Source organism: Isobaculum melis, assembly GCF_900111355.1.
GTDB classification, from domain to species: domain Bacteria; phylum Bacillota; class Bacilli; order Lactobacillales; family Carnobacteriaceae; genus Isobaculum; species Isobaculum melis.
Genome location: NZ_FOHA01000003.1, coordinates 137,114 through 193,138 on the forward strand (window position 1 = coordinate 137,114; position 56,025 = coordinate 193,138).

Sequence of the window (56,025 nt, forward strand, 5' to 3'; positions counted from 1 at the left end):
AACAAATGATTCTTGCAACACTATATTATCTGTTGCCTTATATTTTGTCAAACTTTTTTTATATACTTATTTTTTTCTCCTAGTCCGTTGTTATAAGTTAATAATAAAAGGGTGGAAATATAATATTATTGTTAATTATTTTTTGGAAAATGTTTTTAATATATATGAACTCCTCCTTTTATAAATGAGTTAAAAAAGAATTGCCAAAAAATCAAATAAAATAACTTATCATAAGGGCTGACTAAAATAGCATCCAAAAGCACAACATGATATGATAGTAGACGAGATGAAATTGGATTTCCAATAGAAAAAGGTGACCTATCCAAATGAAGAAGAATGTATATGCAGTTGTAGATATCGAAACAACAGGGACAAATGTTGAGCAAGGTGGTAAAATGATTCAATTTGCTTGCTGTTTAATTGAAGCAGGCGCTGTTGTTCATCAATTTTCAACATTTATCAATCCAGGTATTAAAATACCCGAACAAATTACCCGCTTAACTGGGATTAAGCAACAAGATGTAGCAAATGAGCCTTATTTTGAAGATGTTGCACCCGTTATTTATGGGTTGCTGACAGATTGTATCTTTGTGGCGCATAATGTGCACTTTGATTATCAATTCTTATTAAGCGAATTTAATCATTGTGGCTACACAGATTTCAGGTTAACAGGAATGGATACAGTCGAGCTGTCTCAAATTTTGTTGCCTACCGAAATGAGCTACCGCTTAAGTGATTTAGCTGAAAGCTTACAGTTAGAACATGAAAATCCCCATCGAGCAGATAGCGATGCTTATGTCACAGCTGAATTATTTCTTTATTTACAAGAGAAAGCAGCTTCATTGCCACTTGTAACGATTGAAAAGTTAGTGGTATTTTCTGAGTATTTAATGATGGATACAGGGTTGTTTTTTGTGCATATTTTGGAAGAAATGAAGCATTGGGTGCCACCACTTGATCCTGCGATACAAGTCAAAAATGGGATTGCGATCCAAAAGCAGCAGGTATTTAATAGCCAACAAGAGTATCGACTAAACGCCCAATATCCCGAGACACGAGCAGAAAAAGTCACGTTGTTTCAATCATCCTATCAGTTAAGAGAAGCCCAAGAAAAAATGATGAATAAAATCCATCAGGTATTAGAAGGAGAACCACATCATCTTGCCATTGAAGCTCCAACAGGAATTGGGAAAACATTTGGTTACTTATTACCATTGGCCTATCATGCTAAGAAAAACGCACCAATTGTGGTGAGTACGTATACTAATTTATTACAATATCAGTTGTTTTATCAGGATATTGCAAAGTTAAAAGATATTTTACCTTTTGAGTTACAGGTTGCTTTGATTAAGGGAAGAAATCATTATCTGCATTTATCAAAATTTGAGCATATTTTAAAAGAGCCAAATGAAAATAAAAATGATGCTTTATTAAAAATGCAAGTGTTGGTCTGGTTAACGGCGACTAAGACAGGAGACTTAGATGAGCTTCATTTAGCGAGTAATCATCATTCCTTTTGGCAAAGAATTAAGCATAATGGCTGGGTCTTAAATAGTCAAAAAGATGAATGGTTTGCAGAAGATTTTTATTTATTGGCACAAAAAAGAAGTCAGCAAGCGGATTTGATTATTACCAATCATAGTGTTCTTTGTCAAAATTTAAGAACCAAGCGCCAGCTATTACCAGATTTTGAGTATTTAATGGTTGATGAAGCCCATCATTTGCATGATATGGCGATGCTAAGCTCTGAAGCACAGTTTTCTTATCAGCAAGGGAAATATTTGATGCAGGCTTTTGGGCATATTCATTTACCTCATACGCTATTAAGTCAGCTACAAAAAATCATGAAGGACTTAAAAATTTCGCAGCATCTATTAATGGATTTTGATATTAGCTTATTATTTATTGAAGAAAAGTTAGCAGAAATATTTGAAGGTCTGGTTCAATTAAATCAACTAGAGCATGGCACGATTCTTTCAGCTCAAGATCATATCCATGTTTTATTTGATCAAAATGAGGTTGAAAAATTATCTCCAGCTGTTCAACGTGGGATTCAAGAGTGTGTCCAAACCTTTGCAGAAGCAACAGAACAGAGCAGGGAGTTAATTACATTGTTTCAAACCCATGAGCAGCAATTGACTAAAGCAGATTTATTTATGATTGAATCCTTTGGTAGCCTATCAGATGATTTTCAGGAATATCACGGTCAGCTGAGTCAATTTTTTGATTTTGCAACCGTTGGCCAAGTAAAATGGCTGGAAATGAGTCGCAAAAATCCAAAAGGTAGCTTACAGTTAAAAATGAGTGCACCAGAAGTTCATTCATTTTTGAAAAAAGAATTGGTTGAGAAGGTTCCTTATTTGTTCTATACAGGAGGCACTTTATCAATTGGTCAGTCTTTTGAGTTCTTTAAAGCTGAAGTTGGGGAAACAGAGGCGCTTGAAACAACCATTTTAGAAAGTAATTTTGATTATAGTAAGCAAGCAAAGTTGGTCATTCCAAAAGAATTTCCTGCTATTAAAACCTTGTCTCAACAAAAATATACACAATTGGTTGTTAAAGCATTGAAAAAAATTGCAAAAGGGACAGATAAAAATGTGCTGGTATTATTTAATTCCTTAGAAATGTTAAAACATACCTATCAACAATTAAATGAATCGCCTTTATTTTCTAAAAAAGAATTAATGGCACAAGGTATTTCTGGTAGTAGGGAACGCCTGCTAAAACGCTTCTATCATAGTAAGGGGAGTATGCTATTAGGAAGTGAAAGCTTTTGGGAAGGCGTTGATTTGCCTGGTAGTGCCTTGGAAATATTGGTCATTGTCCGCTTACCATTTGAATCTCCTGCACAGCCGCTGGTTAAAGCGAGATATGAACGCCTGGAAGCAGAAGGACATCTACCATTTAAAGAGGATGCCTTACCAAGAGCCGCACTGCGTTTAAGACAAGGACTAGGTCGCTTAATTCGTAGTGAAACTGATAAAGGAATGATGATTTTATTAGATAATCGTTTGACTGATACAGACTATGGTCACTTTATTTTAGAAGCATTGCCTGAGGACTTACCAAAAGAAAAACAATTTTTATCTGATATTGTGGAAGAAATCCATGATTTTTTAAACTAAATTTAACGAAAAAACCGCTGAATCATCTATAATTTAGAAATAAAAGCTGTTATAATAAAGGACAATGAGTAATTTGGTGGTGAAAAGATGAAAAAATGGCTATTGATTAGCATAACAAGTGTCGTCACAATCGCGTGTATTATTTTCTTTGCAGTATATAGTACAGCAAGAGCGCCAAAGGCCAATGCAGAAGAAGAAACCATTGCTTTAGCAAAAAAACATGCAGATTTAGATACAGTTGATGATTTTTATTGGTACAATGGAAAAGAATCTTATTTCACCGTGACTGGTAAAGATACTTCAGGTGAAGCGATTGTTGTCATCGTCGCAAAAAATAATGGCAAAATGACTGTATTAAAACAAAGTGATGGCATTACTGAAGCCCAAGCTAGAGGGGTATTAACCCATGAAAAAGCGCCTGCTAAAATTTTAACAACCCGAATGGGCATGAAAGATAATACACCTATTTGGGAAATGAGTTATGAAGATGAAAACGGTCAATTAGGCTATTATTCAATTACTTTTAAAGATGGTACATGGGTGGAAGATGTTTCGAATATTTAATAGAATTTGGAGGTAGAAATCTTGGTTCAATTATCTAAAAGAGTGACAAATATGTCTCCTTCAGCAACATTTGCAATCGCAGCAAAAGCAAAAAAATTAAAAGATCAAGGGATTGATATTCTTTCTTTAAGTTTTGGAGAACCAGATTTTGTGACACCTAAGTCTATTCAAGAAGGTGCCATTCGTGCAATTGAATCTGGTGCTGCAAGTTTTTACACACCGTCTGCTGGCTTACCTCAATTAAAAGAAGCGATTTGTGCTGAAACTCTTCAAACAACTGGTGTGAAGTATGCTCCAACTGAAACAATTGTGACAGATGGTGCAAAATATGCTTTGTATTTATTATTTCAAGTCTTGTTAAACACAGGGGATGAAGTACTGATTCCAGCGCCATATTGGGTAAGTTACCCTGAACAAGTAAAATTAGCTGAGGGGCAGCCTGTCTTTGTGGAAACACATGCAGCTACAAAATATAAGGTCACAGTGGCTGATTTAGAAGCCAAAAGAACAGTAAAAACCAAAGCCCTGGTGATCAATACACCTTCTAATCCTACGGGCATGATTTATACGAAGGAAGAATTAACAGCCATTGGCAATTGGGCGGTTCAACATGATATTTTAATTGTTGCAGATGATATTTATGGAAAATTAGTCTATAATGGGTACACATCTGTTTCGATTGTTAGCATGAGTGAAGCGATTAAAAAGCAAACCATTTTGATTAATGGTGTGTCTAAAAGCTATGCAATGACTGGTTGGAGAATTGGTTATGCCCTTGGGAATGAAACCATCATTCAAAGAATGACCGATTTAGCGTCACATTCAACAAGTAATCCAAGTGCAGTTGCACAATATGCGGCAATAGAGGCTTTGACTGGTTCACAACAGTCAACGGAAGAGATGAGGCAGGCTTTTGAGACCCGTTTAAATCAGATATATCCATTGTTAATGAAGATACCTGGTGTGACATGTGAAAAACCAGAAGGTGCTTTTTACCTTTTTCCAGATGTTTCTGAAACCGCAAAACTTTGTGGCTATTCAAATGTAACAGATTTTGCATCTGCACTCCTTGAACAAGCACATGTTGCTGTTGTTCCAGGGATTGGCTTTGGTGCACCAGACAATATTCGGTTAAGTTATGCAGCTGATCTATTGGTTTTAGAAGCAGCAATGAAACGCATTCATGATTTTGTGATAGAAAAAATGAAATAAGATAATTATTTTGATTAAAGGAGCGTACAAACGTGGAGAGAATTACAATTAAACAAGCAAGTGATTATGTTGGCAAAGAAGTTGAAATTGGTGCTTGGGTTGCGAATAAACGTTCAAGTGGAAAAATTGCCTTTTTACAATTAAGAGATGGAACAGCTTATTTTCAAGGTGTAGTGGTTAAAAGTGAAGTAAGCGAAGAAGCATTTCAATTAGCTAAAGGCTTAAATCAAGAAACATCCATCTTAGTCAGAGGAACCATTCAAGAAGATAGCCGTTCAAAATTTGGTTATGAGCTCGTTGTAAGCGACATTGAAGTTATTGGTGAAAGCCATGATTACCCTATTACACCAAAAGAGCATGGGACTGAGTTCTTAATGGATCACCGTCATTTATGGTTACGTTCATCAAAACAACATGCCATTATGCAAATTCGTAATGAAATTATTCGTGCAACCTATGAATTTTTCAATCAAGAAGGATTTATTAAAATTGATCCGCCAATCCTAACAGGTAGCGCACCTGAAGGCACAACTGAGCTATTCCATACCAATTACTTTGATGAAGAAGCTTATTTATCTCAAAGTGGTCAATTATATATGGAAGCAGCAGCGATGGCTTTCGGTAAAGTCTTTTCATTTGGTCCAACTTTCCGTGCAGAAAAATCTAAAACAAGACGTCATTTAATTGAATTTTGGATGATGGAGCCTGAAATGGCCTTTATGGATCAAGAACAAAGCTTAGAAGTCCAAGAACAATATGTAGCTTTCTTGGTAAGTAATGTCTTAGCAAATTGTGATCATGCATTAGATGTTTTAGAAAGAGATCGTGAAGTCTTGAAAAAATATACCCAATTACCTTATCCACGTATCTCTTATGATGATGCAGTGACATTATTAAATAAAAATGGCTTTGATGATATTACATGGGGTGATGATTTTGGTTCACCACATGAAACCTATATTGCCAACTCATTTGAGAAACCAGTCTTCATTTTAAACTATCCAAAAGCAATCAAACCATTCTATACAAAACCACATCCAACGCGTGAAGATGTTGTGATTTGTTCAGATATGATTGCACCAGAAGGCTATGGTGAGATTATTGGTGGTAGTGAACGTGCGGTTGATTATGATTATCTATTAGAACGTATTCGTGAATTTGGCTTAAATGAAGAAGAATATGCTTGGTATTTAGATTTACGTAAATATGGAACTGTTCCTCATTCTGGTTTTGGTTTAGGCTTAGAAAGAGCTGTTACTTGGATTTCTGGAATTGAACATATCCGTGAAGCGATTCCATTCCCACGTTTGTTAAACAGAATTTATCCTTAATAAAAAGTAAAAATCCTGCATTCTTGTATATGCAGGATTTTTTTGAAATATATTAGAGGAAGAGAGCTATTTAATTGTGGCTGAAGCCTTCGATTTTATTATTGTTTAATAATGCTTGGCTTTTATTGCTTAAACTGTGTTAATTAGCAGATTCAGTATACTAAAAAAAGGTATTGAAATAAAAGGTTGTAGCGTATTTTTTTAAAAAAGCAAGTCTTTCTTTTTAAGTGATAGACTGCTATGATAGTGTTAGTAAACTTTAGAAAGCGGTTACGTTTTTAATGAGCATCTGATGATGGAAGCTTCTCCAAAATTTACTAAAAATAAAATGTGAAATATTGAGCATTTTTAAAATTAGGGAGGAATTAAGTATGAAACGTGTAGAAGGAAAAGTAGCAATTATTACTGGAGCAGGAAATGGAATGGGGAAAGAGAGTGCCATTTTACTTGCTGCAGAAGGGGCAAAAGTAGTTGCAACAGATATTCAATTAGAGGCTGTTGAAGCAGTTGTCAAAGAAATTTTAGCTAATGGTGGCGATGCAATCGCTATTAAACATGATGTAGCTAATGAAGCTGAATGGAAGCAAGTTGTTGCTGAAACAACTGCTAAATATGGTAAATTAGATATTTTAGTGAATAATGCAGGGATTTCTTTTGACAAACCATTTGGTGAATTAACCCTAACTGATTGGGGAAGAGTGATGCAAATTAATGTAGACAGTGTCTTCCTTGGTACACAATTAGCTATTCCTGAGATGCAAAAAAATGGTGGTGGCTCCATCATTAATATTTCATCAATGGCAGCTATTATTGGAAACTGTGGCGCTGGTCCATATACTGCAAGTAAGGGCGCGGTTCGCTCATTAACAAAAGCAGTAGCACATGACTATGCAAAAGATGCGATTCGTTCAAACTCCATTCATCCAGGATATATTGAAACAGCGATGACAAAAGAATTATTTGCAAATCCAGCTTATAAAGAATGGTTTGTGAATAATACACCACTTCCATATTTAGGAGAAGGAAAAGATATTGCGAATGCTGTTTTATTCCTTGGCTCAGATGAATCTAAATTCATTACAGGAGTTGAATTACCAATTGATGGCGGGATTGTAGCTGGCTAATTGTCTCTAAAAAAATTCAAGCCTTTCTTTTCCGTTCAAACACTGGTATGCTAATGGTAAATGAATATTTGAAAGAATATCCAAATTAAATAAGCGCGTCTTTTTTGTTCGATGATTATGCTATAAAAAATTTGGTAATAAAGGTAGCAATGTTTTTATTATTTGGTTTAAAAAGTATCTAGGATTCGGAAATGAGGATGAAAAAATGCAAGTATTTGAAAAGGAAAATAGTCTTTCTGCTATCAATGCAGAGGGCAAAGAAATTGCTGAATTAACTTTTACATATCTGGATGAGTCCATTATTATTGTGGAGCATCTATATGTAGGGATTCATTATAGAGGACAAGGCATTGCCAAAACATTGGTCAATAAAATTGTTGAGAAAGCCAAACAAGAGTCTAAAAAAATTATGCCTTATTGTACCTTTACAAGAGCTGAATTTAGAAAATCTAGCGCTTATCAAAAAGTAGAATTTGAACAGCAAATAAGTGAAGCTGAAATACCTCAAAAGGTTTAACTTTTGGGGTGTTTTTCTTTCAAAAATGAGCAGAAGAGAGGAGCCAGTAAAAATGGATGCACAATCAATTAAAGCCGTTACATACTTATCTAAACAACCTATCTTACATATGGATATGCTCCAGCTTATTGCTCGAGGGACTACTCAAATAATCGCTGTTTCAGATGAAGGGGTGTTACTTTTTGATACGATGAGTCAAGCTTATTTTGTGACAGCTAACTCTGAACCTTACTCCTTACGCCATATTAAAAGCATACAACAAATCAAACAAAATATGACTTCATTCCTGATCCAATAATCTTGTGAATCAAGCTCCTCACCAAAAACTAACCAAGCAATCCTAATCTGCTCACTTGTGTGGGACCATTTTTTTCATCAAATTTAGTTGAATTCATGGTGAAGTATTTGTTTCCAGTAATAAATTTTTGATATTTATCAAAAAATTGATAGCTTATCTTATATGCCCATCCTATACATACTTAATCTCATTCATAAATCTAATTAGCTGTACTAAAAAAGTTTGGATATTCCTTTGGAATCCAAACTTTTTTCTTGTTTTAAATGCTAAAAAGAGGCTTCAAATTTGAAAAATGAGGAAAAGAAGTTCATACTATTAGATGAGACATAAAAAAATTATGATAGATGAGGTGATGAATTTGTTAAAACTAGAACATGTATCAAAGGTTTACAAAGGCGGAAAAAAAGCTGTAGACGATGTCACACTGTCCTTTAACAAAGGAGAATTTATCGCATTCATAGGAACCAGTGGTAGTGGTAAAACAACGACGATGCGCATGATTAATCGGATGATTGAACCGACATCAGGAAAAATTACACTTGATGGAGAAGACCTTAGTCAAAAAGATCCTGTTCACTTACGAAGAGGGATTGGCTATGTGATTCAACAAATTGGGTTGCTGCCACATTTAACCATTCGAGACAATATTGTCTTAGTTCCAAAATTACTCAAATGGCCAGACGAAAAACGTCAAGAAATTGCAAAGAATTTAATTGAATTAGTTGATTTACCAGAAGAATTTTTAGACCGCTATCCTGGTGAATTATCTGGTGGGCAACAACAAAGAATTGGAGTTGTCAGAGCACTTGCTGCTGATCAAGATATTATCTTAATGGACGAACCTTTTGGTGCACTAGATCCAATTACAAGAGATTCTTTACAAGATTTAGTAAAGGACTTACAACAAAGACTCGGGAAAACGATTATTTTTGTTACCCATGATATGGATGAAGCGATTAAGCTAGCTGATCGAATTGTCATTATGCGAGAAGGCAAGGTCGTGCAATTTGATACACCTGAAAATATTTTACGTGAACCAGCTGATAAATTTGTTGAAGAATTTATTGGTGAAGATCGCTTGTTACAAGCCAGACCAAATGTTACTACAGTAGAGCAAATCATGCTAAAAACACCTGTTTCAATTTCGCCAGCTAAATCATTAAACGAAGCGATTAAATTAATGCGTGATAAACGTGTGGATACCTTATTAGTTGTGGATGATGCAGGTTTCTTAAAAGGGTTTATTGATGTTGAAAGCATTGATTACAATAAAAATAAAGCAACTAGTGTAGCAGATATTATGAATAAACAAGTTTTCTTTGTTCGTAAAGATTCTCTGATTAGAGATACTGTTCAACGAATTCTAAAACGTGGGATTAAAAACGTACCAGTTGTGGATGAAAACAGTAAATTAGTTGGGATTGTGACTAGAACCAGCTTAGTAGATATGGTTTATGATTCTATTTGGGGAGACGATTCAGAGGATGAATCAGATGCAGCTGAGGTTCATAGCACAACAACAGAAAAAGTAGAGTAAAGGAGGAAATGACATGATACAGTTTTTACAAACATATGGTTCAGAGTTAATGGTAAAAATTGGAGAACACCTTTATATTTCCTTTTTTGCTTTATTATTAGGTGTTGTTGTCGCCGTACCACTTGGAATTTTACTCACAAGATTTCATAAAGCAGCTTCTTTCTTTATTGGATTAGCTAGTATTTTACAAACGGTGCCATCTTTAGCCATTTTAGCTTTGATGATTCCTGTTCTAGGAATTGGTAAATTTCCAGCAATAGTTGCATTATTTGTTTACTCTTTATTGCCAATCTTAAGAAACACTTATTTAGGTGTAAAAAATGTTGATCCGAACTTAAAGGATGCAGCCAAAGGAATGGGCATGACAACAATGCAGCAAATTATCATGGTAGAAGTTCCTTTAGCGATGCCTGTGATTATGTCAGGAATTAGATTAGGTGCTGTTTATGTCATTGCATGGGCAACCTTAGCCTCCTACATTGGTGCTGGTGGTTTAGGCGATTTCATTTTCAATGGCTTAAACTTATATCAAACCGATTTAATTTTAGGTGGTGCGATTCCTGTAACCCTATTAGCAATGCTAACAGACTTTTTACTAGGCATACTTGAAACAAAGCTTTCACCAGTATTTTTACGAACAGAAAAATAGGAGGGTACACAGAATGAAAAAGAAAAGAATCATTCAAACTTTTGTTGTAACGCTGTGTGCGATGCTCTTATTGTCAGGCTGTTCGTTACCAGGACTTGGTGGCGGTAGTGATAAAAATAGCATTAAAGTAACAGCACTTTCAACAACCGAAAGTCAAATTTTATCTTATATGATTAAAGATCTTGTGGAGCATGAGACTGATTATAAAGTAGAAATTATTGGTAATTTAGGCTCGGCTTATGTGAATCATCAAGCTTTAGTGAATAAAGAAGCTGATATTTCTTCTACAAGATATACCGGAACCGATTTAATGGGCGTACTTGGACTGCCTGCTGAAAAAGATACAGCAAAAGCTTTAAAAATTGTTCAAAAGGAATTTGATGAACGCTATGACCAAATTTGGATGCCATCTTATGGTTTTACAAATAGCTATGCTTTTATGGTGACCAAAGAAACAGCTGAAAAATATGGTTTAGAGAAAGTCAGTGATTTATCCAAAGTTTCAGATCAACTAGTGGCAGGTGCAGATAGTACTTGGTTGAAACGAAAAGGGGATGGCTATGATGCTTTCCAAGAAACCTATGGCTTTGATTTTAAAAAAATTTATCCGATGCAAATTGGCTTGGTTTATGATGCTTTAGAAGCTGGTAAAATGGATGTTGTCTTGGGCTATACCACAGATGGCCGGATCTCTAGCTATGATTTAGTTGTATTAGAGGATGATTTGAAATTCTTCCCACCCTATGATGCAAGTATGGTTGTGCGCAAGGAATCCTTAAAGGAACATCCAGGACTAGAAGAGGTTATCAATAAACTTAATGGCAAGATTACAACAGAAGAAATGCAAAAATTAAACTATCGTGCAGACAATGATTTAGTTGAGCCTGCAATTGTGGCAAAAGAATTCCTTGTAGAGCATCATTACTTTGACGATGATAAAGGAGGCGACTAGCATGGAAAATATGAATACTTGGGAACAATTATTGACCTATTTCCAAACAAATGGTTCATATGTACTTGCTCAGTTTGTACGCCATTTTCTGATTTCAATTTATGGGGTACTATTTGCAGCAATCGTTGCGATTCCCTTAGGTATTTTAATTGCCAGACATCGTAAATTATCTAGTTGGGTGATTAGTATGGCCAATGTAATTCAAACGATTCCTTCTCTAGCTTTACTTGGGATGATTATGGTTGTACTTGGTTTAGGGACCAATACGGTCATTGTAGCAGTCTTTTTATACTCGATTTTACCGATTTTAAAAAACACCTATACTGGGATTAAAAGTGTTGATAAAAACTTAGTGGATTCTGGTAAAGGAATGGGTATGACCAAATTTCAAGTTTTAACGATGATTGAGTTACCACTCTCACTATCTGTGATTATGGCAGGGATTAGAAATGCCTTAGTTGTTGCCATTGGTGTCACTGCAATCGGTGCTTTTATTGGTGCAGGTGGTTTAGGGGATATTATTATTCGTGGAACAAATGCCACAAATGGAGGTGCGATTATTTTAGCAGGAGCTTTACCAACTGCTTTAATGGCTGTCCTTTCTGATTTGTTATTAGGCTTTATTGAGAAAAAATTAAATCCTTTAGCCAATAAAACTATTTCATAAAAAATAAAGCTTACTTTCAGCTAAGAGAGTAAGCTTTATTTTTTAAAAGTTTTTACTGAAAAAAGAAATAAAATAAAGTAGGCCAAGACAAGCTAAGCCAAAGCTTAAAATGCTAATAAGCAACATCAAAAATTTCAATTGTTTTGCTTTAAATGTACGTAATCCAAAATAGCCACCAATGCTACCAATGATTAAAGTTGCACCTGCATAGATCAGTGTAAGAGTGGTAAAAGATGCGGTTTTATTTGTTTGTAATAATAAATACCCCAATCCCGCTGCTAAAAGTAAACCTAAAAAAGCCAATAAAGGTGCTTTTTTAGATGTTGGGCGACCACCAGCAAAACTCAATCCAGATTGGCTACCTACAAAGTATTTTTTTTTCATATCATCTTCTCCTATATATTGTTAGCTTAAGTCTACACCGGTTTAAATCTACTTGTCTAGTTAAATTTTAATGATAGAGCGCAATATCAGCCTATCAGATTGAAGGATTTCTTGCAAGTTGTTACTAAAAGAGGCATAATAAGAGGTGCAATTATAATGATATAAATTAAATAACGCGTAAGGAGATAACAAATGACATTTAAAATGATTACAGATTCCTGTTGTGATTTACCAGCAAGTTTTTTAGCCGAACATGATATTGATATTGTGAGTATGATTGTCACAATGGATAATAAAGAATATATTGATGATATGGGTAAAACCTTTGATGTTGAATGGTTTTATCAACAATTAAAAGAAGGCAAACAAGCAAGCACCTCGCAAATTAATTTAGGGACTTATTATGAAACATTTAAACCCTATGTTGAACAAAAAATGCCTGTTTTATATTTAGCCTTTTCTTCTGCTCTAAGTGGTTCTTATAACAATGCTTTAGCAGCTGTTCAAATGCTAAAAGACGAATTTGATCAAGTGGATGTAGTGGTACTTGATACAAAAGCAGCGTGTCTTGGTGAAGGAATGCTCGTTTATGAAGCAGCACTCATGAAAGCTGCAGGAAAAAGTCGTGAAGAAGTAATGGACTGGTTAGCAGAAAATGCCGGAAAAGTACATTCTTGGGTAACCGTAGATGATTTAAATCATCTTGAAAGAGGCGGTCGTATTTCTAAAACTGCAGCAGCAGTGGGTTCTTTACTTAATGTAAAACCGATTATTGTGGTAGATAAAGAAGGCGCTTTGATTTCAGTTGGAAAAGCAAGAGGACGTAAAAAATCAATTGAAACCCTCATAAAAAATACAATTGATGGGATTGTGGACTCAGAAAAACAAACCTTGTTTGTTGGACATGTTGGTGTACCAGAAGATGGTGAATATATCAAAGAACGTTTAGCTGAAGCTTTAAAGGTTAAAGAGATTATAGTCTTAGGCTTCGGTCCAACAATTGCTGCACATACTGGTTTTGGTTCGCTAGCTGTGTTTAGTTTTGGAAAAGAAAGATAATGAGATGATGATGCAAAAGGCTCCTTTTTCGAGCCTTTTTTTATTTTATCAGTTGCTTCTGATTGAATCCGTTTTCAAAAAAGCCTATAATGAAAGTGTACGTTTTGATAGAAACGGAGGAAAATAGATGTATCTTGCAGATGAAAAGCGTTATGATAAAATGATTTACAATCGTGTTGGGAAAAGTGGTTTAAAATTACCAGCTATTTCCTTAGGGTTATGGCACAATTTTGGTGGTGTCGATTTATTTGAAAATGGGCGTAAAATGACACGAAGAGCCTTTGACTTAGGGATTACTCATTTTGATTTAGCCAATAACTATGGTCCACCACCAGGAAGTGCTGAAGAAAACTTTGGTAAGCTCATGGCTCAAGATTTTAAACCTTATCGCGATGAATTAATTATTTCGACTAAAGCAGGCTATTATATGTGGCCAGGGCCATATGGTGAATGGGGCTCAAAAAAATATTTGGTTTCAAGCTTAGATCAAAGCTTAACAAGAATGGGTTTAGATTATGTGGATATTTTTTACTCACATCGTCCAGATCCAAATACACCATTTGAAGAAACCGCTCATGCTTTAGATTTGCTTGTTCGCCAAGGGAAAGCTTTATATGTTGGGATTTCAAGCTACTCTGCAGAAGAAACAAAAGAAATGTCTAAGATTTTCAAATCTTTAGGAACACCTTTTGTGATTCACCAACCTTCTTATTCTATGTTTAATCGCTGGATTGAAGATGGTCTGCAGGATGCACTAGAAGAAGATGGCATTGGTAGTATTGCTTTTAGTCCTTTGGCACAAGGTCTGTTAACAAACCGTTATCTTAATGGGATTCCAGCTGATTCAAGAGCGGGCAGAGATGCTGAAGCAAGTCCATTCTTAAGACCTGATAAGGTAAATGAAACATTAGAAAAAGTGAAAGCATTAAATCTAGTGGCTCAAGAACGAAATCAAACACTAGCTGAGATGGCTGTTTCTTGGATTTTAAGAGACAATAAAGTGACAAGTGTTTTAGTGGGAGCAAGTAAAGTTAGTCAAATTGAAGATAATGTTAAGGCATTAGACAATTTAACTTTTTCAAAAGAAGAATTACAACAAATTGAGCACATTTTAAAATAGATTCACGAAGAGTACAGCTTATAGCTGTGCTCTTTTTTCTAACTTCTATGATTTAAATATCCTATCAAATCATGTATACTAATGAATGAAGAATATACGGACGAGGTGGAAGAAGTGAAAACAATTGATATCGAAAATTGCTTCATTGCGCAAATAAGGAATCAAGATCAACCAGAATTAGTCGATTTTTTAGCCAATGAACCTATTTATTTGACCAAACAGCAATTTTCAACAGATAACCAGCAAAAAAAATCCTATTTTGAAACAACAAATAAAAGTTTAGCCTTATTAAATCAAAATAAAATATGTATGGCTGTCCTGACCTTAAGTGCGCCTAAAAATAAAATCGATGCTTGGATCATCGAAGTTTTAGCTTTTAGTAAAGCTTATCAAACGGCAGAAAATCAAAAGCAAATGTTTCAAGCTTTTGTAGAAATGTTGGCGCAACATCATTTAGCAGCTTTAAAAATAAAGGATGACAATCAATGTCATCCCGCTTTATGGGCACAAATGAAATTTGCTAAAAACCATCAGAATCAAGCTGTTTATTTGATTTTAAAGCCACATAAAAAAGCCCTAGTTCTTGGCGGTGGTGGTGCGAAAGGCTCTTATCAAATTGGTGTGTGGAAAGCCTTTATTGAATTAAATGAACAGTTTAAAATCGTTGTTGGGACTTCAGTTGGTGCTTTAAATGGTGGACTGATTGTCCAAGGAGATTATGAGCTTGCACAAAAAATGTGGCAGGACATTGACACCAGTCATATCTTAGATTTTAAGACAAATATTGATGGTACAACCATTGAAGGCTATCAAGAATTACTCAAAAAATTTACTTTTCAAGCCTTAAAAGACAAAGGCTTACGCACAGAACCCTTGAAAAATATCTTAGAAGAATTGCTAGATGAAGTCAAAATGCGTGGAGCTGGGATTGAATTTGGCTTAACCACCACTTCACTTCCAAAATTTGAAAAAGTAAAGAAATTTTTAACCGAGATTCCTTATGGTCAAGTTGCTGCTTATCTACTAGCTAGCTCTTCCTTTTTCCCAATGATGCAGCCAGCCAAAATAGATGGACAATATTTCATGGATGGCGGCTATCATGATAATGTGCCTGTAGATTTAGCCTTAGAAAAAGAGGCAACAGAATTGGTCATTGTTGATGTGAAAGGTTTAGGAATGACGCCAAAAATGTTGATTCCTGATTATGTATTAACTAAGACGATTATCAGCAAATGGAACCTAGGAGCATTGCTCTTTTTTGATGGGACACGTTCCAAACAAAATATGGCATTAGGCTACTTGGAGACAATGAAAGCTTATGGCAAATATATGGGGAATTGGTACACCTTTGAAACAAATGACTTTCAAGCACATCAAACGAAAATGTATCGCCAATTTAGTCATTTTATGGCGAGCTTAAAAGAAGATTTTCCAATTTTATATACCACCATTTCAGGCTCGGGCATTAAATTGTTGCGTTCCTTACAGCAAGATTGGGGCGACCGCATCACCAAAGATGAATTGGTTTATGCGCTTCAAGAAATTGCTGGAAAAATCTTTGAATTATCGCCTACACAAGTGTATTCATTTGAAGCATTTGATCAACTTTTAAGTCAAGCAAAAGAAGACAAAGTAGCGGAACAAACTAGCAATAGCTTAAAAGGGGTTTATGCTGGAGAAGAATTTTTAAATGCCTTATTAACAAAATTACCTACAATGTCTGATCGAAAAGTGATTGCCTTATGTTTAGCATTACTTACTGAAAAAACACAGATTAAAAATCAACAAACCTTACAACAACTTATTAAACGTCGTCCAAAATTATTTTCTGTTGCACTCTATCTTTATTTAATTGCCTAACCAATGAAAAATGCTACAAAATCCTTTTAAAATGTGCTAAACTAGTTCTTATATGATTTTAAAGGAGCGAATAAATTTGGCAAAAGAGTTTTCTTATGAAATTATGGAAGAAATTGCCGTTTTATCTGAAAATGCAAAAGGATGGACAAGAGAGCTTAATTTAATTAGCTGGAATGGAAATCCACCAAAGTTTGATTTACGAGATTGGGCTCCTGACCATGAAAAAATGGGCAAAGGAATCACCTTATCAAATGAAGAGCTACAAGCCCTAAAAAAAGTATTAAAAGAGATGTAATCAAAGAAAAGAGGCTTAAGGCTTATGAAGAGTATGACAGCATATGGCAGTGGCTTTGCTGAAAATGAAACCTATCAAGTAGAGGTTGAAATCAAGTCTGTAAACCATCGTTTTATTGAAATCCTTTTTAGAATGCCAAAAGAAATGATTTCCTTTGAGACGATTCTTCGTCAATTAACCAAAAATCAGTTAACTAGGGGCCGCGTAGAAATCTTTGTTCATTTGACTAAAAATCGATTGAATAAAAAAAGTTTAACGGTCGAGTGGCACTTACTTGATCAATATGTTGAAATGATTGGAGAAGCGAATCAACGTTATCAGCACCAAAAAATCGATTTTACGAACACCTTGGCTGGTTTGCTAAATAATCAATACTTCATGTCTATTGAGGATACTGCAATGGTTGCAGATGATATTGAAGCCTTATTATTAACAGCAACTGAGGAAGCCTTGGCACAACATATACTAATGAGAAATAAAGAAGGCGCGCTTTTGATGCGAGTCATTGCAACACATTTAGCTGATTTTCAAGCCGCTTTAGAAATTGTTAAAAAAGAAATGCCACATTTTGAAGCACACTACCGACAGCGTTTAGAAACAAAAATGAAAGAAGTAGTAGGCAATCTGATAGATGAGCCACGCCTGTTAACCGAGCTTGCGATATTTCTTGAAAAAGCAGATATTCAAGAAGAAGTAACACGCTTAGATAGTCATATTCAGCAACTGATGGATATCTTTCAAGAGGAAGAGCCAATTGGCCGTAAATTAGATTTTTTAATTCAAGAAATGAACCGTGAAGTCAATACAATTGGTTCAAAGTCAACAGTGCTTTCAATTACAAATGCAGTAGTGACGATGAAAACAGAGTTAGAAAAAATGAGAGAGCAAATTCAAAACATTGAATAAATAGATGTTTTTATAAGGAGATTGGGGAATGGCTGATAGAGGTATATTAATTGTTTTATCTGGTCCATCTGGTGTAGGTAAAGGAACTGTTAGAAAAGCAATCTTTGAAGATGAGTCCAATGATTTTGCTTATTCTATTTCAATGACAACCAGAGCAAAGCGCGAAGGTGAGGTTGAGGGGAAAGATTATTTCTTTAGATCAAAGGAAGAGTTTGAAGCTTTGATTGAATCAGGTGGTTTACTTGAATATGCAGAATATGTTGGTAATTATTATGGAACTCCGTTACAATATGTAGAGGATACTCTTGCAAGCGGGAGAGATGTGTTTCTTGAAATAGAAGTTCAAGGCGCATTACAGGTCAGAGAAAAGATGCCAGAAGGAATCTATATTTTTCTATCTCCGCCTGATTTAATGGAGTTGAAATCTCGTATTATTGGTAGAGGTACTGACGATATGGCTGTGATTGAGAAAAGAATGGAAATGGCCATTGCCGAAATTGAAATGATGAGCCTCTATGATTATGCCGTAAAAAATGATAAAGTAGAGAAGGCAGTAAGTAAGATTAAAGGGATTATTAAGAGTGAACATTTAAAAGTGTCCCGGGTTTTAGAACACTATAAAACAATGATTGAGGAGATGTAGTACATGTTATACCCATCTATTGATAACTTATTAGAAAAAATTGATTCAAAATATTCATTGGTTATTTTAGCTAGCAAACGTGCCCATGATTTGGCCGATAACGAAAGACCAATGCTAGATGAATACCAATCACATAAAAATGTAGGTCGTGCATTGGAAGAAATTAATGCAGGGGATTTAGTCATCGATCCAACAACTATTACAACTGACGAATAAAATAAGCTAAAGCCTTAATCATTTAAGGCTTTTTTTATTGAGAAAAGAAGAGGCTGGTCTTTCCTAAAATTTAAATGAGATAAATCAAGACAAACTACAGTTTTTTTAGTAGAATAGGTAGGAACAAGTTCAGGAATAAAATTCGGGAGGAACGCTGACATGTTAAAAAATAAGAAGGTTGTTTTATTTGTAACAGGAGGAATTGCTGTCTATAAAGCTGCAGAGTTAACCAGACAATTCATTAAGCATGGTGCCACTGTTAAAGTCGCGATGACAGCATCAGCAACAGAATTTGTGACACCTTTAACTTTTCAAGTATTAAGCAAATCAGATGTTTATATCGATACTTTTGATGAAAAAGTTAGTAGTGAAGTGGCACATATTCATTTAGCTGATTGGGCCGACGTTGCAATTGTTGCACCAGCAACAGCAAACATTATTGCAAAAATGGCCAATGGCATTGCTGATGATATGGTTTCTACAACCCTACTTGCCATCACAGCGCCTGTATTTGTTGCACCTGCGATGAATGTGCATATGTTTGAACATCCAGCAACCATCCGTAATTTAACACAATTACAACAAGATGGCGTTCATATCATAGAACCTGATACTGGCTTTTTAGCAGAAGGCTATGAAGGCAAAGGCCGTTTACCTGAACCAATTAAAATTGTTGAAAATATGATGGCAACATTAATAAAAAAAGAAAAACAATTACCTTTATCTGGTAAAAATGTGCTCATCACAGCAGGCGGCACCAAAGAGCGTATTGATCCAGTACGTTATTTAACCAATGACTCTTCTGGTAAAATGGGCTATGCGATGGCAATGGCAGCAAGAGATTTAGGTGCAAATGTGACCTTGATTTCAGCCACACAACATCAGTCTGAACCTTTTGGTATAGCTATCCATTATGTAGAATCAGCTGAAGAAATGAAAAATATGGTGCTATCGAAATATGATACAACAGATATGGCGATTATGGCAGCAGCTGTTGCAGATTATCGCCCAATTCAACAAGCAGACAAAAAAATGAAAAAAACAGGTCATGACCTACAATTAGAGCTAGCACAAACCACAGATATTTTAAAATTATTAGGTCAAACTAAAAAGCAACAATATTTAATTGGTTTTGCAGCAGAAACCAATGATTTACTCACTTATGGACAACAAAAATTAATCAATAAGCAAGCAGATATGATTGTAGCCAATGATGTTTCTAAAGCAAATGCAGGTTTTCACTCGGATACCAATGAAGTGACAGTCTTGATGCCAAAAGAAACGCCTATTCAATTACCAAATGCAAGCAAATATGAAATCGCTAAAGAAGTCTTAATCATTGCTGCTTCAAAAATATAAAAAAAGGAGGATGGGAGCATGCCAAAAATAGCACAAGTCATTGTTGATGTGCCTGCAATGCAAACTGACCGTCCTTTTGACTATTTAATTCCAGCATCATGGGAAGCGATTATCGCACCTGGAATGCGTGTCGAGGTGCCATTTGGTAGTCGTCAAATTCAAGGGTTTGTGATCAATATAGTAGAAAAAACAGCCTTTCAAGATCAACTAAAGGCCATTATCGGTGTCATGGATTTAGCACCTGTTCTGTCCACTGAGCTGTTATTGCTATCTAATGATATGGTCAAACAAACCTTTGCTTTTAAAATTAGCTGCTTACAAGCAATGCTACCAAGTATGATGCGTGCCAAATATGAAAAGCACTTAACAGTGATTGATGAATTAACTGAAGCAGAACAATTTGAGCTTTTTAAAGGAAAAGATTCCATGACTTGGAAAGAAGCTGAGTCCCGTAATCTGTTACCGCTATTAGCCAAATTAAAAAAAGAAGACAAAATTGAAATCAGCTATGAGGTTGTCAATAAAGCACGTGTCAAAAAAATTAAAATGGTCAAACCGCTCCTTACCTTTGAACAAATGGAGGAAGAAAAAGAAGCCTGCCAAAAACGCGCACCAAAACAAGCCTTGGTCTTAAGCTTCTTACAATCCTTATTAATAGAAGAAAAAGACAGTTCAAGTGTTGCCTTACAAAAAGAAGCCAATGTTACCTCAGCAGTTTTAAAACAAATGGCAAAAAAAAATTGGTTAGCCTTTTATGAAAAAGAAGCTTACCGCAATCCCTATCAAGATCGTGTCTTTAAAAAAACGCAGGCTATGCCTTTAACCTCTCAGCAGCAACAAGTCATCACACCTATTTTAGCAGCAGTGAACACCAGTAAAAACGAAACCTTCTTATTAAAAGGTGTCACAGGTAGTGGTAAAACAGAAGTCTATCTGCAAACCATCTCAAAAGTGGTGGCATTAGGCCAACAAGCGATTATGCTTGTACCAGAAATTGCTTTAACACCACAAATGGTTGAACGCTTTAAAGGCCGTTTTGGTGAAGCCGTAGCGGTTCTTCATAGTGGTTTATCAGAAGGTGAAAAGTATGATGAATGGCGTAAAATCGAGCGTGGTGAAGCAAAAATTGTGGTAGGTGCACGTTCAGCTGTTTTTGCCCCATTTCAAAATCTAGGTGTCATTATTGTGGATGAAGAACATGAATCTACCTATAAACAAGAAGATAACCCACGTTATCATGCTAGAGATATTGCGATTTGGCGTGGTCAGTATCATGATTGTCCTGTTATCTTAGGAAGTGCCACCCCCTCATTAGAATCTCGGGCTAGAGCACAAAAAAAAGTTTATACGTTGTTAGAATTAACAGAAAGAGTCAATCAACAACAATTACCAGAAGTTGAAATTATTGATATGAAAGATGAATTAAAGGCTGGTAATCGCAGTAGCTTTGCCATGTCACTTCAAAATAAAATAAGAGGGCGCATTGCTAAGGGTGAACAAACCGTTTTATTATTAAATCGTCGAGGATACTCTTCTTTTATCATGTGTCGTGATTGTGGTTTTGTTTTAGGCTGTCCAAATTGTGATATATCATTGACCTTGCATATGGATACTAAAACCATGAAATGTCATTACTGTGGACATGAGGAAGGGATTCCAAGAGAATGTCCAAGTTGTCATGGTCATCATATCCGTTACTATGGAACAGGAACCCAAAAAGTTGAAGAAGAACTGCTGAGTGTCATTCCAGAAGCACGTGTGATTCGAATGGATGTGGATACCACTAGAAAAAAAGGTGCCCATGAAAAATTACTGGCTGCATTTGAACAAGGAGAAGCAGATATTTTACTTGGAACACAAATGATTGCAAAAGGCTTGGATTTTCCCAATATTACCTTAGTTGGTGTTTTAAATGCAGATACTGCTTTGGGATTACCTGATTTTAGAGCAGGAGAAAAAACCTTTCAGCTACTGACTCAAGTAAGTGGTCGTCCAGGTCGTGGGACGATTAAAGGCGAAGTAGTGGTTCAAACATTTAATCCTGAGCATTATGCCATTCAATTAGCTAAAGAACATGACTATGATCGATTTTATGCCCATGAAATGATGTTAAGGCATCGAGGAAAATATCCGCCTTATTATTACACTGTCTTAATTACAACCAGTCATCAGAATGAAATTGAAGCAGCAAAAAAAATCCAAAAAGTCATTGAAGAAATCAAACCACAATTAAGTGAGCAGACCATTATTTTAGGTCCTACGCCAAAATCGATTGCAAAAGTAAATAATCGTTATTACTACCAATGTATTTTAAAATATAAGAATGAACCCAATTTATTTGATATCTTACATCAAATTATTCAATCATCACAGGGAGAAATTGCAAAAGGACTTTATCTATCCGTTGACCCAGAACCATTAAGCTTTATGTAATAATCAAAAGAAAAGAGTGATTTTATGGCAGTTTTGCCCATTGTGATTTATCCAGATAAAAGATTAGAAACCAAAACAACACCTGTTGATGAAATAACAGCAGAAGTCTTAACTTTGTTAGATGATATGTATGAAACAATGCTTGCAAATGATGGGATTGGTATTGCAGCACCACAAGTGGGCAGTAACTTACGCATTGCGATTGTGGAAATGGATGAGGAATCAGGCTTAATTGAAATGATTAACCCTGTAGTTCACTCAGAAAAAGGAAAAGATGTTGATATCGAAGGCTGCCTTAGCTTTCCAGAAATTTATGGCACTGTTGAGCGCGCTTATGAAGTCGTTGTTCGCTATTTTGATCGTGAAGGACAAGAAATCGAGATAGAAGCTGATGACTATTTAGCAAGAGCATTACTACATGAAATTGAGCATTTAGAAGGTCAATTATTTACAGATAAAATTATTGAAAGAATTGATCCAAGTGAATTGGAAGCATATATGGAGGAAGATTAAATGACAAAAATTGTTTTTATGGGTACTCCCGCATTTTCAGCACCAATCTTACGTGCTTTAGTTGAACAGGGCTATGATGTACAGGCGGTTGTTACGCAACCAGATCGTCCTGTTGGTAGAAAAAAAGTCCTCACACCAACGCCAGTTAAAGAAGAAGCTTTAAAACATAGCATTCAAGTGTTACAGCCAGAAAATTTAAAGGATTCAGCAGAAATGGCTATTTTAAAAGAGTTAGCACCAGATTTGATTGTTACAGCAGCTTTTGGTCAATTTTTATCTGAAGAAGTATTAGCCATTCCAAAGCATGGCTGTATTAATGTTCATGCCTCGTTGCTACCAAAATACCGTGGTGGCGCACCTGTTCACTATGCCATTATGAAAGGCGAACAAGAAACCGGTGTAACCATTATGTATATGGTGAAAAAAATGGATGCAGGAGATATCATTAGTAGCCGTAGCATTCCAATTACGAAACAAGATGATGTTGGTTCAATGTTTGATAAATTAAGTGATTTAGGAAGAGATCTTTTAATCGAAACCTTACCAGCTTTATTGGCAGGAGATATCACACCTATTAAACAAGATGAAACACAAGTCACTTATTCGCCAAATATCTCAAGAGAACAAGAACAAATTAGTTGGGATATGACAGCTCAAGAAATTGACAACATGGTACGTGGTTTAAGACCGTGGCCTGTTGCATATACGCTATTATTTAATGAACGTATCAAAATGTGGGCGGTTTATCCTCTTACAGAACAAACCACTCAAAAGTCAGGAACAATCATTGAACTCTGTAAAGAAAGCTTTAAAGTAGCTGCTGGTCAAGGAACTGTTTTAGAAATCCTTTCGCTACAACCAGCTGGTAAAGGTAAATTAACTGCTGGCGATTATTTAAGAGGTGTTGGAAATAAATTACAGGTAGGGGATAGATTTAATGACGAATCAGGAAAATGAGCAAAAAAGAAATATCAAAAAAACAGCCCGTTATTTAGCTGTTGATATTTTAGAAAAAACAGAAAAACAAGGTTCCTATTCAAACTTGCTGTTAAATCATAGTATTGAAAAAAATAAATTAGGCTCTGCTGATAGTGGCTTATTAACGGAGTTGGTTTATGGCACAATTCAGCGCCGGATGACCTTAGATTATTTTTTATCGCCTTTTATTCAAGAAAATAAAAAGCTTGAAATGTGGGTTAGAAACTTACTTCGTATTTCTGTCTATCAAATGGTTTATTTAGATAAAGTACCCTTACATGCTGTGCTTTTTGAAGCAGGGGAAATTGCCAAAAGAAAAGGCCATATTGGCATTAGTAAATTAGTCAATGGTGTATTAAGAAATGCTGAACGTAAAGGCTTTCCTTCCTTTTCAGAAATCGCTGATCCTGTTACACGCTTAAGTATTGAAATCAGTATGCCACAATGGCTTGTAGAAAAGTTAATTGATCAAATTGGCATAGAAAAAACAGAAGAACTAGGCTATGCTATTTTAGAGCCAAGTAAAGTGAGCGGTCGGGTAAATGAAAAATTTTTAACCAGAGCAGAGGCAATAGATGCTTTAGAGGAAGCTGGATTGGAAGCTTATGAAAGTGAGGTTTCACCAGTTGGAATCATTGTTGAAAGAGGGAATTTAGCCCATTCACCACTTTATCAATCAGGGCAACTAACCGTTCAGGATGAATCATCTATGCTTGTGGCACCAGCTTTACAATTAGCACCTCATGATTTAGTTTTAGATGCTTGTGCAGCACCTGGTGGCAAAACAACACATATTGCCAGCTATCTTGATGCAGGGCTTGGTGGAAAAGTAGTCGCACTAGATTTACATGCACATAAAACCAAACTAATTGAAGCCAATGCTCAAAGAATGCATGTCGATCAAGTAGTGGAAACCAAAACAATGGATGCAAGGAAAGTTGATGAAGTTTTTGAAGATGGTCTATTTGACCGTATTTTAGTTGACGCACCTTGTTCAGGACTAGGCTTAATGCGTCGTAAACCGGATATTAAATATACAAAAACAAAAGCAGATTTTAAAAACTTACAAAGAATTCAATTAGAAATTTTAGATTCTGTTGCCAAAAAGGTAAAAGAATGCGGTATAATAGTTTACAGCACATGTACCATTACTGAAGAAGAAAATTTTGGTACAGTAACGGCCTTCTTAAAAGAACACCCAGCATTTGAATTAGTCGCATTTCCTGTTGATGAAAGATTGCAGGAAAGTGTTCATAATGATTGTTTACAGATATATCCTCATGAGTATGGAACTGATGGCTTTTTCATTAGCTGTTTACAAAGAAAGAAGGAAGTTTAGAACAAAAGAGGTGAGAAATCATGCAAATTACATTCTCTACAAATGTTGGTAGACAACGTACAAATAATGAAGATTATACAGGAATTTATTATAATCAAGCAGGTGTGCCGATTGCCATGGTGGCAGATGGAATGGGTGGACATCAAGCAGGAGATGTTGCCAGCGAATCGGTGGTCTCATCAATTGGAAAAAAGTGGGAACAAGGGCATTATACAACAAGCGATGAAACAATTCCTTGGTTAAAAGAGCACATTCAGCTTGCTAATGCTGAATTATTGGATAAAGCAACACGTTTTCCTCAATATCAAGGAATGGGCACAACCTTAGTTGTAGCGATTCTATTTGAAACGCAATTTTTAATTGCGAACATTGGAGATAGCCGTGGTTATTTAATGGGAAAAGGGTATTACGAGCAATTAACAGAGGATCATTCTCTAGTCAATGAGCTTGTAAAACGTGGAGAAATCACTGCTGATGAAGCGTTACACCACCCTAGAAAAAATATTTTGACCAGATCAATGGGGAATTCAGCACCAGTAGACATTGATCTTTGGGAAATTGAGCTACCAAGTGAGGCTACTTTATTATTGTGCTCTGATGGCTTAACCAACATGGTTAGTGATGATGAAATTAAGACGATTCTAAGTGAACCAAATCAAACATTAGATCAAAAAGCAACACAACTGATTGAGCAAGCTAACAAAAATGGTGGAAATGATAACATAACAGTACTGTTAGTCGTTTTTCCAGTGAGAAAGGAAGTGTAGAGACCGATGTACGTGGGGAAAAAAATTAATGACCGCTATAAAGTGATTGATACAATAGGTGGAGGCGGTATGGCGAATGTTTTCTTAGCTCATGATTTAATCTTAGATCGTGATGTTGCTGTGAAAATTTTACGCTATGACTTTAGAGAGGATTCTGATGTCATTCGTCGCTTTCAAAGAGAGGCGCAAGCAGCAACAACTCTTGTCCATCCAAATATTGTAGCAGTATATGATGTTGGTGAAGAGCAAAATTTACACTATATTGTCATGGAATATGTAAAAGGAACAGATTTGAAGAAGTATATTCAACGCTCGTTTCCAATCCCTTATCAAAAAGTCATTGATATTATGGGACAAATATTATCTGCTGTTGAGCATGCGCATCGAAATAAAATTATTCATAGAGATTTAAAGCCACAAAATATTTTAATTGATGAAGAGGGTAATGTTAAAATTACAGATTTTGGTATTGCGGTAGCCTTATCAGAAACCTCTATTACGCAAACGAACTCTTTACTGGGTTCTGTTCACTATATGTCTCCTGAACAGGCAAAGGGTGGGTTGGCAACCAATCAATCTGATATTTATGCATTAGGTATTATTCTATACGAATTATTAACAGGACGTGTACCATTTGAAGGGGAATCTGCTGTTTCGATTGCATTAAAACATTTCCAAGAAGAGTTGCCTTCAGTCAGAGAATTTGATCCAAGAATTCCTCAGCCTTTGGAAAATGTTGTCTTAAAAGCAACAACCAAAGATCCAATTGATCGTTATTCTTCTGTTGCACAAATGTGGGCGGATTTAGCTACAGCGCTATCAACAAGTAGAATTGATGAACCTAAATTTGTGCCAACAGCATCTTTGGATGAAACAAAAGTATTAACACCTATCACGCCACCAGAAACAGTTGAAGCTGCTGAAGATGAGCTTGTTGAAAATGAAACAAGTAAAGTGCTTGATGAGGATACGAAAGATCCTAAGAAGAAAAATAAAAAGAAACGCAAAAAATGGCCATATATTACGGCTGGTGTCATTGTTTTAGCCTTAATTGGTGTATTAGTCGCACTTGCTCTTAGTGCACCAAAAGATGTGATTGTACCTGATGTAACAGGGATGACTGAGGTTGAAGCAAGAGAAGCTTTAGAAAAAGCGAAGCTAAAATTAGGAAGTGTCACACAGCAACCAAGTGATGAAGTTGAAAAAGATAAGATTATCAAAACAGATCCTAAAGCAGGTCGATCTGTTAAAGAAAAAACAAGTGTTAATCTTTATGTAAGTACAGGTAAAGATAAAGTGAAGATTGAAGACTATGTTGGCGATGATTATGAAGAAGTCAAAGCGAAGCTAACAAAAGCAGGGTATACTGTCACGAAAGAAGAAGTGGAACATGATGAAATTGAAGCAGGAAAAATTATTTCTCAAGATCCTGAAGCAGGCACAGCGGTAGTACCAAAAGATACGACAATTACCTTTACTGTGAGTGCAGGACCTGCCTCCTTTACTTTACGAGATTTAACACAATATACAAGGAAAAGTGTTGAAGATTATGCAAATGAGAATGGCTTAGTTTTATCTGTTGAGGAAGAATATTCTTCAACTGTTGAAGCAGGCTTAGTCATCAGTCAGAATCCAGGAGCAGATAAATCTGTTTATCCAGGATCTGCTTTAACGGTTACTATTTCTAAAGGACCAAAAGAAGAACCGACTAAAGAAATTACACGTACCGTTACGATTCCTTATGTTGCAGATACCACGCCGATAGATAGCTCTGCAGATTCTTCGGCAACCGAACCTGAGAAGAAAGCCAACAAAATTACCATTTATATTGAAGATGAGACCCATGATCTTGCAGGAATTGCTGATAGCTTTGATCTTACAGCAGATAGGCCTTATACCTTTACTTTTAAAATAAAAGTAGGCTCCGCTGCAAAATATAAAGTTTATCGCGATGGTAACTTGATTTTATCTGATGATAATGTTCAATAACCAATAGTGCCTAGAGGGCAAGACCAAACCTTAAGGTTTGGTCTTGCCCTCTTAAATTGCTTCTAAAAAAACCATAAATTACCTCTATAGACGGTGGCCAAAAGGCAGGCTCGGTCTGCAATTGTCAAGAATCACTGTAAACGTAGTGAACAGATGCTGATTGATACCTACTACGCTACGCTTCGATCACAACAACTTTATAAGGTTCAGAGTCAAACTGCGTTTGATCTGTATCATGTCTCTAAGGATTAAAAATCCTAAGAGGCATGATAATTGTTCGTCTTTTGTTCCAATTGCTTTGATTCACAACGAAGTATGAGTTGATGTAGAAAAGTACCTACTTGGTGCTTGAACCTAAGCGCCTTTTGGCTCAACTTGTTTTTTGTTTTAAAGAAAAAGGGTTGCAAAAAAAAGAATTGTTCAGTAGAGTAAAAGAAGAATACTAGATAAAAAGGAAGAGGCGGTTATGTGCCAAAAGGGCAAATAAGAAAAGCTTTAAGCGGATTTTACTATGTATATGATCAAGGTGTGACCTATCAAACCAGAGGAAGAGGCAATTTTAGGAAAAGAAAAATGACACCACTTGTTGGAGATGAAGTCATCTATGAGAGTAGCAATACAACGGATGGCTATGTATTAGATTTGTTACCAAGAAAAAATGAATTGGTGCGGCCACCTGTTGCTAATGTGGATCAAGGTGTGATTATTATGTCAGCTGTTGAACCAAATTTTTCAGAGAATCTGTTAAATCGTTTTTTAGTGACACTAGCTTACCATAAAATTAAGCCAATTATCTATATTACTAAGATTGATTTATTAACACCAGATTTATTGGCTAAAATAAAAAAATATCAAGCAGATTATGAAACAATTGGTTACCAAATGATTGTACCAAATGCTACAGATAACCAAGCTGCTATCAAAGAAATCGAAGCCTCTTTTGCTGATAAGCTAACGGTTTTTATGGGCCAATCAGGTGCTGGAAAATCAACCTTGCTGAATCAAATATCTCCGGCATTAGCACTTCAAACAGGTGAAATTTCAGCAGCATTAGGCCGTGGTAAGCATACAACGAGACATGTTGAGTTATTACCATTATTTGATGGATTGGTAGCGGATACCCCAGGTTTTAGCTCAATTGAATTTTCTAGTATTGAAGCAACAGAGCTGCCACAATTGTTTCCTGAATTTGTTGCAGTAGCAGACCAATGTAAATATCGAGGCTGTATGCACCGAAATGAACCACAATGTGAAGTCAAAAAACAAGTAGAAGCAGGTACCATTCCAAGTTACCGCTATGAAAATTATTTACAATTTTTAACTGAAATCGAAGAACGAAAACCAAAATATGACAAGAAATGAGGAATAAAAATGTTAAAGATAGCCCCTTCAATTTTAAGTGCGGATTTTGCAAAATTAGGTGAAGAAATAGTAGCCGTAGAAAAAGGTGGAGCAGACTATATTCATGTGGATGCGATGGATGGTCATTTTGTCCCTAACTTAACCTTAGGCCCAAATATTGTTTCAGCCATTAGACCGATTACTAAATTGCCGTTAGACTGCCATTTAATGTTGAGTAACCCAGAAGAGTATATTGGTGCTTTTGCAGAAGCTGGTGCAGATATTATTACCATTCATGCAGAAGCAACACCGCATATTCATCGTGCCATTCAGCTCATTAAATCACATCAAGTAAAAGCAGGTGTGGTGTTAAATCCAGCGACACCAGTAGAAGCCATTTCATATGTCTTGGAAGATGTTGATATGGTGTTAGTGATGAGTGTCAATCCTGGTTTTGGTGGACAAAGCTTCATTGAAAGTTCATTGAAAAAAATTGCTGTATTAAAAGAACTAAAAGAAACCCATGGCTATACCTATGAAATTGAAGTAGATGGCGGCATTGTTCCTGAAACAGCTAAAAAATGTTATGAAGCAGGAGCGGATGTTTTAGTTGCTGGCTCATATATCTATAATCATGCAGATCGTAAGGCACAAATTGACCAATTAAAAGCAGTGATTTCAAAATAATGAAAAATGTGCATATCTTAGTTGGAGGACCTGATAGTGAAGTGCCGGATTTAATGGACTATCATGATGAGCAGACGATTTGGATTGGTGTCGATAGAGGAGCCGTGCGTTTAATGGAACTTGGTATTACACCAGATTATGCTGTAGGAGATTTTGATTCCATTTCAAAAGCGGAATTGGCTTATTTAAAAAAGGCAGTAAAAGAAGTGCTTCTTTTAAAAGCGGAAAAAGATGAGACTGATACTGAGCTTGCGCTTGATTTGGCCATTCAATTAAATCCAACCAAGATTCGAATCTTTGGTGCAACAGGTGGTAGATTAGATCATCTGCTAGCTAATTTATGGATTGTACTAAGATTTAATTTTTTAACAGCTGCTGAAAAAATTTCTTTATATGATCGACAAAATAGTCTTCATTATTTTTTACCTGGTCATCATGAAATACAAAAAGAGGCAGATAAAAAGTATTTGGCTTTTGTTGGTCTAACAGCTGTCAAAAAACTTTCATTATATGATGAAAAATATCAATTAGATCAAGTAGATTTCCCTTATCCAATTTCGCTAGCAAGCAATGAATTTATTGGTGAAACTGCTAGCTTTTCTTTTGATGAAGGCATCATTGCTGTGATTCAAAGTAAGGATTAATTAAAAAAAGTTGTATGGAAACGACCGTTTTGTAGGCATTCCGTACAACTTTTTAAATTTTCGGTACAAAAAAAGCATCATAAGTAAATAACTTATGGTGCTTTATAATGTTTTATTAAACACGTTCAACTTTACCTGATTTAAGAGCGCGAGTTGAAACCCAAACTCTTTTAGGTTTACCATCAACTAAAATACGCACTTTTTGCAAGTTTGCTTTCCATGTACGTTTGCTATAGTTCATTGCGTGTGAACGTTTGTTACCGCTGCGACTTTTACGTCCTGTGATGACACATTCTTTTGCCATATTATTCTTTCCTCCTTTGCCTATGTCTAGAAGCAAAGCTTCATTACTCATACTCCAATAATTTATCATAAATGCATTTGGAATGCAACACTTTTCTTTCAAGTAAATTCCCTTGACAGATAAATCAATCCGTGTAAAGTATAAATGATGAGAAAACAATGAAAAAAAGTGCGCTAATTTTCAATTAAAGCAAGCTTTCATTTGATTTTTCTTTCCAATTGTAACACCCTATGATAGAATATAGGGTAGTAATTCAATGCCCAAATATGGGTTGAAGGAGGATTTTCAGACATGGCAGTTAAAATCAAAACACAATTTGGTACAATCGATATTTCAAATGACGTTATTGCTACGGTAGTAGGTGGTGCAGCAACAGACATTTATGGAATTGTTGGCATGGCAAGTAAAAATCAGATTCGTGATAATTTAAATGATATTTTGAAAAAAGAAAATTATGCACGCGGCGTTGTGATTAAACAAGAAGAAAATGGCGTAGGCGTAGATGTCTTTATTATTGTAAGTTATGGTACTAAAATTTCAGAAGTTTGTCGCAATGTACAAGAAAAAGTGAAATACAATCTTGAAACAATGCTTGGTATTACAGCAAATTCAGTGAACGTGTATGTACAAGGCGTTCGTGTAATGAAAGACTAATTTGAATGAATCGATGTTGCAAATAGGGCAACTAAGGAGGATATTTTTGTGAAAGTTACAAAGTTAGAAGGAAAACAATTTCGTGCAATGGTTGCAGTGGGGGCTGAGCGTTTAAGTGTAAATGCTGAGTATGTAAACTCATTAAATGTTTTCCCGGTACCAGATGGTGATACAGGAACAAATATGAATTTATCAATGATAAGTGGAGCGAAAGCTGTTTCAAGTACTATTTCTGATGAAATGGGCGATTTAGCTGCAGCTTTATCTAAAGGTTTATTAATGGGTGCCCGTGGTAATTCAGGCGTTATTTTATCACAATTATTCCGTGGTTTTGCTAAAAGTGTAGAAGGCAAAGCAACTTTAACAGGAAAAGAATTTGCCGCTGCTTTTACTGGCGGTGTTGAAACGGCTTATAAAGCGGTGATGAAACCAGTTGAAGGAACAATTTTAACTGTTTCAAGAGAAGCAGCAAAACGTGGTGAGCGTAAAGCTGAGGATACTGATAATTTGATTGAAATTATGGAAGCCGTTGTGAAAGGTGCCAAAATTTCATTAGCAAAAACACCAGATTTATTACCTGTACTAAAAGAAGTTGGCGTAGTAGATAGTGGTGGACAAGGTCTTTTATTTGTTTATGAAGGCTTCTTGGAAGTTCTTTCAGGAAAAGCGACTGAAGAAGTAGCTTATCAACCAAATGAGCATGAAATGACTGAAATGCTAAATGCTGAACATCACCGTAGTGTTCATGGGCATATGGCAACTGAAGATATCCAATTTGGCTATTGTACTGAGATTATGGTTCGTATTGGTGAAGGCGAAACAGTAGATAGTGAATTTGACTATGATACTTTCCGTAACTATCTAAATGAACTAGGTGATTCTTTACTAGTTGTAGCAGATGATGAAATTATTAAAGTCCATGTTCATACAGAATATCCAGGTAAAGTGATGAACTATGGTCAAAAATTTGGTTCATTGGTAAAAGTGAAAGTGGACAATATGCGTATGCAACATGAAACACTTTTAGAAGCTGAACAGACAGCACCAGCACCAAAAGAAAAACGTCCTTATGGCATTATTGCAATTGCAGCTGGAAAAGGGGTTCAAACCTTATTTGAAAGCTTAGGTGCACACTATATTATTAGTGGTGGACAGACCATGAATCCAAGTACAGAAGATATTTTAAAAGCAATTGATGAAGTTTATGCTGAAAAAGTGATTATTTTACCAAATAACAAAAATATTTTCATGGCAGCAGATCAAGCGGCAGAAGTTAGCGCTGTTGATGTAGCAGTTGTACCAAGCAAAACGATTCCTCAAGGAATGGCTGCAATGCTTGCATTTAATGAAATGAATGATTTAGACAGCAATAAAAATGAAATGACAGATGCTCTAGCGCAAACTGTTAGTGGTCAAGTGACTGTTGCGGTTCGTGATACAGCAATTGATGGCTTAGAAATTAAAAAAGACGATTTCATGGGCATTATCGAAAGCGACATTAAAATTTCAAAACCAAATCGTCAAGAAGTAGCCATTGAAACATTAAAAGCAATGCTGAATGATGAAACTGAAATTGTGACGATTATCTTTGGCGAAGATGCAACACAAGAAGAAGCTGAAGCCATTGCAGAAGCAGTAACAGCCTTAGATGAAGATATTGAAGTAGAAGTTCACCAAGGTGATCAACCTGTTTATCCATACTTGTTAGCGGCGGAATAGCAGATGGGAGATAGATATCATAGCGTATTTGATATCATTGGACCTATTATGGTAGGTCCAAGTAGTTCTCATACTGCTGGAGCGGCTAGAATTGGAAAAGTAGTCAGAAAAATATTTGGGACACTTCCTGAAAAGGTCACTATTTATTTATATGAATCGTTTGCTAAAACCTATCAGGGACATGGTACGGATATTGCTTTGATTGGTGGTCTTTTAGATGATGAACCAGATGATCCTAGATTACCCCAATCATTAGAACGAGCCAAAGCTCTAGGCATTGATGTGCAATTTATTCCAACTGATGAAGTAGCAGAACATCCAAATTCAGCTAAAATCGTCCTTGAAAAAGGCCAACAAAAGCTTGAAGTACTGGGCTGCTCAATTGGTGGTGGCAACATTCAAATTTCTGAGGTAAATGGTTTTAAAATCAAAATGCAAGCCAATCAACCAACTATCTTAATTGTTCATCAAGATTTACATGGTGCCATTGCAAAAGTGGCAACTGTCTTAGCTGAACAAGGCATTAACATTGCGACAATGATGGTTTCCCGCAAGGCCAAAGGGGATGAAGCCATTATGGTCATTGAAGTTGACGAAAAAGAAATTGATGCAAGTATTGAGAAAATGTTAGAAATTCCAATGATTCATCAAGCGAGTTTCTTTCAATCATAAAATGGACAAGCTGAGCAGATGATGTTCAGCTTTTCTTCAAATATAGAGTTAGCACGTGGTGGTACTAATACAATGATAAAAAGGGGGATAACACTTGTGTTTCATTCAATTAAAGAGCTTGTCACATTAGCTGAAAATGCCGGATCTGTTTCTGAAGCAATGATTCAGGTAGAGTTACAGCGGGGAAATATGACAAGAGAAGAAATTTGGGGACAAATGGATCATCAGCTTTCCGTTATGGAAAAAGCTGTAGCACGGGGCATAGAAGGTGTTGCCTCACCTACAGGATTAACAGGAAATGATGCAACTAGATTGATGCATTATATTGAAAAAGGTAATTTTATCAGTGGCGAAACCATCTTAAAAGCAGTTAGAAATGCGATTGCAACCAATGAAGTCAATGCAGCTATGGGATTAGTTTGTGCAACTCCAACCGCAGGCAGTGCAGGTGTTGTACCTGGTGTTTTATTTGCTGCAAGAGATCAATTAAATTTAACACGTGAACAAATGATTCGCTTTCTATTTACAGCTGGAGCATTTGGCCTAGTAACAGCAAATAATGCTTCCATTAGCGGAGCAGAGGGTGGATGCCAAGCAGAAATTGGGAGTGCCAGTGGGATGGCAGCAGCAGCGCTAACAGAAGCAGCGGGTGGCACACCAGAAATGAGCAGTGCTGCAATGGCCATTACCTTAAAAAATATGATGGGCCTCATCTGTGATCCTGTAGCAGGTCTTGTTGAAGTGCCATGTGTGAAACGCAATGCATTAGGTGCCTCTCAAGCAATGATTTCTGCTGATATGGCCTTAGCAGGTATCACGAGTGCGATTCCAACGGATGAAGTCATAGCAGCTATGTATAAAGTAGGGATTCAAATGCCGACAATCTTTAAAGAAACAGCAGAAGGAGGATTAGCAGATACACCAACAGGAAGAGACATAAAAATGAAAATCTTTGGTGTAGATGCCTAAAAAATTATGGATGAATCAATTTACAGTTCAGTCTCAATTTTAAAAGGCGTAGCGGGAAAACGATTAGAAGCATTAAATCAATTAGGCATTTATACCGTTCTTGATTTACTTTCCTATTACCCCTTTCGCTATGAAGATTTACAAGTAAAAGATTTATCAGATATTACAGATCAAGAAAAAGTGACCCTAAAAGGGGTTGTGATAGCGGATCCAGTGATTAATAGCTTTGGGTATCGAAAAACCCGCCTCATTTTTAGAATCGCCATTGAGCAAGATGTGATTATGGTGACTTTTTTCAACCAACCCTATTTAAAAGGGCAAGTGAAAGCTGGCGAAGAAATCACGATTTATGGTAGATGGGATAGCAAACGAAGTAGCTTAGCTGGTATGAAAATTATTGGTAGTAAGACAGCTGAGCAAAAAGAATTTGAAGCTGTTTATAGTGTCAGTAAAAGTATCCAACAAAAAACCTTATTTAATTTAGTGACCCAAGCATATGAATTATTTGCTGATCAAATACCTGAGATTATTCCTGTTTCATTAAAAGAAAAATACCGACTCATTTCCCATAAAGAAGCAGTTTATGCCATGCATTTCCCAACAGATGAAGAACAAAGCAAACAAGCAAGAAGACAGATTATCTTTGAAGAATTATTTACTTTTCAAATGAAATTACAAGTCTTAAGAAGACAAGAAAAATCAGTCAAGCAAGGCATTGAAATTGCTTATCATGTAGCTCACTTAAGAACTTTTATTGCTTCTTTACCCTTTGAATTAACTGCGGCTCAAAAAAGAGTGGTCAATGAAATTTGTGCCGATTTAAAAAGTCCTTATCATATGCAGCGTCTGCTTCAGGGGGATGTTGGAAGCGGTAAAACAATTGTTGCTGCTATTGCTTTATTTGCAACTGTGGATGCAGGCTTTCAAGGAGCCTTAATGGTACCAACTGAAATTTTAGCTGAGCAGCATATGGAAAGCCTAGATCAACTATTTGATCCCTTACAAGTCAAAGTGGCCTTACTAACAGGTTCGACTAAACCCAAGCTAAGAAAAGAAATACTTGAGCAACTTGCAAATGGTAGTTTAGATGTTGTAATAGGAACCCATGCTTTAATCCAAGAAGATGTTCAATTTAAACAACTAGGCTTAGTCATCACTGATGAACAGCATCGATTTGGTGTCGAACAACGTAAAATATTAAGAAACAAAGGCAATAATCCAGATGTCTTATTTATGACTGCAACGCCAATTCCAAGAACCCTAGCGATTACAGTCTTTGGAGAAATGGATGTTTCGATTATTGATGAATTACCAGCAGGACGGATTCCAATTGAAACCACTTGGATTAGGCCGAAAATGTTTGAATCAACCTTAGAATTTATTGAATCAGAGCTAGTTAAGGGTGCACAAGCCTATGTGATTTGTCCTTTAATAGAAGAATCTGAGAGCTTAGATGTTAAAAATGCAGTGGATATCTATGAAAAATTAGCCACTTATTATGAAGGACGCTATCAAGTAGGTTTGCTTCATGGCAAAATGAAGGCAGCTGAAAAAGATACGATTATGCAACAATTTAAAGAGAATCAAGTACAAGTATTAGTCTCGACAACCGTTATTGAAGTTGGTGTTAATGTACCCAATGCAACGACCATGGTCATCTATGATGCAGATCGTTTTGGTTTATCACAACTCCATCAATTACGTGGACGTGTTGGAAGGGGAAGCAAAAAATCTTATTGTATTTTAGTTGCCAATCCAAAAACCGAAATTGGTCAAGAACGAATGAAAATTATGACCGAAACAACAGATGGCTTTTTACTCAGTGAAAAAGATTTAGAATTAAGAGGATCAGGTGACTTATTTGGTCGAAAACAATCAGGTGTGCCAGACTTTAAAGTTGCAGATATTGTGACAGATTTCGGTGCTTTAGAAGCAGCTAGAAATGAAGCACAGCAGCTAATTAAGCAGCCTGCTTTCTTTACAGATGCAACCTATCATGCTTTACGGATGGCAGTTGGTATTGAAGACACAGAAAAATTAAGTTTTGACTAATAAATCATTGATTCAAAAGGAGAAAAATTCCATGGCAAAGTTAAAAAGAGCAGAACGATTAGAAAAATTTAAAGAAGCTTTACAAGAAAACCCATTTTTAACAGATGATCAATTAGCACAACTATTTCAAGTAAGTATACAAACGATTCGTTTGGATCGCAATATTTTAAATATTCCACAGCTTCGAGAACGAACCAAAGAAGTGGCTGAAAAAAGCTTCAATGGAGAAATTAAAAGCTTAGAATCTGAGGAAGTGATTGGTCAATTATTAGATGTAGAAACTGGTGTTAGTGGAATTAGTCTATTTTTAATTGAACCAGAGCATGTCTTTAAGCGAAACTACATTGCCAGAGGACATTATTTATTTGCCCAAGCAAACTCACTAGCAATTGCGATTGTTGATGATGTATTAGCGCTGACTACAGCAGCAAATGTATTTTTTGATAAACAAGTAAAATTAGGTGATAATGTCATTGCTAAAGCAAAGGTAACAGAAACAACGGATAAATATATTCAAGTTTCAGTTGAGAGCTTTGTTAATAGTGAGTTGGTTTTCCATGCAACATTTGAAATTTATCATAGAACAGATAAAAAATAGGAGTGAATCAGATGAAAATAGCAGTAGATGCAATGGGTGGAGATTATGCACCACAAGCAATTGTTGAAGGAGTGATGATGGCAGCAACGGAATTTCCAGACCTTTCTTTTCAATTATATGGCAAAGAGTCAGCCATTCGTGAGTATTTAACAACCGAAAAAAATATCACAATTATTCATACAGATGAAAAAATAAATAGTGATGACGATCCTGTTCGTGCGATTCGCAGAAAAAAAGAAGCTTCAATGGTTTTAGGTGCCCAAGCAGTTAAAAATGGGGAAGCAGATGCCTTGTTTTCAGCTGGAAATACAGGCGCTCTATTAACCGCTGGCTTATTAATTGTTGGTCGTATCAAGGGAATTGATCGCCCTGGTTTAATGCCAACCTTGCCTGTTTTAAATTCAGATAAAGGCTTTAACTTAATGGATGTTGGCGCAAATGCCGATACAAAACCTGAAAATATCCATCAGTATGCGATTCTTGCCTCTTATTATGCAAAATATGTCAGAGGTATTGAAAACCCAACAGTAGGTTTGCTTAATAACGGAACAGAAGCTGGTAAAGGGAATGATTTAACTAAAAAAGCTTATGAATTACTTACTAATGATAAAAGCATTCACTTTATTGGAAATGTTGAAGCAAGAGAATTATTAAATGGTGTAGCAGATGTGGTGGTAACAGATGGTTTCACTGGAAATGCTGTTCTAAAAACAATTGAAGGAACAGGAATGTCCATGATGAAGCTGATTAAATCTGCGATTAGTGATAATGGGGCTAAAGGGAAGCTAGGCGGCTTGCTGTTAAAAGATGGTCTTTATGCAATTAAAGATAAATTGGATTATTCAAAGCATGGTGGGGCTGCATTAATTGGTTTGAAAGCACCAGTAGTGAAAACCCATGGTTCAACAGGAAAAGAATCTGTTTACTATACAATCAAGCAAATTAGAGAAATGCTCCAAACGAATGTGATTGGTGACTTAGTTGACTATTTTGAAAATCAAGCAAAATAATCGGTTAAATAAAAATAAATTGTGGTTGTGACAAAACTCAAAAGTTTTATCACAACCACGTAAATTGCTTCCATAAACGGTGGCCAAAAGTCAGGCTCTTCGGAAATTGCCAAGAATCACTGTGAACGTAAGTGAATAGATGATGATTGGTACCTACTACGCTGCGCTTCGATCACAACAAATTCTACGCATGAAACATGCTAGATTTGAAGGATTTGGTTCACAAAACATCTAATAAGGAACAAAGTCGAACTTTGTTCGATTTGTATCATGTTTCTAAGGATTAAAAATCCTAAGAAGCATGACAATTGTTCGTCTTTTGCTCCAATTTCTCAAGCCTTAACGCCTTTTGTCTCAGCCTCAATTTTATTTTTAACTTGAAATTAGTAGTAGATAGTATTAAAATGATAAAAGACATGATATTGAATAGGAATAATGAAAGGAAGAGCCATGAGAAAAATTGCATTTATTTATCCAGGGCAAGGTTCACAAGTAGTTGGAATGGCAGATTTTGTCAAGGAAGACCCAACAAGTGAGCAACAATTAAATACCTTACAAAGCCAGTTAGATTTTGATTTAATCAAAACAATGCATGAAGGACCAAGCGAACAATTAACCGCTTCAGAAATGGCACAGCCAGCTCTTGTGGCGACGAGTAGCCTATTAACTGACTATCTTGCAAGACACGACTTACAAGCTGATTATGTCGCAGGACATTCATTAGGTGAGTATAGCGCTTTAGTTGCCAGTGGCATGCTTCCTTTATCTGTTGCAGTTCCTTTAGTGAGACAAAGAGGGAAATTAATGAATGCAGCAATGAAGGATGTATCCGGTGGTATGAGTGCAGTATTGGGCTTGACACAAGAGGTAATTGATCAAACCTTAGCTAAGATTAACGCTGATTATGAAGAACCTGTGTTATTTGCTGCAAATGTGAATGCACCAGGTCAAATTGTCATATCTGGGCAAAAAGAAGCATTAGCGTCTCACATTGATACGTTAAAAGAAGCCGGAGCGAAACGTGTCTTACCACTAAAAGTTAGTGGGGCCTTTCATTCAGGATATATGCAACCAGCTGCAATGGAGTTGAACCTTTTATTAGCTAAATTAGCTTTTAAAGCACCTAATATGACATTTATTAATAATGTAGATGCACAAACATTAAATGATCCAAATGAGATTGTGAATAAATTGACCTTACAATTAACCTCTCCTGTTTTATGGACACAAACGATTGAAGCGATGCTTGCTGCAGGTGTCACTGATTTTATTGAAATCGGACCGGGCAAAGTTTTAACAGGTTTAATGAAAAAAATTAAGCGCGAAGCAATAACACATAACGTCTGTGACATTGAAACAGCTAATGAAGTTTTAACAACATTAAAAGAAGAGGTGTGAATCTGATGACTGAAAAAATAAGTGTCTTGGTTACTGGTGCCTCAGGTGGTATCGGCCAAGCAATTGCGTTACAATACGCTAATCCTGCTTATCTTGTGGCAGTTCATTATAGTGGTAGTAAAGCTAAGGCTGAAGCGACTTTAACTGCTATAGAAGCAAAAGGAGGTAGTGGATACCTTGTTCAAGGTGACATTAGCCAAGAGATAGATGTTGAGCGTATTTTTAGCGAAGTAAAAGAACAAGCTGGTAAAGTAGATATTTTGATTAATAATGCGGGAATGACAAAAGACGGTTTAATGATGCGCATGAAAGAAGCAGATTTTGATCAGATTATTGCTGTCAATTTAAAAGGAACCTTTTTGATGATGAAGGCTGCGTCTAAATTAATGATGCGCGCAAAAACTGGTTCTATCGTAAATATTTCCAGTGTTGTAGGAAGTATTGGCAATCCAGGGCAAATCAATTATGTCGCAAGTAAAGCAGCAATTGAAGGGATGACAAAGACCGCAGCAAAAGAATTAGCGAGTCGAGGCATTCGAGTAAATGCTGTTGCGCCAGGATTTATTGAGACAGATATGACTGAAAACTTATCTGATCAGGTAAAAGAGCTGATGCTACAAAATATTCCATTAGCACATTATGGTACACCAGAAGATGTAGCTGCTGTTGTTTATTTCTTAACGCGTCCAGAAGCGAAATATCTGACTGGACAAACCCTCCACGTAGACGGTGGATTAACGATGTTTTAACATTTTCTTAACAGAAAATTTAAAAAAACTGGAGAACTTGTCTTTTTTAACTAGACAAAAAGAACTTCTCTAAGTAAAATATAAAGAGATGTGTGTGCAATAATTTAATAAAGATATCTTTATTAAATGACATGCAATTGGTGGAGGTGAAAAAAATGGCTCAAAGTGAAGTATTTGAAAAAGTAGCAAAATTAATCGTTGAACGTTTTGGTGTTGATGAGGATAAGGTAACTCCTGAATTAACATTTAAAGAAGATTTAGGTGCTGACTCACTTGATATTGTTGAATTAGTCATGGAACTTGAAGATGAATTTGGAACTGAAATTTCTGATGAAGATGCAGAACAAATCGTAACGGTTGGTGACGCAGCGAAGTACATCGAATCTCACGTAGAATAATGTTGACATAATAAAATAGCAGGAATAAGTACAAAACTTATCCCTGCTATTTTTGTATATTTTACAATTGTCAGAATCTTTTTGATATGAATTGTTAAGAAATGCTAAAAATGTGTTGCAATGTTCAGCATAACTTTATATAATTAAGTAAATTTAATCATATTCTCATAATAGTATCACTTAAGTCAGAACGTTTCTAATGAAAAGAAAGAGTTTTGTTTGTGAATGATTAAAGGCTTCTACTTTGCTTTTCTATAAAAGTTAAAATAGAATGATAAATGTAAGAGTGTTTGAAGTGACCTGTTTGAATCAGTAAAACCAATCGACAACAATTGGATGGCACATCATTAGAAGAAATTTTCTTTTACTTTTTGAACGTTTTCATGAAGTAATGGGAATTCTTTGTTTTTTTGCAATTTATTTTTGTCTATTTATAAAAAAATGATGACTGAACAGACGACACTTCAAAAATCAACAAAGGAGGCATTTGTGTGGAAAATGAAAATCAATTACTAGACATCAATCATCTTCATACTGGATTTAGAATCAAAGATGATTTTTATGATGCAGTTGATGATGTATCTATTAGTTTAGAAAAGAATGAAATCTTAGCAATTGTGGGTGAATCTGGTTGTGGGAAAAGTACATTAGCTACAACAATTATGGGCTTGCATGACCCAAACAAAACGAAAGTTGCAGGAGAGGTCATCTATCAAGACCTAAACTTAGTAGACTTGAATGAAGAGTTATACAATAAAATTAGAGGCAATGATATTGGGATGATTTTCCAAGATCCATTATCAGCATTAAATCCTTTAATGCGCATTCAAGATCAAATAGCAGAATCTTTAATTTTCCATACAAAATTAAGTAAAGAAAAAAGATATGAGCGCGTACTTGAATTGTTAGAGCAAGTTGGGATTCCAAATCCACCTCGTGTAGCAAAACAATATCCACATGAACTATCTGGTGGAATGCGTCAGCGTGTGATGATTGCCATTGCTTTATCATGTAAACCACCAATCATTATTGCGGATGAACCAACAACCGCACTTGATGTAACAATTCAAGCACAAATTTTAGATTTATTAAAAGAATTACAAGAAGAAAATGGAACAGGGATTATTTTAATTACCCATGACCTTGGTGTCGTAGCTGAAATGGCAGACCGTGTTGCTGTGATGTATGCAGGTCAAGTTGTTGAAGAAGCTGAAGTTGGTGAATTATTCAATAATCCAAAACATCCATATACACGTTCACTATTAAACTCAATTCCGCAAATGGATTCAGAAAATGATGAGCTACATGTGATTGATGGTGTGGTACCTTCTCTTGTAAAATTACCAAGAAAAGGTTGTCGCTTTGCTGCACGTATTCCATGGATTGCTGCAGAAGAGCATGAAGAAAATCCAGTAATGCATGAAGTTGCACCAAATCATTTTGTTAGATGTACATGCTATAAGAATTTCCATTTTGAAGAAGGGGGCGAATAAATATGAGCTTTTTAGAAATTGAAGATTTAAAAGTTCATTATCCAATTCGTGGTGGCTTCTTTAATACAGTAGTGGATCATGTTTATGCTTTAGATGGTATCAATATGTCTATTGAAAGAGGAAAAACTTATGGATTGGTTGGTGAATCAGGTTCTGGTAAATCAACAACAGGTAAAGCCATTATGGGACTTGAAAAAATTACCGATGGTAGAATTATCTATGAAGGAAAAGATGTTTCAAAACAAATTCGTGGAAAAAATTCTACTTATAATCGTGATGTCCAAATGATTTTCCAAGATGCGACTTCAAGTTTAAATCCAAAGAAACGTGTACGCGATATTATCGCTGAACCCATTCGTAACTTTGAACGTTTAACAGAAGGCGAAGAAAAGAAACGTATCTTAGAGCTATTAGATATTGTTGGTATGCCTGAGGATGCAATGTATAAATACCCTCATGAATTCTCTGGTGGTCAAAAACAACGTTTAGGGGTTGCTCGTGCTGTTGCATGCCGTCCTAAATTGATTGTTGCTGATGAACCTGTATCTGCGCTTGATTTATCAGTACAAGCACAAGTATTAAACTTTATGAAAGATATTCAAGAAGAATATGGTTTAAGCTATTTATTTATTTCTCATGATTTAGGTGTGGTAAAACACATGTGTGATCATATCTCGATTATGTATCGTGGTCGTTTAGTGGAAAGTGGAACAAGAGAAGATATCTATAAAGATCCACAGCATATTTACACCAAACGTTTAATTGCTGCGATTCCAGAGATTGATACTGAAAATAGAGAAGTGCATAAAGCTAATCGCCGTAGAGTTGAAGAAGAATATCGCCAAAATGAGAAGCAATATTATGATGAAAACGGGAAAGTTTATGATTTAAAATCTCTCACTGATACACATAAAGTTGCACTTAAAAATATTGAAGTGGGAGGGAATTAAATTATGTGGAAAACAGTTCTAAGACGTGTTCTATTTATGATCCCTCAATTATTCATTTTGAGTATTTTAATCTTTGCACTTGCAAAATTAATGCCAGGGGATCCATTTACAGGGTTAATTACTCCAGATACAGATCCAAAAACAATTGAAGCTTTAAGAGAAGCAGCTGGTTTAAATGATAGTATTTTGGTTCAGTATGGACGTTGGATAACCAATGCTTTCAAAGGGGACTTTGGTGTAAGTTATACACATAAAATCGCCGTTTCATCTATTATTGGACAACGTGCAGGTAATACAGTATTCCTATCATTGTTTACTATTATTATGACTTATGTCATTGCACTACCTGTTGGTTTATTAGCAGGTCGTTACCAAAACTCAATTTTTGATAAAATTGTTGTAATTTATAACTATATTAGTTATGCTGTCCCAACATTTGTGTTAGGTCTTGTTATTTTATTCCTTTTTGGTTATCAATTACAATGGTTCCCTACATCTGGTTCAGTGGATGTTGGTGTAACCTCAGGAACGTTTGCTTACTTTATGAATAAATTGTATCATTTAATTTTACCTGGTTTAACAGGAGCTATTCTAGGAACCGCAACAACCATTCAATACCTTAGAAATGAAGTCATTGATGCAAAACAACAAGATTTTGTAAAAACTGCTCGTTCTAAAGGTGTTCCAGTAAGTAAAGTGTATTCAAGACATATTTTTAGAAACTCAATGTTACCAATCACTTCTAACATTGGAATGGAATTAGTCGCATTAATTAGTGGTTCAATCTTTATCGAAACAATTTTTGCCTATCCAGGTATTGGTCAACTGTTCATTCAGTCAATTGGAAGTCGTGACTATAGTGTGATTACAGCACTTGTAATGTTATTCGGTGTCATTACTCTAATTGGTACCCTTGTTTCTGATATTCTAATGAGTGTGGTAGATCCACGTATTCGTCTTGACTAAGAACCTGAAAATGTAGAAAAGGAGTGTGTGCTCATATGGCGTCAAATCCAAATGTTGAAGATGTTATTGAAGAGACAGAATTAGATTCTTCTAGTTCAAACCCACCGTTAGGGTTTAAGGTAATTGCTAGAGAATTTTTAAAAGATAAAGTTGCATTAACAGCTTTAATCGTTTTAGTAATTTTATTGTTAACCGTATTTATCGGTGCAATGTTTATTGATCAAAAAGAGGTTATGCGTGTAAGTTTATTAAATAAATTTGCACCACCAAGTTCAGAATTTTTATTAGGTGCTGACTCAGGTGGACGTTCAATTTTAGGTCAGTTATTTCTAGGTGCTCGTAATTCCATTATGATTGGTTTCTCAATTACAGTGATTACTAGTTTTGTAGGGGTAACATTAGGCTTAATTGCTGGTTATTTTGGTGGAGTGATTGATAACATTATTATGCGTATTGTTGATTTTGTTATGATTTTACCAACTTATATGATGATTATTGTATTAATTACAATTGTTCCTAGTTTTACTGTATTTACATTTATTCTTATCATGAGTCTATTTATGTGGGCTGCTAAAACTAGATTAGTTCGTAGTCGTGCTTTATCTGAATCTAGAAGAGATTATGTAAGTGCTTCTAAAACAATGGGTACAAATAATTTCGTGATTATGTTTAGAGAAGTTTTACCAAATATTAGTTCAATTATTATTGTCAATATGACATTAAACTTTGCTGCCAATATTGGAATTGAAACAGGACTTACTTTCTTAGGCTTTGGCTTACCAGCTTCAACACCTAGTTTAGGGACTTTAGTAAATTATGCAAGATCACCAGAAGTTTTATCTGCAAGACCATGGATTTGGGTACCTGCATCATTACTAATTTTAGTCTTGATGTTATGTATAAATTACGTTGGCCAAGCCTTAAGACGTGCGGCTGACGCAAAACAACGATTAGGTTAAGAAAAAGGAGGAAAAGAAATGAACATGAAGAAAAAAGGAACTTCTTTACTAGTTTCACTTGCAACAGTCTCGTTAGTTCTTGCTGCTTGTGGTGGCGGTAATAAGAGTGGTGGTAACGATGCATCAAAAGATAATGGAAAGGAAAACGTTGATAAATCTTTATTTCCAATAGAAACAAGCAATGATAAAGATGCAATTAAAGGTGGCACATTAAATGTAGCTTTAGTTTCTGATTCTGCTTTTAAAGGGATTTTCAGTCAAGAGTTTAATGATGATGCCTATGATTCAAAGATTTTTCAATTTAATGTAGAACCACTATACACTTATGATGATAACTTCGCCATTACAAATGATGGTCCAACAGAAGTTAAGTTTGATGAAAAAGCAAAAACAGCGACCATTACAATTAAAGATGGCGTGAAATGGTCAGATGGTGAAGCTTTAAAAGCTGAAGATATTGCTTACACTTATGAAGTAGTTGGCCATAAAGATTATGACGGTGTTCGCTATGATGAAACCTTCAAAAATATCGTTGGGATGGAAGCTTATCACGAAGGAACTGCTAAAACAATTTCAGGAATTACTATAAAAGACGATCAAACAGTCGTTATTGAATATCAAGAAGTTTCTCCAGCAATGTTAAATGCTGGTGGCGGTATTTGGAGTGGTGTATTACCAAAACATAACTTAAAGGATGTTCCAGTTAAAGAGATGGCTGCATCTGATCAAATTCGTAAAAATCCAGTAACGCTTGGACCTTTCAAAGTGTCAAACATTGTTGCGGGTGAATCAGTAGAGTTTGTTCCAAATGAACACTACTACAAAGGTAAACCTAAATTAGATAAAGTTGTATTGAAACGTATTCCTTCTGATTCTATTGTTGCAAGTTTAAAAGCTGGTGAATATGATGTTGCATTATCAATGCCAACTGATATTTACAAATCTTATGAAGATTTAGAGAATACAACCATTTTAGGTCGTGAAGAATTATCATACACTTATATTGGTTTTAAATTAGGAACTTTAGATAAAGAAAAAGGTGAAGTTGTTACTGATCCAAAAGCAAAAATGGCAGATGTTAAGTTACGTCAAGCGATGGCTTATGCAGTGAACAATGATGAAGTTGGAGAAGCCTTCTATTCAGGTTTACGTCAAAATGCGACTACTTTAATCCCACCTGCATTTGCTGGTTATCATGATAAAGACCTTAAAGGTTACACACAAGATATCGATAAAGCAAATGAGTTATTAGATGAAGCAGGCTATAAAGATGTTAATGGTGATGGTATTCGTGAAGATAAAGACGGCAAACCATTTGAAATTAATTTTGCATCAATGTCTGGTGGCGAAGTTGCTGAACCATTAGCACAATACTATATCCAATGTTGGGAAGAAGTTGGTCTTAAAGTTGTACTTTCAACTGGTAGATTAATTGAATTCAACAGCTTCTACGATAAAGTAAAAGCAGACGATAAAGATATTGATATTTTCCAAGCAGCATGGAGCGTAGGTACTGATCCAACTCCTACTGGTTTATATGGAAGAGATTCAGAATTTAACTTCTCACGTTTTGCAACAAAAGATTTAGACAAATTATTAAAAGATATTACTTCTGAAAAATCATTTGATGAAGAGTACAGAGTGAAAGCATTTACTGCATGGCAAGAATACATGGCGGAAGAACTTCCAGTTATTCCAACTCTATATCGCTATGAAACACTTCCAGTAAGTAATCGTGTTAAAAATCTTGACTGGCATTATGGCGCAACTCAATGGCAAAATGTTGAGTTAACTGCAGAAACAACTGAAAAATAATTGTGATATACGAAAGAGCAAACCTTTGTGTTTGCTCTTTTTATGTTTCTAAATTCTTTAAAATCAACTTATTTGAAGAATATTCAGAAAATTCTTGCTTTATCTATTCTCTGAGTGTATAATGAGAGAAATCTCATTTAATTCTAATGTATTTAATGAGATTGATTGTTGAATCTTAGGAGGATGATTTATGAAAAAGATTGGGAAAAAAGCAATTGTAGCTCTTTTATCAACAACGCTCATTCTAACAGGTTGTGGCGGTGGTAACAAAGATGGGAAAAAAGAAGATACAAAAAATGTCGATGAAGCAGAGAAAAATAAATTTTCGACGATTGTTGAAAATGATGAGAAAGCAATTGAAGGTGGAACTTTACAAGCAGTAATAGCTACTGAATCAGCGTTTAAAGGTGTTTTTAGTAATGAATTTCAAGAGGATGCTTTTGATTCTCAATTGAATGATATTGCGTTAGGTGCTCTATTTACAACTGATGCAGATTTTAATATTACAAATGATGGTGCAGCTTCCTTAGAACTTGATAAAGAAGCGAAAAAAGCAACGATTAAAATTAATGACAATGTGAAATGGTCAGATGGAGAACCATTAAAAGCAGAAGATTTGATTTATTCTTATGAAGTAATTGGTCATAAAGATTATACAGGTGTTCGCTATAATGCAGATATGACAAATATTATCGGAATGGAAGAGTATCATAATGGTAAAGCGGATACTATTTCAGGAATCAAAACAATCAGTGATAAAGAAATTGAAATTTCATTTGAAGAAGTTTCACCAAGTTTATTAGTAGCTGGTGGTGGTATTTGGAATTCAGCAATGCCAAAACACTATTTGAAAGATGTCGCTATTAAAGACCTACAATCATCAGATAAAATTCGTAAAAATCCAGTTGGGTTTGGACCATTTGTGATTACGAATGTGGTACCTGGTGAGTCAATTGAATACTTACCAAATGAGTATTATTACAAAGGTAAGCCTAAATTGGATAAGATTATTTTAAATCGTGCGATTCCAACTGCTGTAGTTGAAGGACTTAAAGGTGGAAAATATGATGTTGCAATTTTGATGCCAACAGAAATTTATCCAACCTATGCTGATTTAGAAAATGTAACAGTCTTAGGTCGTGAAGATTTTGCTTATTCTTACCTTGGTTTTAAACAAGGTAAATGGGATAGCGAAAAAGATGAAGTTGTGACGGATCCAAAAGCCAAAATGGCAGATGTTAAATTACGCCAAGCAATGGGGTATGCGATTGATAAAAAAGCGATTGGTCAAGAGTACTATAGCAATCTTCGTGTAGAAGCAACTTCATTAATTCCACAACTATTTAAAGATTTCCAAAATGATGATATTAAAGGATTCCCTTATGATCCTGAAAAAGCAGAAAAACTATTAGATGAAGCAGGTTATAAAGATGTCGATGGTGATGGCATTCGTGAAGACAAAGATGGCAAGCCACTTGAAATTAAATTCCTATCTCGTTCTAATGGTGAAGAAGCAGAAGCTTTATCAGAATACATGATGCAAGAATGGGAAGCAATTGGCTTGAAAGTAACATTATCATCAGGTCGCCTAGTAGAATTTAATAGCTTCTATGACAAGATTAAAGCGGATGATCCAGATGTAGATGTTTACTTTGGTGCTTGGTCAGTTGGTTCAGATCCAACTCCGACTGGTCTTTATGGTAGAGATGCTGCCTTTAACTATACTCGTTTTGCATCTAAAGAATTGGATACTTTATTGAAAAATATCGCTTCTTCAAAATCATTTGATTTAGAATATAAAAATAATGCCTTCAAAGAATGGCAAGAGTATATGATGGATGAAGCTGTTGTCGTTCCAATGCTTAACTACTATGAAGTATTACCTGTTAATAAACGTGTGAAAGGTTTAGATTGGTCACGTGGTGGTACAAATAGTCTTAGTTGGGAAAAAATTGAACTAACAGCAGAGGAACCATTAAAATAAAGGCTGGGATTTCTCAGTAGAATGAACAGCTGAAGATCCTTTATATAACCTAATCAAGCAAAAAGAACATGAGGAAAACCTTGTGTTTTTTTTGCTTTTAGTATGAAATAAAGAAAAATAAGGAATAATAGTTTTTTTTATAGAAAAATCAAGTATAATGGAAAGGTGTATGATTTTATTTTATTGGAAGGAGGAGAAAATTTGAACGAAAAATTTTTAAAAAGATTAAAAGATGAGTTTGGTATTGTCTTTCAAAATATTTCATTATTGGAACAGGCATTTACCCATTCATCATATGTGAATGAGCATAGGGGGAACCGTTTAAGCGACAATGAGCGGATTGAATTTTTAGGCGATGCAGTCTTGGAGCTTACCATTTCAAGATATTTATTTGAGCACTATCCTGAAATGTCAGAAGGAAAATTAACACGTTTTCGTGCGACAATTGTTTGTGAAGCCAGTTTTTCACAATTTGCTAAGGAATTAGGCTTTGACAAAGAAATACGATTAGGCCGTGGTGAAGAACAAATGAATGGTCGTAAACGTTCTGCATTGCTATGTGACTTGTTTGAGTCTTTTGTTGGTGCACTCTATCTAGATCAAGGATTAGATGCAGTTTTAGACTTTTTAAAACAATTTGTCTTTCCAAAAATTAAAGCCGGTGCTTTTTCACATGTGATGGATTATAAAACACAATTGCAAGAATGGTTACAAAAAAATGGTGAAGTTCTGATACAATATCAGATTTTAGAAGAAGTAGGACCTGCTCATGAAAAACAATTCGTTGTGGCCGTGATAGCAGATGGAAAAGAATTAGCTACTGGAAGTGGCAAAACAAAAAAAGCTGCTGAACAAGCTGCGGCGGAAACAGCACTAAAAAATGAAAAAGTTTGATAGGAAGGAGTTTGTCTTGCCTTGCATTTAAAGAGACTTGAAATATCTGGATTTAAATCTTTTGCAGATAAAACGGTTATTGAGTTTGTACCAGGTGTCACGGCTGTAGTAGGCCCAAATGGTAGTGGAAAAAGTAATATCACAGAAGCCATTAGATGGGTATTAGGTGAGCAATCAGCTAAAAGTCTACGTGGTGGCAGAATGAATGATATCATTTTTGCTGGATCTGAAACAAGAAAGCCCTTGAATATTGCAGAAGTTACACTTGTTTTAGATAATGAAGATCATTTTTTACCTTTAGACTTTTCTGAAATTAGTATTACCAGAAGACTACATCGTTCTGGCGAAAGCGATTTTTATATGAATAAGCAGGCTTGTCGTTTAAAAGATATTGTTGAGCTATTTATGGACTCAGGACTTGGAAGAGAATCTTTTTCAATTATTTCTCAAGGAAAAGTTGAAAGTATTTTTAATAGTAAACCTGAGGAAAGACGTTCAATCTTTGAAGAAGCAGCAGGTGTGTTAAAGTATAAAACTCGTAAAAAGAAAGCCGAACAAAAGTTATTTGAAACAGAAGATAATTTGAATCGTATTCAGGATATTATTTATGAATTAGAAGATCAAATTGAACCTTTAAGAGAACAAAGTACTATTGCAAAGGATTATTTAGAACAAAAAGAAGCCTTAACTAAAGTTGAAACTGCGCTGTTAGTCACTGAAATTGAAGGCTTAAAGGAAAAATGGCAGGAAAGCGAGCTAGCTGTTACACAGGCAACTGAAGAGTTGGTAGGGGTGACGCAAGCTTTGAGCAATTTTGAGGCTGAAGCTGAGTCTTTAACTATAGCTAGAAGTCAGGCTGATCAGACCCTTGATGAATTACAAGCCAAATTGTTAACTATGACACAAGAGCTAGAAAAAACGGAAGGTCAAAAAAATGTTTTATTAGAGCGATCTAAAAATACTGCTGAAAATGAACAACAATTCCAGCAATCAAAAGAAGCCATTTCTGAAAGAATTGCGCAGTCAAAAGAGCAAGAGGTTGCATTGCGTGCTAAAGTCAGCGCTAAAATTGAGGAGCAAAAAGCAATTGAACAACAATTAACTGAAGCTGAAAAAGAATTACGCTTCTACAATCAAGACAGTAAAGCGATGATTGAAGAGCTACGCGGGGAATATGTTGAGAAAATGCAGCAACAAACAACGCTGAAAAATGAACTCACTTTCTTAGAGCGACAATTTACTCAAATGAATGTGAAAAATGAAAAGTCAGATGTAGCCTTACAACAAGTTGTAATGGATCAAAAACAAGCAGCGGAAAAGTTAGATCAAGTCACAACACAGCTTGAGACAACACAAAGTTTGTTAGTAAAAAAACAAACGGATTACCGCACACATCAAACACAATTTCAAAAAGCACAGCAACAATTAGCTGAGCAAGAAAAACTTATGTATGATGGGTTAAGAATTTTACAGCAAGCAAAAGCTAGAAAGGATACTTTGGCTGAATTAGATGAAGACCATGCAGGTTTTTATCAAGGTGTCCGAGAAATTCTCAAGAATAAGCAAAAAATTGGTGGGATTGTTGGCGCTGTTGCAGAATTAATTGAAGTCCCTAAAAATATTGAATTAGCCATTGATATTGCATTAGGTGCAGCTGCACAAAATATTGTGGTGAAGGATGAAGCTAGTGGTCGTAAAGCCATTTCTTACTTAAAAGAAAAACGTTTAGGTCGTGCAACCTTTTTACCGATTACAACAATCAAAAATAGAGCTTTACCTGATAATGTCAGACATGCATTAAAGCAGCAGGAAAGCTTTGTTGGAGTTGCCAGTGAATTGGTGCGTTTCCAACCAACTGTTCAATCTGTTGTAAGCAATTTATTAGGAACAACAATTATTGCGACTGATTTAGTGGGTGCTGGACAATTAGCCAAATTTCTTCAATTTAGATATCGCATTGTAACCCTTGAAGGAGATGTGATGAACCCTGGTGGCTCCATGACTGGTGGCGCAAGTAAAAAGGGCAATCAAGGCAGTGTATTCGCTCGTAAGAATGAGTTAACCTCATTAACAGAGCAGATTGCTAAGATGACAACTGAAACTACTGAACGTGAGAAAAATGTGCGTTTAGCCAAACAGCTTGTTAAGAAAGAAGAATTAACCTTAGAAGAACTTCGTGTAGCTGGAGAGGCCATTCGAATTGAAGAGCAGCAATTAAAATCATTACATGAGCAGTTGGCAGAAAAAGCGGCTCGTTTAGAACGAGAATTAAAAGCGTATCACTTTGAGCATCATGAATCTCAAGAGGAAGTTGCGCAGTATCATGAACGTAAGCAAGCTGCTGCAGATGAGATGGCGCAAGTTCAACAAGAAATGAGTGAACTGGATCAAAAAATTAAAATGCTAGCTTCTGAAAGTGAGAGAAGTCAAGAGCTACAAGAAAAAGCGGCAAATGCTGTCTTTGAGTGTAAAGCACAATTAGGTATTGTGAAAGAGCAAAGAGCAAGTCTCTTGCGAGAAAAAGAAGCAATTGATACACAAATTAGACAAGCAGAAGCTGAACTTGAGATGCTGACGGAGCAATTGAATGCAGTGCTTGAAAATAGAAATTCTCATCAGTTTACTGAAGAAGAATTAACGATGAAGCTTGAGCAATTAACAACTAGCCGCAGAACAACAGAAATGGCCATTCAAGAACAGCGTGAGACAAGAGAAGCCTTACAACAACGTATTTCTGAAATTGATCGCACGATTACAGCTAAAAATAATGAAGAACGTTTACTTTTAGAGCGTAAATCGAAAGCTGAAATCGCTATGAACCGTTGTGATGTGGATATTGAGAATCGTTTAGATCGCTTAAGAGAAGAATATTATCTCAGCTTTGATGGTGCTAAAACAACAACCAGTTTGGAAATACCTGTTGATGAAGCCCGTCAAAAAGTTAAATTATTGAAACGTTCAATTGAAGAGCTAGGTACAGTCAATTTAGGTGCGATTGAAGAATTTGACCGCGTCAATGAGCGTTTTACTTTCTTAAGTGAACAAAAAGAAGATTTATTGACAGCCAAAGCCAGCTTGTTTGCTACAATGGAAGAGATGGATGAAGAAGTTGAGAAGCGCTTTGCTGAGGTCTTTTATGCCATTAAAGAAAAATTCTCAGAAGTGTTCCCAGCAATGTTTGGTGGCGGTCATGCCGAGCTTGTTTTAACCAATCCAGAAGATTTGTTAAATACAGGAATAGACATTATTGCCCAACCACCAGGTAAGAAGCTACAAAGCTTAAGCTTACTATCAGGTGGAGAACGTGCTTTTACAGCCATTGCCTTATTATTCTCAATTATCCAAGTACGTCCAGTGCCGTTTTGTATTCTTGATGAAGTTGAAGCAGCATTAGATGAGGCCAATGTAGCGAGATTTGGACGCTATTTAAATCAATTTAATACAGATACACAATTTATTGTGATTACTCACAGAAAAGGCACAATGGAAGAAGCAGATGTGCTTTATGGTGTGACCATGCAAGAATCTGGTGTGTCTAAAATTGTTTCTGTTCGTTTAGAAGAAGTTGAGCAAGATGGTAAGATTAAACTTTCACAAAATTAATACTGGAGGTTCTTTGAATGATTAAATTAATTGCCATTGATTTAGATGGTACACTGTTAAACCAAGATCATGAAGTGAGTGAGCGGAATAAACAGGCCTTACTAAAGGCCAAAGCACAAGGTGTCAAGGTGGTTCTTTGTACAGGGAGACCACTTCTTGGAATGCGTCATCTTTTAGCAGAAATTGGCTTACAGGATGATGGCGACTATGTCATTACTTATAATGGTGGTCTTGTTCAAAAAGCCGATACAGGTGAAGTTTTGCATCAAATCACATTAAACAAAGAGCAGCTTGAAGAAATTTATCAAGTCAGTCAAGGTATTCAAGTCCCAATGCATTATATTGATTTAGAAAATGTTTATTCACCAGCAGGCCCAACAGATGCACATTCTCTTTACCCAAGCATTATGAAAGTATTACCTTTTGTACCGCTTGAGGTTGCAGATGCCCCTGATGATATTCAAGTTAATAAAATTCTATATTGTTGTGAAGCAGATATCCTAAATCAACGTACTGCGGCTTTATCAGAGGCTTTTAAAACCTCTTATACCGTCATAAAATCTCGACCTGTGTTACTTGAGATTATGCATAAAGAAGTTGATAAAGGAACTGGAATTGCTGCATTAGCGAAGCATTTAGGCATTAACCAAGAGGAAGTGATGACACTTGGGGATGAAGAAAATGATTTAGCGATGATTGCTTATGCAGGTTTAGGTGTTGCCATGGGCAATGCAACAGATGAAGTGAAGGCGATTGCGAACCATGTGACTGCAACAAATGAAGAAGATGGTGTCGCTTTAGCGGTTGAAAAATTTGTTTTAAATGAAGGGTAAACAAAATAAGTTAGCAAACGTTTGATTTTGCTAACTTATTTTCATTTGCATGGATATTCGCAGGACTAAAATTATGATACAATGAATAAGGAAAATAAAAGTTTCTAGTGAGAAATCAGCTAAAGGAGCCAACATATATGGGATTTTTTGATAAATTAAAAAGTGCGTTTACAAGTGAACAACCAGAAGTAACTGAAACGACTGAAAAATATGAAAAAGGATTGGAAAAAACAAGAAAAAGCTTTTCTGATCGATTAAATGAATTATTTGCGAATTTTAGAAGTGTGGATGAAGATTTCTTTGATGAATTGGAAGAACTGTTAATTGGAGCAGATGTTGGGTTTGATACCACTTTAAAAATTACTGAAGCATTAAGACAAGAAGTGAAATTAAGAAATGCTAAAGAGCAATCGGAAGTCCAAAATGCGATTATTGAAAAGCTAGTAGATTTATATGAGCAAGGAGATACAACCAAACAAGCAATCAAGTTAAATGCGGATGGCTTAACCGTGATTCTATTTGTTGGTGTGAATGGTGTTGGGAAAACAACGACGATTGGAAAGCTTGCACATCAATACTTACAAGAAGGTAAAAAAGTAATGCTTGCTGCGGGAGACACCTTTAGAGCTGGAGCAATTGATCAATTAGTTGTTTGGGGTGAACGTGTTGGCGCTACAGTTGTTCGTGGCAAAGAAGGCGGTGACCCAGCAGCAGTTGTCTTTGATGCGGTAAAACATGCAAAAGAGCAACAAACTGATATTCTTTTAGTAGATACAGCGGGTCGATTACAAAATAAAGTCCATTTAATGAATGAGTTAGAAAAAATGAAACGTGTGATTGAAAAAGAAGTGCCGGATGGTCCACATGAAGTTTTATTGGTGTTAGATGCTACGACAGGTCAAAATGCGATGATTCAAGCAAAGCAGTTTAAAGAAACAACAGATGTGACTGGGATTGTTTTAACCAAGCTTGATGGCACAGCTAAAGGTGGAATTGTTCTAGCGATTCGCAATGAATTGCAAATTCCAGTGAAGCTAGTAGGCTTAGGTGAAGGAATGGATGATTTACAAGTATTTGATCCAAATGAATATGCTTATGGCTTATTTGCACAGTTAATTCAAAAATAAATGATCATAGTAGCGGGATAAAACTCTGAGAGTTTTATCCCGCTTTTTTGTATCTTTTGAAAACCACGAGCTATGCTTGTGGTTCAGTAGAGCTTCAAGCGGTGTCTCAGGGTTTTAAGAAACCTCCCAAAATGCTAAAGTTAGATTGGTTCGTCAACCACTAACAAAAGATTAAGGGAGGAATATCCAATGAAGGACAAAGCCAGTTTAGCACACACAAAGTGGAAATGTAAGTATCATATAGTATTTGCACCAAAATACAGAAGACAAGTGATTTATGGAAGATTAAAAAAAGACATAGGAGCAATATTACGTCAGCTATGCGAAAGAAAAGGAGTAGAAATACTGGAAGCAGAAGCTTGTATAGAT

At 35.7% G+C, this 56,025-nt stretch carries 51 protein-coding genes; 49 read left to right on the plus strand and 2 right to left on the minus strand.

Annotation, left to right across the window (positions count from 1 at the left end; all coding sequences use genetic code 11):
• The first annotated feature begins 326 nt into the window (after positions 1-326).
• The 11 genes from dinG (at position 327) to BMW29_RS04140 (ending at position 11,976) form a co-directional block, all read left to right on the plus strand.
• Positions 327-3,125, plus strand: a complete 2,799-nt coding sequence (gene dinG, locus BMW29_RS04090; RefSeq protein ID WP_092650613.1) for an ATP-dependent DNA helicase DinG — start codon at positions 327-329, stop codon at positions 3,123-3,125.
• 87 nt (positions 3,126-3,212) lie between these two features.
• Positions 3,213-3,689 (plus strand): cell wall elongation regulator TseB-like domain-containing protein, encoded by a 477-nt coding sequence (locus BMW29_RS04095; RefSeq protein WP_092650615.1) that lies wholly within the window; start codon positions 3,213-3,215, stop codon positions 3,687-3,689.
• Between the two features lie 51 nt (positions 3,690-3,740).
• Positions 3,741-4,901, plus strand: coding sequence for a pyridoxal phosphate-dependent aminotransferase (locus BMW29_RS04100; protein ID WP_092650717.1), 1,161 nt, complete (start codon positions 3,741-3,743; stop codon positions 4,899-4,901).
• A 32-nt stretch (positions 4,902-4,933) separates the two neighbouring features.
• Positions 4,934-6,232 carry an asparagine--tRNA ligase gene (asnS, locus tag BMW29_RS04105; protein WP_092650617.1) on the plus strand — a complete coding sequence of 433 codons (1,299 nt, stop codon included), beginning with the start codon at positions 4,934-4,936 and terminating at the stop codon, positions 6,230-6,232.
• A 371-nt stretch (positions 6,233-6,603) separates the two neighbouring features.
• Complete coding sequence (locus tag BMW29_RS04110) at positions 6,604-7,356, plus strand: SDR family NAD(P)-dependent oxidoreductase (protein WP_092650619.1); 753 nt, start codon at positions 6,604-6,606, stop codon at positions 7,354-7,356.
• Positions 7,357-7,561: 205 nt separating this feature from the next.
• Complete coding sequence (locus BMW29_RS04115) at positions 7,562-7,873, plus strand: GNAT family N-acetyltransferase (RefSeq protein ID WP_092650621.1); 312 nt, start codon at positions 7,562-7,564, stop codon at positions 7,871-7,873.
• Between the two features lie 52 nt (positions 7,874-7,925).
• Positions 7,926-8,171 carry a hypothetical protein gene (locus BMW29_RS04120; RefSeq protein WP_092650623.1) on the plus strand — a complete coding sequence of 82 codons (246 nt, stop codon included), beginning with the start codon at positions 7,926-7,928 and terminating at the stop codon, positions 8,169-8,171.
• Positions 8,172-8,523: 352 nt separating this feature from the next.
• A complete protein-coding gene (locus tag BMW29_RS04125; protein ID WP_425431585.1) occupies positions 8,524-9,708 on the plus strand; it encodes a betaine/proline/choline family ABC transporter ATP-binding protein in 1,185 nt (394 codons plus the stop codon).
• A 13-nt stretch (positions 9,709-9,721) separates the two neighbouring features.
• Positions 9,722-10,357, plus strand: a complete 636-nt coding sequence (locus BMW29_RS04130; protein ID WP_092650625.1) for an ABC transporter permease — start codon at positions 9,722-9,724, stop codon at positions 10,355-10,357.
• Positions 10,358-10,370: 13 nt separating this feature from the next.
• Positions 10,371-11,309 (plus strand): osmoprotectant ABC transporter substrate-binding protein, encoded by a 939-nt coding sequence (locus BMW29_RS04135; protein WP_092650627.1) that lies wholly within the window; start codon positions 10,371-10,373, stop codon positions 11,307-11,309.
• 1 nt (position 11,310) lies between these two features.
• Positions 11,311-11,976: an ABC transporter permease gene (locus tag BMW29_RS04140; RefSeq protein ID WP_092650629.1), complete on the plus strand. Its 666-nt coding sequence runs from the start codon at positions 11,311-11,313 to the stop codon at positions 11,974-11,976.
• Between the two features lie 42 nt (positions 11,977-12,018).
• Here the strand turns inward: BMW29_RS04140 and BMW29_RS04145 are convergent, their stop codons facing one another.
• Complete coding sequence (locus tag BMW29_RS04145; protein WP_092650631.1) at positions 12,019-12,360, minus strand: hypothetical protein; 342 nt, start codon at positions 12,358-12,360, stop codon at positions 12,019-12,021.
• 192 nt (positions 12,361-12,552) lie between these two features.
• Between BMW29_RS04145 and BMW29_RS04150 the strand changes: the two genes are divergently transcribed.
• From BMW29_RS04150 to BMW29_RS04230, 17 genes are all read left to right on the plus strand, one after another.
• Positions 12,553-13,419 carry a DegV family protein gene (locus tag BMW29_RS04150; RefSeq protein WP_092650633.1) on the plus strand — a complete coding sequence of 289 codons (867 nt, stop codon included), beginning with the start codon at positions 12,553-12,555 and terminating at the stop codon, positions 13,417-13,419.
• 127 nt (positions 13,420-13,546) lie between these two features.
• Positions 13,547-14,539, plus strand: a complete 993-nt coding sequence (gene mgrA, locus BMW29_RS04155) for an L-glyceraldehyde 3-phosphate reductase (RefSeq protein ID WP_092650635.1) — start codon at positions 13,547-13,549, stop codon at positions 14,537-14,539.
• Between the two features lie 114 nt (positions 14,540-14,653).
• Complete coding sequence (locus BMW29_RS04160; RefSeq protein WP_177165665.1) at positions 14,654-16,399, plus strand: patatin-like phospholipase family protein; 1,746 nt, start codon at positions 14,654-14,656, stop codon at positions 16,397-16,399.
• A 76-nt stretch (positions 16,400-16,475) separates the two neighbouring features.
• A complete protein-coding gene (locus BMW29_RS04165) occupies positions 16,476-16,694 on the plus strand; it encodes a YdbC family protein (protein ID WP_092650639.1) in 219 nt (72 codons plus the stop codon).
• 24 nt (positions 16,695-16,718) lie between these two features.
• Positions 16,719-17,600, plus strand: coding sequence for a YicC/YloC family endoribonuclease (locus BMW29_RS04170; protein WP_092650641.1), 882 nt, complete (start codon positions 16,719-16,721; stop codon positions 17,598-17,600).
• A gap of 28 nt (positions 17,601-17,628) precedes the next feature.
• Positions 17,629-18,243, plus strand: coding sequence for a guanylate kinase (gene gmk, locus BMW29_RS04175; protein WP_092650643.1), 615 nt, complete (start codon positions 17,629-17,631; stop codon positions 18,241-18,243).
• 3 nt (positions 18,244-18,246) lie between these two features.
• A complete protein-coding gene (rpoZ, locus tag BMW29_RS04180) occupies positions 18,247-18,459 on the plus strand; it encodes a DNA-directed RNA polymerase subunit omega (RefSeq protein WP_092650645.1) in 213 nt (70 codons plus the stop codon).
• A 159-nt stretch (positions 18,460-18,618) separates the two neighbouring features.
• The gene (gene coaBC, locus BMW29_RS04185; protein ID WP_092650647.1) at positions 18,619-19,818 is read left to right on the plus strand and encodes a bifunctional phosphopantothenoylcysteine decarboxylase/phosphopantothenate--cysteine ligase CoaBC; all 1,200 of its coding nucleotides are present in this window, start codon (positions 18,619-18,621) and stop codon (positions 19,816-19,818) included.
• 18 nt (positions 19,819-19,836) lie between these two features.
• A complete protein-coding gene (gene priA / locus BMW29_RS04190; RefSeq protein WP_092650649.1) occupies positions 19,837-22,251 on the plus strand; it encodes a primosomal protein N' in 2,415 nt (804 codons plus the stop codon).
• Between the two features lie 24 nt (positions 22,252-22,275).
• Positions 22,276-22,764, plus strand: coding sequence for a peptide deformylase (def, locus tag BMW29_RS04195; RefSeq protein ID WP_092650651.1), 489 nt, complete (start codon positions 22,276-22,278; stop codon positions 22,762-22,764).
• A complete protein-coding gene (gene fmt, locus BMW29_RS04200; protein WP_092650653.1) occupies positions 22,765-23,721 on the plus strand; it encodes a methionyl-tRNA formyltransferase in 957 nt (318 codons plus the stop codon).
• A complete protein-coding gene (gene rsmB / locus BMW29_RS04205) occupies positions 23,702-25,081 on the plus strand; it encodes a 16S rRNA (cytosine(967)-C(5))-methyltransferase RsmB (RefSeq protein ID WP_092650655.1) in 1,380 nt (459 codons plus the stop codon). The genes fmt and rsmB overlap by 20 nt, the downstream gene beginning before the upstream one ends.
• Before the next feature lie 20 nt (positions 25,082-25,101).
• Positions 25,102-25,848, plus strand: a complete 747-nt coding sequence (locus BMW29_RS04210; protein WP_092650657.1) for a Stp1/IreP family PP2C-type Ser/Thr phosphatase — start codon at positions 25,102-25,104, stop codon at positions 25,846-25,848.
• A 6-nt stretch (positions 25,849-25,854) separates the two neighbouring features.
• Positions 25,855-27,837, plus strand: coding sequence for a Stk1 family PASTA domain-containing Ser/Thr kinase (gene pknB, locus BMW29_RS04215; protein ID WP_092650659.1), 1,983 nt, complete (start codon positions 25,855-25,857; stop codon positions 27,835-27,837).
• Positions 27,838-28,305: 468 nt separating this feature from the next.
• The gene (rsgA, locus tag BMW29_RS04220) at positions 28,306-29,199 is read left to right on the plus strand and encodes a ribosome small subunit-dependent GTPase A (protein WP_092650661.1); all 894 of its coding nucleotides are present in this window, start codon (positions 28,306-28,308) and stop codon (positions 29,197-29,199) included.
• Between the two features lie 9 nt (positions 29,200-29,208).
• Entirely contained in the window at positions 29,209-29,865 is a 657-nt protein-coding gene (gene rpe, locus BMW29_RS04225) for a ribulose-phosphate 3-epimerase (RefSeq protein ID WP_092650663.1), read from the plus strand.
• Positions 29,865-30,509 carry a thiamine diphosphokinase gene (locus tag BMW29_RS04230; RefSeq protein WP_177165666.1) on the plus strand — a complete coding sequence of 215 codons (645 nt, stop codon included), beginning with the start codon at positions 29,865-29,867 and terminating at the stop codon, positions 30,507-30,509. The genes rpe and BMW29_RS04230 overlap by 1 nt, the downstream gene beginning before the upstream one ends.
• A 115-nt stretch (positions 30,510-30,624) precedes the next feature.
• Here the strand turns inward: BMW29_RS04230 and rpmB are convergent, their stop codons facing one another.
• The gene (gene rpmB / locus BMW29_RS04235) at positions 30,625-30,813 is read right to left on the minus strand and encodes a 50S ribosomal protein L28 (RefSeq protein WP_092650667.1); all 189 of its coding nucleotides are present in this window, start codon (positions 30,811-30,813) and stop codon (positions 30,625-30,627) included.
• Between the two features lie 291 nt (positions 30,814-31,104).
• Here rpmB and BMW29_RS04240 point away from each other — a divergent pair, with 291 nt between their 5' ends.
• From BMW29_RS04240 to tnpA, 21 genes are all read left to right on the plus strand, one after another.
• On the plus strand, positions 31,105-31,467 hold the full coding sequence (locus BMW29_RS04240) for an Asp23/Gls24 family envelope stress response protein (RefSeq protein ID WP_092650669.1): 363 nt from the start codon (positions 31,105-31,107) through the stop codon (positions 31,465-31,467).
• Between the two features lie 48 nt (positions 31,468-31,515).
• Positions 31,516-33,186, plus strand: coding sequence for a DAK2 domain-containing protein (locus BMW29_RS04245; RefSeq protein ID WP_092650671.1), 1,671 nt, complete (start codon positions 31,516-31,518; stop codon positions 33,184-33,186).
• Between the two features lie 3 nt (positions 33,187-33,189).
• On the plus strand, positions 33,190-33,858 hold the full coding sequence (gene sdaAB / locus BMW29_RS04250; RefSeq protein WP_092650673.1) for an L-serine ammonia-lyase, iron-sulfur-dependent subunit beta: 669 nt from the start codon (positions 33,190-33,192) through the stop codon (positions 33,856-33,858).
• A gap of 96 nt (positions 33,859-33,954) precedes the next feature.
• Positions 33,955-34,827: an L-serine ammonia-lyase, iron-sulfur-dependent, subunit alpha gene (gene sdaAA / locus BMW29_RS04255; protein ID WP_092650675.1), complete on the plus strand. Its 873-nt coding sequence runs from the start codon at positions 33,955-33,957 to the stop codon at positions 34,825-34,827.
• A 6-nt stretch (positions 34,828-34,833) separates the two neighbouring features.
• Positions 34,834-36,879, plus strand: a complete 2,046-nt coding sequence (gene recG / locus BMW29_RS04260; protein WP_092650677.1) for an ATP-dependent DNA helicase RecG — start codon at positions 34,834-34,836, stop codon at positions 36,877-36,879.
• A gap of 31 nt (positions 36,880-36,910) precedes the next feature.
• A complete protein-coding gene (gene fapR, locus BMW29_RS04265; RefSeq protein ID WP_092650679.1) occupies positions 36,911-37,477 on the plus strand; it encodes a transcription factor FapR in 567 nt (188 codons plus the stop codon).
• A gap of 11 nt (positions 37,478-37,488) precedes the next feature.
• Positions 37,489-38,487: a phosphate acyltransferase PlsX gene (gene plsX / locus BMW29_RS04270; RefSeq protein WP_092650681.1), complete on the plus strand. Its 999-nt coding sequence runs from the start codon at positions 37,489-37,491 to the stop codon at positions 38,485-38,487.
• Between the two features lie 450 nt (positions 38,488-38,937).
• Positions 38,938-39,885 (plus strand): ACP S-malonyltransferase, encoded by a 948-nt coding sequence (gene fabD / locus BMW29_RS04275; protein WP_177165667.1) that lies wholly within the window; start codon positions 38,938-38,940, stop codon positions 39,883-39,885.
• A 5-nt stretch (positions 39,886-39,890) separates the two neighbouring features.
• The gene (fabG, locus tag BMW29_RS04280; RefSeq protein ID WP_092650685.1) at positions 39,891-40,634 is read left to right on the plus strand and encodes a 3-oxoacyl-[acyl-carrier-protein] reductase; all 744 of its coding nucleotides are present in this window, start codon (positions 39,891-39,893) and stop codon (positions 40,632-40,634) included.
• 155 nt (positions 40,635-40,789) lie between these two features.
• Complete coding sequence (acpP, locus tag BMW29_RS04285; protein ID WP_092650687.1) at positions 40,790-41,032, plus strand: acyl carrier protein; 243 nt, start codon at positions 40,790-40,792, stop codon at positions 41,030-41,032.
• A 491-nt stretch (positions 41,033-41,523) separates the two neighbouring features.
• On the plus strand, positions 41,524-42,525 hold the full coding sequence (locus tag BMW29_RS04290) for an ABC transporter ATP-binding protein (protein WP_092650689.1): 1,002 nt from the start codon (positions 41,524-41,526) through the stop codon (positions 42,523-42,525).
• A 2-nt stretch (positions 42,526-42,527) separates the two neighbouring features.
• Positions 42,528-43,475, plus strand: coding sequence for an ATP-binding cassette domain-containing protein (locus BMW29_RS04295; protein WP_092650691.1), 948 nt, complete (start codon positions 42,528-42,530; stop codon positions 43,473-43,475).
• Between the two features lie 3 nt (positions 43,476-43,478).
• Positions 43,479-44,441, plus strand: a complete 963-nt coding sequence (opp4B, locus tag BMW29_RS04300; protein WP_092650693.1) for an oligopeptide ABC transporter permease — start codon at positions 43,479-43,481, stop codon at positions 44,439-44,441.
• A gap of 35 nt (positions 44,442-44,476) precedes the next feature.
• Positions 44,477-45,400, plus strand: coding sequence for an ABC transporter permease (locus BMW29_RS04305; protein ID WP_092650695.1), 924 nt, complete (start codon positions 44,477-44,479; stop codon positions 45,398-45,400).
• Between the two features lie 24 nt (positions 45,401-45,424).
• Complete coding sequence (gene opp4A / locus BMW29_RS04310; protein ID WP_092650721.1) at positions 45,425-47,215, plus strand: oligopeptide ABC transporter substrate-binding protein; 1,791 nt, start codon at positions 45,425-45,427, stop codon at positions 47,213-47,215.
• Positions 47,216-47,414: 199 nt separating this feature from the next.
• Positions 47,415-49,199: an oligopeptide ABC transporter substrate-binding protein gene (locus tag BMW29_RS04315; RefSeq protein ID WP_425431586.1), complete on the plus strand. Its 1,785-nt coding sequence runs from the start codon at positions 47,415-47,417 to the stop codon at positions 49,197-49,199.
• A 201-nt stretch (positions 49,200-49,400) separates the two neighbouring features.
• Positions 49,401-50,093: a ribonuclease III gene (gene rnc, locus BMW29_RS04320; protein ID WP_092650699.1), complete on the plus strand. Its 693-nt coding sequence runs from the start codon at positions 49,401-49,403 to the stop codon at positions 50,091-50,093.
• Positions 50,094-50,114: 21 nt separating this feature from the next.
• Positions 50,115-53,696 carry a chromosome segregation protein SMC gene (gene smc / locus BMW29_RS04325; protein WP_092650701.1) on the plus strand — a complete coding sequence of 1,194 codons (3,582 nt, stop codon included), beginning with the start codon at positions 50,115-50,117 and terminating at the stop codon, positions 53,694-53,696.
• Positions 53,697-53,713: 17 nt separating this feature from the next.
• Positions 53,714-54,529, plus strand: a complete 816-nt coding sequence (gene yidA / locus BMW29_RS04330; protein ID WP_092650703.1) for a sugar-phosphatase — start codon at positions 53,714-53,716, stop codon at positions 54,527-54,529.
• A gap of 137 nt (positions 54,530-54,666) precedes the next feature.
• A complete protein-coding gene (ftsY, locus tag BMW29_RS04335) occupies positions 54,667-55,656 on the plus strand; it encodes a signal recognition particle-docking protein FtsY (RefSeq protein ID WP_092650705.1) in 990 nt (329 codons plus the stop codon).
• 189 nt (positions 55,657-55,845) lie between these two features.
• The coding region (gene tnpA, locus BMW29_RS04340) for an IS200/IS605 family transposase (RefSeq protein ID WP_143047331.1) at positions 55,846-56,025 on the plus strand (180 nt) is incomplete at its 3' end.

Coding starts and splice junctions, on each gene's coding strand:
- BMW29_RS04120 (WP_092650623.1), top strand. CDS start 7,926: ATGGATGCACAATCAATTAAAGCCGTTACATACTTATCTAAACAACCT.
- priA (WP_092650649.1), top strand. CDS start 19,837: ATGCCAAAAATAGCACAAGTCATTGTTGATGTGCCTGCAATGCAAACT.
- BMW29_RS04100 (WP_092650717.1), top strand. CDS start 3,741: ATGTCTCCTTCAGCAACATTTGCAATCGCAGCAAAAGCAAAAAAATTA.
- BMW29_RS04150 (WP_092650633.1), top strand. CDS start 12,553: ATGACATTTAAAATGATTACAGATTCCTGTTGTGATTTACCAGCAAGT.
- BMW29_RS04095 (WP_092650615.1), top strand. CDS start 3,213: ATGAAAAAATGGCTATTGATTAGCATAACAAGTGTCGTCACAATCGCG.
- BMW29_RS04130 (WP_092650625.1), top strand. CDS start 9,722: ATGATACAGTTTTTACAAACATATGGTTCAGAGTTAATGGTAAAAATT.
- mgrA (WP_092650635.1), top strand. CDS start 13,547: ATGTATCTTGCAGATGAAAAGCGTTATGATAAAATGATTTACAATCGT.
- rpoZ (WP_092650645.1), top strand. CDS start 18,247: ATGTTATACCCATCTATTGATAACTTATTAGAAAAAATTGATTCAAAA.
- opp4B (WP_092650693.1), top strand. CDS start 43,479: ATGTGGAAAACAGTTCTAAGACGTGTTCTATTTATGATCCCTCAATTA.
- pknB (WP_092650659.1), top strand. CDS start 25,855: ATGTACGTGGGGAAAAAAATTAATGACCGCTATAAAGTGATTGATACA.
- recG (WP_092650677.1), top strand. CDS start 34,834: ATGGATGAATCAATTTACAGTTCAGTCTCAATTTTAAAAGGCGTAGCG.
- plsX (WP_092650681.1), top strand. CDS start 37,489: ATGAAAATAGCAGTAGATGCAATGGGTGGAGATTATGCACCACAAGCA.
- BMW29_RS04230 (WP_177165666.1), top strand. CDS start 29,865: ATGAAAAATGTGCATATCTTAGTTGGAGGACCTGATAGTGAAGTGCCG.
- BMW29_RS04305 (WP_092650695.1), top strand. CDS start 44,477: ATGGCGTCAAATCCAAATGTTGAAGATGTTATTGAAGAGACAGAATTA.
- def (WP_092650651.1), top strand. CDS start 22,276: ATGGCAGTTTTGCCCATTGTGATTTATCCAGATAAAAGATTAGAAACC.
- fabG (WP_092650685.1), top strand. CDS start 39,891: ATGACTGAAAAAATAAGTGTCTTGGTTACTGGTGCCTCAGGTGGTATC.
- BMW29_RS04170 (WP_092650641.1), top strand. CDS start 16,719: ATGAAGAGTATGACAGCATATGGCAGTGGCTTTGCTGAAAATGAAACC.
- BMW29_RS04110 (WP_092650619.1), top strand. CDS start 6,604: ATGAAACGTGTAGAAGGAAAAGTAGCAATTATTACTGGAGCAGGAAAT.
- coaBC (WP_092650647.1), top strand. CDS start 18,619: ATGTTAAAAAATAAGAAGGTTGTTTTATTTGTAACAGGAGGAATTGCT.
- acpP (WP_092650687.1), top strand. CDS start 40,790: ATGGCTCAAAGTGAAGTATTTGAAAAAGTAGCAAAATTAATCGTTGAA.
- yidA (WP_092650703.1), top strand. CDS start 53,714: ATGATTAAATTAATTGCCATTGATTTAGATGGTACACTGTTAAACCAA.
- dinG (WP_092650613.1), top strand. CDS start 327: ATGAAGAAGAATGTATATGCAGTTGTAGATATCGAAACAACAGGGACA.
- fapR (WP_092650679.1), top strand. CDS start 36,911: ATGGCAAAGTTAAAAAGAGCAGAACGATTAGAAAAATTTAAAGAAGCT.
- BMW29_RS04295 (WP_092650691.1), top strand. CDS start 42,528: ATGAGCTTTTTAGAAATTGAAGATTTAAAAGTTCATTATCCAATTCGT.
- opp4A (WP_092650721.1), top strand. CDS start 45,425: ATGAAGAAAAAAGGAACTTCTTTACTAGTTTCACTTGCAACAGTCTCG.
- BMW29_RS04240 (WP_092650669.1), top strand. CDS start 31,105: ATGGCAGTTAAAATCAAAACACAATTTGGTACAATCGATATTTCAAAT.
- sdaAB (WP_092650673.1), top strand. CDS start 33,190: ATGGGAGATAGATATCATAGCGTATTTGATATCATTGGACCTATTATG.
- rsmB (WP_092650655.1), top strand. CDS start 23,702: ATGACGAATCAGGAAAATGAGCAAAAAAGAAATATCAAAAAAACAGCC.
- BMW29_RS04135 (WP_092650627.1), top strand. CDS start 10,371: ATGAAAAAGAAAAGAATCATTCAAACTTTTGTTGTAACGCTGTGTGCG.
- BMW29_RS04125 (WP_425431585.1), top strand. CDS start 8,524: ATGAATTTGTTAAAACTAGAACATGTATCAAAGGTTTACAAAGGCGGA.
- rpmB (WP_092650667.1), bottom strand. CDS start 30,813: ATGGCAAAAGAATGTGTCATCACAGGACGTAAAAGTCGCAGCGGTAAC.
- BMW29_RS04140 (WP_092650629.1), top strand. CDS start 11,311: ATGGAAAATATGAATACTTGGGAACAATTATTGACCTATTTCCAAACA.
- ftsY (WP_092650705.1), top strand. CDS start 54,667: ATGGGATTTTTTGATAAATTAAAAAGTGCGTTTACAAGTGAACAACCA.
- BMW29_RS04210 (WP_092650657.1), top strand. CDS start 25,102: ATGCAAATTACATTCTCTACAAATGTTGGTAGACAACGTACAAATAAT.
- BMW29_RS04115 (WP_092650621.1), top strand. CDS start 7,562: ATGCAAGTATTTGAAAAGGAAAATAGTCTTTCTGCTATCAATGCAGAG.
- rpe (WP_092650663.1), top strand. CDS start 29,209: ATGTTAAAGATAGCCCCTTCAATTTTAAGTGCGGATTTTGCAAAATTA.
- gmk (WP_092650643.1), top strand. CDS start 17,629: ATGGCTGATAGAGGTATATTAATTGTTTTATCTGGTCCATCTGGTGTA.
- BMW29_RS04145 (WP_092650631.1), bottom strand. CDS start 12,360: ATGAAAAAAAAATACTTTGTAGGTAGCCAATCTGGATTGAGTTTTGCT.
- fabD (WP_177165667.1), top strand. CDS start 38,938: ATGAGAAAAATTGCATTTATTTATCCAGGGCAAGGTTCACAAGTAGTT.
- fmt (WP_092650653.1), top strand. CDS start 22,765: ATGACAAAAATTGTTTTTATGGGTACTCCCGCATTTTCAGCACCAATC.